At 38.7% G+C, this 57,671-nt stretch carries 52 protein-coding genes (1 of these 52 running past the window's edge); 34 read left to right on the top strand and 18 right to left on the bottom strand.

All coding sequences use genetic code 11. The features are described 5' to 3' along the window. On the bottom strand, nt 1-1,937 hold the 5' portion of the coding sequence (locus IV81_RS06785; protein WP_057803586.1) for an LTA synthase family protein. 223 nt of this gene lie to the left of the window's left edge; the window shows 1,937 of its 2,160 coding nt (coding positions 1-1,937); the start codon lies at nt 1,935-1,937; its stop codon lies beyond the left edge, outside the window. A 196-nt stretch (nt 1,938-2,133) separates the two neighbouring features. Between IV81_RS06785 and IV81_RS06780 the strand changes: the two genes are divergently transcribed. Genes IV81_RS06780 through IV81_RS06770 form a run of 3 tightly spaced genes read left to right on the top strand, consistent with a single transcriptional unit; the run spans nt 2,134 to nt 4,434 of the window. Next, a complete protein-coding gene (locus IV81_RS06780) occupies nt 2,134-2,565 on the top strand; it encodes a GNAT family N-acetyltransferase (protein ID WP_057803584.1) in 432 nt (143 codons plus the stop codon). Further along, nucleotides 2,565-3,671, top strand: coding sequence for a YibE/F family protein (locus IV81_RS06775; protein WP_057803590.1), 1,107 nt, complete (start codon nt 2,565-2,567; stop codon nt 3,669-3,671). Before IV81_RS06780 ends, IV81_RS06775 begins: the two co-directional genes overlap by 1 nt. Beyond that, nucleotides 3,664-4,434 (top strand): YibE/F family protein, encoded by a 771-nt coding sequence (locus IV81_RS06770; RefSeq protein ID WP_057803582.1) that lies wholly within the window; start codon nt 3,664-3,666, stop codon nt 4,432-4,434. The genes IV81_RS06775 and IV81_RS06770 overlap by 8 nt, the downstream gene beginning before the upstream one ends. A gap of 99 nt (nt 4,435-4,533) precedes the next feature. Here the strand turns inward: IV81_RS06770 and IV81_RS06765 are convergent, their stop codons facing one another. Beyond that, the gene (locus tag IV81_RS06765; protein WP_057803581.1) at nt 4,534-7,077 is read right to left on the bottom strand and encodes a coiled-coil domain-containing protein; all 2,544 of its coding nucleotides are present in this window, start codon (nt 7,075-7,077) and stop codon (nt 4,534-4,536) included. 57 nt (nt 7,078-7,134) lie between these two features. Further along, a complete protein-coding gene (locus tag IV81_RS06760; protein WP_057803579.1) occupies nt 7,135-8,073 on the bottom strand; it encodes a magnesium transporter CorA family protein in 939 nt (312 codons plus the stop codon). 106 nt (nt 8,074-8,179) lie between these two features. Between IV81_RS06760 and IV81_RS06755 the strand changes: the two genes are divergently transcribed. From IV81_RS06755 to IV81_RS06730, 6 genes are all read left to right on the top strand, one after another. Next, nucleotides 8,180-8,914, top strand: coding sequence for a TerC family protein (locus IV81_RS06755; protein WP_057803576.1), 735 nt, complete (start codon nt 8,180-8,182; stop codon nt 8,912-8,914). Nucleotides 8,915-8,957: 43 nt separating this feature from the next. Then, nucleotides 8,958-9,287 carry a thioredoxin gene (gene trxA, locus IV81_RS06750; protein WP_057803574.1) on the top strand — a complete coding sequence of 110 codons (330 nt, stop codon included), beginning with the start codon at nt 8,958-8,960 and terminating at the stop codon, nt 9,285-9,287. Next, a complete protein-coding gene (locus tag IV81_RS06745; RefSeq protein WP_057803573.1) occupies nt 9,274-10,134 on the top strand; it encodes a DegV family protein in 861 nt (286 codons plus the stop codon). Before trxA ends, IV81_RS06745 begins: the two co-directional genes overlap by 14 nt. A 38-nt stretch (nt 10,135-10,172) precedes the next feature. Continuing rightward, the gene (map, locus tag IV81_RS06740; RefSeq protein ID WP_057803571.1) at nt 10,173-10,955 is read left to right on the top strand and encodes a type I methionyl aminopeptidase; all 783 of its coding nucleotides are present in this window, start codon (nt 10,173-10,175) and stop codon (nt 10,953-10,955) included. 174 nt (nt 10,956-11,129) lie between these two features. Further along, nucleotides 11,130-11,954 (top strand): glutamate 5-kinase, encoded by an 825-nt coding sequence (gene proB, locus IV81_RS06735; protein WP_338045632.1) that lies wholly within the window; start codon nt 11,130-11,132, stop codon nt 11,952-11,954. Beyond that, entirely contained in the window at nt 11,951-13,201 is a 1,251-nt protein-coding gene (locus IV81_RS06730) for a glutamate-5-semialdehyde dehydrogenase (RefSeq protein WP_057803567.1), read from the top strand. Before proB ends, IV81_RS06730 begins: the two co-directional genes overlap by 4 nt. A gap of 125 nt (nt 13,202-13,326) precedes the next feature. Here IV81_RS06730 and IV81_RS06725 read toward each other — a convergent pair whose 3' ends face one another. After that, nucleotides 13,327-13,701, bottom strand: a complete 375-nt coding sequence (locus IV81_RS06725) for a VOC family protein (protein ID WP_057803564.1) — start codon at nt 13,699-13,701, stop codon at nt 13,327-13,329. Nucleotides 13,702-13,820: 119 nt separating this feature from the next. On the opposite strand from IV81_RS06725, the gene IV81_RS06720 reads away from it, so the two are divergent. Further along, nucleotides 13,821-15,371 carry an ABC-F family ATP-binding cassette domain-containing protein gene (locus IV81_RS06720; RefSeq protein WP_057803562.1) on the top strand — a complete coding sequence of 517 codons (1,551 nt, stop codon included), beginning with the start codon at nt 13,821-13,823 and terminating at the stop codon, nt 15,369-15,371. 186 nt (nt 15,372-15,557) lie between these two features. Here IV81_RS06720 and IV81_RS06715 read toward each other — a convergent pair whose 3' ends face one another. The 7 genes from IV81_RS06715 to add form a co-directional block, all read right to left on the bottom strand. Continuing rightward, on the bottom strand, nt 15,558-16,322 hold the full coding sequence (locus IV81_RS06715; RefSeq protein ID WP_057803560.1) for an ABC transporter ATP-binding protein: 765 nt from the start codon (nt 16,320-16,322) through the stop codon (nt 15,558-15,560). Then, nucleotides 16,315-17,232: an ABC transporter permease gene (locus IV81_RS06710; RefSeq protein WP_057803558.1), complete on the bottom strand. Its 918-nt coding sequence runs from the start codon at nt 17,230-17,232 to the stop codon at nt 16,315-16,317. The genes IV81_RS06715 and IV81_RS06710 overlap by 8 nt, the downstream gene beginning before the upstream one ends. 23 nt (nt 17,233-17,255) lie before the next feature. Beyond that, complete coding sequence (locus IV81_RS06705; RefSeq protein WP_057803557.1) at nt 17,256-18,224, bottom strand: ABC transporter substrate-binding protein; 969 nt, start codon at nt 18,222-18,224, stop codon at nt 17,256-17,258. A 553-nt stretch (nt 18,225-18,777) separates the two neighbouring features. Continuing rightward, complete coding sequence (locus IV81_RS06700) at nt 18,778-19,629, bottom strand: aldo/keto reductase (protein ID WP_057803555.1); 852 nt, start codon at nt 19,627-19,629, stop codon at nt 18,778-18,780. Nucleotides 19,630-19,844: 215 nt separating this feature from the next. Then, entirely contained in the window at nt 19,845-20,759 is a 915-nt protein-coding gene (locus IV81_RS06695) for a proline-specific peptidase family protein (RefSeq protein ID WP_057803553.1), read from the bottom strand. Between the two features lie 254 nt (nt 20,760-21,013). Beyond that, the gene (locus tag IV81_RS06690; RefSeq protein ID WP_057803550.1) at nt 21,014-23,473 is read right to left on the bottom strand and encodes a Xaa-Pro dipeptidyl-peptidase; all 2,460 of its coding nucleotides are present in this window, start codon (nt 23,471-23,473) and stop codon (nt 21,014-21,016) included. A gap of 89 nt (nt 23,474-23,562) precedes the next feature. Next, nucleotides 23,563-24,576, bottom strand: a complete 1,014-nt coding sequence (gene add / locus IV81_RS06685) for an adenosine deaminase (RefSeq protein WP_057803548.1) — start codon at nt 24,574-24,576, stop codon at nt 23,563-23,565. Nucleotides 24,577-24,745: 169 nt separating this feature from the next. Here add and IV81_RS06680 point away from each other — a divergent pair, with 169 nt between their 5' ends. Then, nucleotides 24,746-26,095 (top strand): NCS2 family permease, encoded by a 1,350-nt coding sequence (locus IV81_RS06680; protein ID WP_275453001.1) that lies wholly within the window; start codon nt 24,746-24,748, stop codon nt 26,093-26,095. A gap of 16 nt (nt 26,096-26,111) precedes the next feature. Beyond that, on the top strand, nt 26,112-27,896 hold the full coding sequence (locus IV81_RS06675) for an adenine deaminase C-terminal domain-containing protein (RefSeq protein ID WP_057803544.1): 1,785 nt from the start codon (nt 26,112-26,114) through the stop codon (nt 27,894-27,896). An 89-nt stretch (nt 27,897-27,985) separates the two neighbouring features. Here IV81_RS06675 and IV81_RS06670 read toward each other — a convergent pair whose 3' ends face one another. Then, nucleotides 27,986-29,374 carry an amino acid permease gene (locus IV81_RS06670; RefSeq protein WP_057803542.1) on the bottom strand — a complete coding sequence of 463 codons (1,389 nt, stop codon included), beginning with the start codon at nt 29,372-29,374 and terminating at the stop codon, nt 27,986-27,988. A 147-nt stretch (nt 29,375-29,521) separates the two neighbouring features. Here IV81_RS06670 and IV81_RS06665 point away from each other — a divergent pair, with 147 nt between their 5' ends. Continuing rightward, nucleotides 29,522-29,938, top strand: a complete 417-nt coding sequence (locus IV81_RS06665) for a bis(5'-nucleosyl)-tetraphosphatase (protein WP_057803539.1) — start codon at nt 29,522-29,524, stop codon at nt 29,936-29,938. Between the two features lie 103 nt (nt 29,939-30,041). On the opposite strand, the gene IV81_RS09390 is transcribed toward IV81_RS06665, so the two are convergent. Beyond that, nucleotides 30,042-30,218 (bottom strand): hypothetical protein, encoded by a 177-nt coding sequence (locus IV81_RS09390; protein ID WP_138473560.1) that lies wholly within the window; start codon nt 30,216-30,218, stop codon nt 30,042-30,044. A gap of 124 nt (nt 30,219-30,342) precedes the next feature. Here IV81_RS09390 and IV81_RS06660 point away from each other — a divergent pair, with 124 nt between their 5' ends. From IV81_RS06660 to IV81_RS06625, 8 genes are all read left to right on the top strand, one after another. Next, nucleotides 30,343-30,903: a guanylate kinase gene (locus tag IV81_RS06660; protein WP_057803537.1), complete on the top strand. Its 561-nt coding sequence runs from the start codon at nt 30,343-30,345 to the stop codon at nt 30,901-30,903. A 68-nt stretch (nt 30,904-30,971) separates the two neighbouring features. Further along, nucleotides 30,972-31,424, top strand: a complete 453-nt coding sequence (locus IV81_RS06655) for a Fur family transcriptional regulator (protein ID WP_057803536.1) — start codon at nt 30,972-30,974, stop codon at nt 31,422-31,424. Nucleotides 31,425-31,514: 90 nt separating this feature from the next. After that, the gene (locus tag IV81_RS06650; RefSeq protein ID WP_057803534.1) at nt 31,515-31,982 is read left to right on the top strand and encodes a hypothetical protein; all 468 of its coding nucleotides are present in this window, start codon (nt 31,515-31,517) and stop codon (nt 31,980-31,982) included. Between the two features lie 11 nt (nt 31,983-31,993). Further along, entirely contained in the window at nt 31,994-32,851 is an 858-nt protein-coding gene (locus IV81_RS06645; protein WP_057803532.1) for a DUF6681 family protein, read from the top strand. Between the two features lie 142 nt (nt 32,852-32,993). Continuing rightward, nucleotides 32,994-33,734, top strand: a complete 741-nt coding sequence (locus tag IV81_RS06640; RefSeq protein ID WP_057803530.1) for an amino acid ABC transporter ATP-binding protein — start codon at nt 32,994-32,996, stop codon at nt 33,732-33,734. Between the two features lie 12 nt (nt 33,735-33,746). Further along, nucleotides 33,747-34,583: a glutamate ABC transporter substrate-binding protein gene (locus IV81_RS06635; RefSeq protein ID WP_057803528.1), complete on the top strand. Its 837-nt coding sequence runs from the start codon at nt 33,747-33,749 to the stop codon at nt 34,581-34,583. Beyond that, complete coding sequence (locus IV81_RS06630) at nt 34,580-35,230, top strand: amino acid ABC transporter permease (protein WP_057803526.1); 651 nt, start codon at nt 34,580-34,582, stop codon at nt 35,228-35,230. The genes IV81_RS06635 and IV81_RS06630 overlap by 4 nt, the downstream gene beginning before the upstream one ends. Continuing rightward, nucleotides 35,230-35,889, top strand: a complete 660-nt coding sequence (locus tag IV81_RS06625) for an amino acid ABC transporter permease (protein WP_057803524.1) — start codon at nt 35,230-35,232, stop codon at nt 35,887-35,889. The genes IV81_RS06630 and IV81_RS06625 overlap by 1 nt, the downstream gene beginning before the upstream one ends. Nucleotides 35,890-35,970: 81 nt before the next feature. Here the strand turns inward: IV81_RS06625 and hflX are convergent, their stop codons facing one another. Continuing rightward, on the bottom strand, nt 35,971-37,236 hold the full coding sequence (hflX, locus tag IV81_RS06620; RefSeq protein WP_057803521.1) for a GTPase HflX: 1,266 nt from the start codon (nt 37,234-37,236) through the stop codon (nt 35,971-35,973). A 217-nt stretch (nt 37,237-37,453) separates the two neighbouring features. Between hflX and IV81_RS06615 the strand changes: the two genes are divergently transcribed. The 5 genes from IV81_RS06615 (at nt 37,454) to IV81_RS06595 (ending at nt 43,180) form a co-directional block, all read left to right on the top strand. Then, complete coding sequence (locus tag IV81_RS06615; RefSeq protein WP_057803519.1) at nt 37,454-39,076, top strand: peptide ABC transporter substrate-binding protein; 1,623 nt, start codon at nt 37,454-37,456, stop codon at nt 39,074-39,076. Nucleotides 39,077-39,166: 90 nt separating this feature from the next. Next, on the top strand, nt 39,167-40,096 hold the full coding sequence (opp3b, locus tag IV81_RS06610) for an oligopeptide ABC transporter permease (RefSeq protein ID WP_057803517.1): 930 nt from the start codon (nt 39,167-39,169) through the stop codon (nt 40,094-40,096). Between the two features lie 4 nt (nt 40,097-40,100). Next, nucleotides 40,101-41,126, top strand: a complete 1,026-nt coding sequence (locus IV81_RS06605) for an ABC transporter permease (protein WP_057803515.1) — start codon at nt 40,101-40,103, stop codon at nt 41,124-41,126. 14 nt (nt 41,127-41,140) lie between these two features. After that, complete coding sequence (locus IV81_RS06600) at nt 41,141-42,214, top strand: ABC transporter ATP-binding protein (RefSeq protein ID WP_057803513.1); 1,074 nt, start codon at nt 41,141-41,143, stop codon at nt 42,212-42,214. Nucleotides 42,215-42,226: 12 nt separating this feature from the next. Next, nucleotides 42,227-43,180, top strand: a complete 954-nt coding sequence (locus IV81_RS06595) for an ABC transporter ATP-binding protein (RefSeq protein WP_057803511.1) — start codon at nt 42,227-42,229, stop codon at nt 43,178-43,180. A 109-nt stretch (nt 43,181-43,289) separates the two neighbouring features. On the opposite strand, the gene IV81_RS06590 is transcribed toward IV81_RS06595, so the two are convergent. Genes IV81_RS06590 through IV81_RS06580 form a run of 3 tightly spaced genes read right to left on the bottom strand, consistent with a single transcriptional unit; the run spans nt 43,290 to nt 46,283 of the window. Further along, nucleotides 43,290-43,952: a histidine phosphatase family protein gene (locus IV81_RS06590; protein WP_057803509.1), complete on the bottom strand. Its 663-nt coding sequence runs from the start codon at nt 43,950-43,952 to the stop codon at nt 43,290-43,292. A gap of 7 nt (nt 43,953-43,959) precedes the next feature. After that, nucleotides 43,960-45,591 carry an APC family permease gene (locus tag IV81_RS06585; RefSeq protein ID WP_057803507.1) on the bottom strand — a complete coding sequence of 544 codons (1,632 nt, stop codon included), beginning with the start codon at nt 45,589-45,591 and terminating at the stop codon, nt 43,960-43,962. Between the two features lie 23 nt (nt 45,592-45,614). Further along, on the bottom strand, nt 45,615-46,283 hold the full coding sequence (locus tag IV81_RS06580) for a histidine phosphatase family protein (RefSeq protein ID WP_057803505.1): 669 nt from the start codon (nt 46,281-46,283) through the stop codon (nt 45,615-45,617). Between the two features lie 139 nt (nt 46,284-46,422). Here IV81_RS06580 and helD point away from each other — a divergent pair, with 139 nt between their 5' ends. The 4 genes from helD (at nt 46,423) to coaA (ending at nt 52,206) form a co-directional block, all read left to right on the top strand. After that, nucleotides 46,423-48,723, top strand: coding sequence for an RNA polymerase recycling motor HelD (gene helD, locus IV81_RS06575; protein WP_057803503.1), 2,301 nt, complete (start codon nt 46,423-46,425; stop codon nt 48,721-48,723). A 121-nt stretch (nt 48,724-48,844) separates the two neighbouring features. Continuing rightward, entirely contained in the window at nt 48,845-50,521 is a 1,677-nt protein-coding gene (gene alsS, locus IV81_RS06570; RefSeq protein WP_057803500.1) for an acetolactate synthase AlsS, read from the top strand. 14 nt (nt 50,522-50,535) lie between these two features. After that, nucleotides 50,536-51,240, top strand: a complete 705-nt coding sequence (gene budA / locus IV81_RS06565) for an acetolactate decarboxylase (RefSeq protein ID WP_057803498.1) — start codon at nt 50,536-50,538, stop codon at nt 51,238-51,240. A gap of 48 nt (nt 51,241-51,288) precedes the next feature. Then, nucleotides 51,289-52,206 (top strand): type I pantothenate kinase, encoded by a 918-nt coding sequence (coaA, locus tag IV81_RS06560; RefSeq protein ID WP_057803496.1) that lies wholly within the window; start codon nt 51,289-51,291, stop codon nt 52,204-52,206. 79 nt (nt 52,207-52,285) lie between these two features. On the opposite strand, the gene IV81_RS06555 is transcribed toward coaA, so the two are convergent. Further along, the gene (locus tag IV81_RS06555; RefSeq protein ID WP_057803494.1) at nt 52,286-52,963 is read right to left on the bottom strand and encodes a Crp/Fnr family transcriptional regulator; all 678 of its coding nucleotides are present in this window, start codon (nt 52,961-52,963) and stop codon (nt 52,286-52,288) included. Between the two features lie 123 nt (nt 52,964-53,086). Between IV81_RS06555 and IV81_RS06550 the strand changes: the two genes are divergently transcribed. The 4 genes from IV81_RS06550 to guaA all read left to right on the top strand — a co-directional run bounded on the left by IV81_RS06550 (nt 53,087) and on the right by guaA (nt 57,408). Then, entirely contained in the window at nt 53,087-53,317 is a 231-nt protein-coding gene (locus IV81_RS06550; protein WP_057803493.1) for a heavy-metal-associated domain-containing protein, read from the top strand. Then, complete coding sequence (locus IV81_RS06545) at nt 53,317-53,865, top strand: ferritin-like domain-containing protein (protein ID WP_057803491.1); 549 nt, start codon at nt 53,317-53,319, stop codon at nt 53,863-53,865. Before IV81_RS06550 ends, IV81_RS06545 begins: the two co-directional genes overlap by 1 nt. A gap of 2 nt (nt 53,866-53,867) precedes the next feature. Next, the gene (locus tag IV81_RS06540; protein WP_057803490.1) at nt 53,868-55,787 is read left to right on the top strand and encodes a heavy metal translocating P-type ATPase; all 1,920 of its coding nucleotides are present in this window, start codon (nt 53,868-53,870) and stop codon (nt 55,785-55,787) included. Nucleotides 55,788-55,854: 67 nt separating this feature from the next. Then, nucleotides 55,855-57,408 (top strand): glutamine-hydrolyzing GMP synthase, encoded by a 1,554-nt coding sequence (gene guaA / locus IV81_RS06535; protein ID WP_057803488.1) that lies wholly within the window; start codon nt 55,855-55,857, stop codon nt 57,406-57,408. The last annotated feature ends 263 nt before the right edge of the window (nt 57,409-57,671 follow it).

The raw sequence follows: 57,671 nt of genomic DNA, 5'->3' as shown, positions 1-57,671 counted from the left end.
TCAGGATTTTTGTAAAAACGAAGTAAATTTTTATCATTTAATGAATCTGACATTGATAATTGTGTTTTGACGGCCTGACGATCTTTTTTGACTTTTTTTAGGAAAGCTTCACTCGGTTCAGTAATTTCATTTCCATCTTTATCATAAAGTTTATTTCCAATCGAACTGTAAGTTGGTGTTACAAAGTCATTGTTTCGAAAGGCAACGACTTGATCATGACTTTTTGAAAATAAATCGGTCCCAAATTGAAGGTAGTTTTTGGTTGAAATTCCAAGCAAATGCAGAACCGTTGGTAAGACATCAATTTCACCACCGTACTGGGTCTGAATTCCCCCATCTTTCATCCCTGGGATATGAATCATAAAAGGAACACGCTGTAGTTGGGCGTTATCCCAACTGGTCCAATTTTCGGTTGGATTGTCACCAAATTCCTTAAAGTGGTCAGGATCTTGAGCGAACGTTTTGGCAAGTGCTGGGTTGGACGAATTAGAAATCCCATAGTGATCACCGTATAAAACAATCATTGAATTGTCGTACAATCCTGATTTTTTCAAGAAATTAAAGAATTCTTCAATCGACTGATCAAGGTAGTTTGCAGTTTTGAAATAGCCATCAACAGTTTTGTCACCAGTATCCGGAGTATCAAAATCGCTATCTTCAGCATCTAGTGTATAAGGGATATGATTACTTACGGTGATATATTTAGCATAAAAAGGTTGTTGCAAATGCTGTAAATATTTAACCGAATCCTTAAAAAGAAGCTTATCCTTTAATCCGTAGGTTGTGGACTTATCACCGGAAACATCAAAATCACTGGCCGAGAGGAAATTCTCGTATCCCATGTTTTTGTAGGTGCTATTTCGATTCCAGAAGGATGCCGTATTACCATGGAAGACAGCAGAAGTATAGTTACCATTTTGTTTTAAGATTGCTGGGGCGGCTTGGAACGTTTGGTCTGAACCTAGTTGGGCGAATAACGATCCCTGTGCTAAACCAAAGGTGCCGGTCTCCAACATGTTTTCAGCGTCACTAGTTTTTCCTTGGCCAACTTGGTGGAAAAAGTTACTAAAAGCGTACGTCGATTTACTATGGTAGATACTGTTTAAGAACGGCGTTACGGTTTGTCCTTCGACCTTGTCATCAATTAAAAACTGCTGGAAGCTTTCTAGGTGAATAACAATAACATTTTTTCCCTTGGCCTTTCCAAGCGTAATATTAGAAGGCTTGGCATAATGATTTTTGACATATTTTTCAATCACCGTTAACTCGCTCTTTTTAGCTTCCGAACGCATTTTAATATTTCGTTCTAGCTGGATTCCATCGTATGCAGTGAAAGCATCTAAGCCCATGTACTTAACAACATATGAGCGGTCAAAGGTTCTAGTAATTAGCTGTGGGCGGTCCATTTCAGCCAGCATCAGGTTTGACGCAAAAGCCAAGATACCGATTGAAGTGATTTGAAAACCAAATTTTTTAGGCAATGGATGAGGATCCATTTTGATTTTTTTTAACACAAGTAAAAGAAAAATGACGATGATATCGATCCAATAAAAGATGTCGTGAAAGTTTGTTAGTGACATGGAGCTCGAGCTGAGCCCTTGGTTAACTTTTGAATAGCCTAACATCGTGTTAACGGTCATAAAGTCAGAGAATTCTCTGAAATAAATGACATTCAGGTAGAGTAGAACGGTATTGGCAACGTCCAGTAACATTGCCACCCAATAAAAGCCCTTTTTGGGTCGAATGTAAAGTGCAATTCCGAAAATTAAAATGGTGGTTGCAATTGGGTTAATTAGTAGTATGAACCATTGAAAAATTCCGCTCACACCAAGTGAAATATCCGTTAAATAAGCAAATAACGTTTTTATCCAGAAAAGAAAACTAATTAGAATAAAAAAGCCAAATCTGGTGTCAATTTTTGATTTTAAAGATTTCATTTTCAAAGACCTTTCAAGTACTTCAGTATCAAGTGCATATTTGCAATTCTAACATATTTCCATTGTACGGTTTATGAAACATCAATATCGACCGTTTAATAAAATAAAATTTTAATAATTTTTGTGTAATTATCCTTTTTTTCTGTATTATGTAGTTTAATGTGAACTAAATTTAAAATATTTTGGAGGCAATGGCATGGAATCTAAATTAGTAAAGGGAGCAACTGGTCCGGTATATTTAGACGCATTAGAAATTCGTAAACAAGTATTTATTGAGGAACAGGGAATTGATCCAGCGCTGGAATTTGATGAAAATGAAGACTTTTTTACATATTTTGTCGGTTATGACGATGGTAGACCAGTCGTTACCGCACGCGCTCGAAGAACCGATGATGATGTTTGGTTGGTGCAACGGGTGGCGACGAGATCGGGATATCGGCGTCACGGATTAGCGCGTGACTTATTTGAATTTATTGAGGATGAAGCTAAAAAAGCCAAAATCAAAAAAATTCGTTTGCATGCACAAGAAACGGCTGAACCCTTTTATTTTGCGATGAATTACAATCGAATTAGTGGTCCAGAAATGGAAGCGGGAATTGTACATTATTGGATGGAAAAGGAAATTTAATGCGGTGGAATAAAAAATTAATATTATTCTTGGGAACGATCATCGTCAGTGTGGCGATCGTATTTTTTGTCAAAAATAATGCGTTTATTTATAATACGCCGGTCGGACATGTTGAAGATGTGCAGGTGCTAAGTAAAGTTCTCCAAGAAGACAATTTTGGAAACAAAGACTATATCGTTCGTCAAAGACTAAAAATTCGCATTTTAAACGGAAAACAACGAAACAAATTGTTAAATGTTAATAATGAATATTCACTATCACAGGCGACCGACTTGAAGTATAGGACTGGACAAGACGTTTTGTTACATTTCAACTATCGTAAGGGACATGTCGCGGGGACAACCATTACCGATTTGAAGCGGGATGTCCCGTTAACCATTTTAGCGACAATCGCAATTAGTCTATTGGTTTTAATGGGAATTACCGGTTTGAGAGCGTTATTTAGTTTGCTTTTAAATACCGTTTTATTCTTTATTGCGGTTGAAATTGATGTGCAGCAAGAGGGCTTTGGTGTTCTTGCCATTTTTAGTATCCTGGCCGGAATATTTAGTTTAATCACACTGACCTTGGTTCTTGGGTGGAATAAAAAGATGTTAGTAAGTTTTTTAACCACGGTGGTCGGAACCTTTAGTGCCATCATAATTGGTATGATTGTTTTTAAAATAACTCATAATGGTGGTTTACATTTTGAAACAATGGAGTACGTCACCCAAAATCCAGAGCCGTTATTCTTAGCTGAAATTATCCTTGGATCTTTAGGGGCGGTGATGGATGAATCAACTGATATCATCGTTAGCCTGGCAAAGTTACGGAAAGAAAATCCGACGATTTCGATGAAACAGCTTTGGATTTCTGGCCGAAACATTGGTAAAACAATCATGGGCCCGCTGCTGAACGTACTTTTTATGATTTTTATGTCGGATACATTCTCAATGATGGTTCTTTACCTTCGAAATGGAAATGGATGGGGATATTCATTTTCCATGAATATGGAACTGGGGTTTGTCCAGAGCCTGATCAGTGGAATTGGGATTGTATTAACGGTTCCAATCGCCAGTTGGCTGGTTGGAATTTTCTTTAAAAAGGGGGCTGTGAGAAATGCCTAATGCCGTAATTATTTTAGCTGTAATTTTAGCTGCCCTAATGATGGTCGTCGGCGGTGCCACTGGTATTCGAGCTTTTATGAGTATCATCTTGAATTTTATCGTCCTCTTTTTAAATATTGCATTAATATCGTGGAGCTTTCCAGCGATGGCGATTACAATTATCAGTAGTTTAATTATTCTCGCAATTACGATCTTCATGGGTAGCGATGATGATCGAATTACACAAAATGCTTTTTATAGTTCAGTCTTGGTTTTAGTCGTGCTTGTGATTTTAATCGTCCTAATTAAGCCGCATTTGATGATTCAGGGATTTGGAAATGAAAATAACGAAGATTTGGAAGGAATGTCATTATTAATTGGAATTAAATTTAATGATGTCATGACTTCGACAATGATTATTAGTACTTTAGGAGCAGTAGCTGAAGCGGCAATTGCAATTGCTACGGGATTAGAAGAATTAATTGAAACAACCCCTGATTTGGATTTAGCTAAAATTTTTCATCATGGCTATGATATTGGAAAAGAAATTATTGGAACGGCATTGAATACACTATTTTTTGGATTCTTCGGTAGTTTTCTTGGACTATTTACTTGGTACGTGAAGTTGAATTATAGTTTTAGTGAGTTTTTCAATAATAAAATTTTTGCGGCAGAATTTTCGATGATTTTAATTGGATTTATTGGCGTGATTAGTACGGTTCCTTTAACTGCGTGGGTAATTCAATTTCGTCAACGGCATGCAGAAAAGCATGATTCGGTGTGATAAAGTTATCAGCGCAATAGAGGTTGATATTAATAATGAGTATATTTAAAAAGTTCAGTGGGCAATGACAAATGGTGTCAAAGCTTACACTGAACTTTTTTAAGATTTTTGATGATTTGATTGAGTAGGTAGATTATTAAAATTTAATTTATATATTAGCCGATAAAACGAAACGCTTAAAAGTGGAAATAAAATTAGATAGCACAGAGTAGTCATTCCTAAAATAAGACTAATTGATGTTAAAAGTGGATCATGTGTCAAAAATAATCCACTGGAAAAAGTAAAGACGACCATACTTGATAAGTTAATAATTTGATCGGTTTGTTCAAAAGCTTTTTTTAGCTGATCCAACGGATGTTGATAGAATGGCGCCGGCCAATTTAAGATTATAATTGACAAAAGTGTAAGGACTAGAATACTTAAAATATTAGTAAATAAATTAATTTCGATATTTTCAACAACTTTTAAGTTGATAAGTAGGACATTAGATAACTCGGTAGATAAGCCAGCTACCAAAAGAGCCACGACGGTTTTCAACAATCCAATATTAGGACATAGAATTCCAAGCAACAGTGCAGAAATTAGCACGTAAGGGAAGATGGAAAATTTGGCGCTTTTAAAAGAGTCAAGCCCTTGAAGAGCAGATCCTGATAGGGTATAGTCACATTTTTCTAGCGAAGTATGATTAATAAAATCGTCGACCTTTTTTTGTAACTTATTGCGGTACAATTCGGCATCAGCTTGGTCTTTTAATTCGATCTCAAAGGTAGTTGTTTTACCTTGTGCGGTGGTGTAAGTTTTGAACGATTGGTAAAACGAGGAATCTTTCAACGCGGCCTGGCCAATAAAAATATCGTCTAAGATGTTAGCATTCGCTAGCTCGTTTAGATCCTCAATACTTAATTGACAGCGATCAAGTGAACTTGATACTTTCGTCAGTAATTGATTTAAACCATCGGACAACTCGACTAAGGTTTTATTTAAAACGGTGATATCAGTTTGAATGCTAGACTGCTTTAAGGAAATAATTTTAGCATTTTCTTTAAGTGTCAAAATGTTAATCGTATTGGTTTTTAGTTTTGATAGCAAATCTTTAATTCTTGCTGTGTCTTCAAGCATAAGAGGATCTGAAATTTTTGATCGCTGATTTTGAATGCTCTCATTGGTTGAGTTTAACGTTGTATTTAAGTTTTCGGCTTGTTTAAGAACTTGGTCAATATTTAAAACATTTGTATCCAAATCTTTTTGAAGAAGGTTAAGCTTCGAGTTAAGGTCGCCAACCGTTAGTTCACTAATTTCCCCCTGAGATTCTTTAATTTCAGCTTTAATCGTTTCGAGAGTGGTTTTAGTTGATTGAAGTTGTTGGATAGAAGCTTTTAAGCGGTGCTTAGTATTAAATTTAGTCCAAGTTTTGCCGAGTGGCTGGGTAACTGAAGTAACCGATTTAACGTCAGAATCTTTTTTTAGATTCATAGTTAAGCGGTCAATTTCGCGAAATTGGGATGGGATTCTGAACTTCACTGAACTTAATAAGTTTAATTTAATAATGCGCTGAGGCTCACGAATTAGGTGTGGATTAGTTTCAAATCTAATCGTCTGCTTCGGTGCAAGATGGGCACTTTGTATGCAGATGGCCATGATACCAGCGCCAATTAAAATAAACCCAAGTTTAGGAAACCGGTAGGCTAAATTTGTCAGATAATGCCACGAGTGGTTTTCTTTTTCAAAAATCCAAGCAGGTCCCGGCCAAAAGGTTATTTCTCCAAGATAAGTGGTGAAAAGCGGCAACAAAGTGTTAATTATCAGCCAAATTAAAAAGATTAAGGGAATACATAGCGACAGGTTTAATAAAATCTCGGACTTAACGTGTGGAATCATCCACATAAGGGTGGTACTCATGAACGTTGTTTGAAAGCCAATGATTTTCCATCTAGCTAAAATTCTAGTGGCCGAAGGATCAGATTCAATTGTATTTGAGAACTCTTTTAAAATTGAAATTAAAATTATTGGTAAAATTAAAAAAGAAAAAAATAGTATCAAAAAGCCAGAGACTTCAGCCAGTTTGAAGTGAAAAAGTGTTGACCAAGTGTGAGCTAAGAATCGCGAACAGTATTCAGTAATCAAACACAAAATTGATACAATCAGAGGCGTCGTAAGTGATCGGAAAAATAATCCAGTAATTATCCATAGCCCGATAAGGATAAATAATTTAGCCATTGATAATTTAGCGGTGGCTAAGCGTAACTTGGAGGTGGGCTTCGTAATTTTCACGTTTATGTCGGAAATTTTACTTCGTTGTTCAATTTGTTTAAGATCAGATGAGTGTTGAAGAGTGACTTGATAAACTAGGACAGACTGATCAGCCGCTTTTTGAAAGTACCGAGTAATGAATGTGTCATCTGGTGAAATAAAATGTGCCAGTCCCAGAGCTTTAGAATCTTTTTTTATACCATCCATGGTACGAGCTATCTTGGAGGTTTGGGAAGTAGTGAGTCGACCATGTGGATTAGAAAAAATAAGATTAATTTCAGTTCCTTTAGGATAAATTTGGTCTGGAACGGATTTTGAGTAATCGCTAAAAAAAGCTAACGCGATGAACGTTAGCCAGAATAGTCCGATAAGATAGTGCTGCTTACGTGACATTTTAATAAACTCCCATATGATTTTTTTGTTCATATGGAAAATACGTCAAAAAGCAAATTATTTTTTAAAAAAGTTACTCCAATTTACAATTAGGTAGACGATTAAAATTAAACCAATCGAAATTAGGATGGTTAATTCCCAGCTTCTAGTCGAGTTGGCAAAGGGCAATGACACATTTTGCCCATAGAATCCAAAGACAATGTTGGGAACTGCTAAAACAATTGATAGTATTGTTAGGAATTTCATCGTATTATTTAAGTTATTATCTAAAACATCAGAATAGGACTTAGAAACTTGTTCGATGATGTCCGATGAAAGTTGGGCCATCTCCTGACTTTGTTCAGATTCAATAATAATTTCTTCCAATTTAGTTCGTTGCTGCTTGGTCAAGTTTAAATTGGGAAGACGCATCATGCTGTTTAATAATGAAGTATTTGATTTTAAAGATGTTAGTAAATAAATTAAACTAGTTTCCAGTTGGAGCATACTTTGAATCCCGCTATGATTTAAACGGGTTTTAAATTTAGCTTGAATAGCTTGACGGTCGTAATTAATCCTTGAAACGGCATCATTAAAGCGCATCGTTAACTCATAGATAGTATTAAAAACAACGTCAATCATGATTGAACCACCAAATGGGGCTTTAGAATCGATATTTTTACGCCCCAGAATCTTAGCATTGCGGTCCATAATTTTATTGACGTAGTGGGTTTCATCGTGAGTAAAGACGACGACGGCATTGGGTAAAAACATAAAAGCCGCAGGTTCCGTTTGGATACCCTCGTTAAGGTTTGAACATAGTGCATGAAAAATAATCAGAAAAATATTATTTTCTTCATCAATTTCCGCACGTGCACGTTCGTTTTCATCAATTGCGTAGCTTAACGATTCTGACGTTGCGTGATAATTTTTTACTAAGGTCTGAAGTTCAAGGGTACTTGGATTAGAAACTTGGATCCAAGAAAAATCGTCAGTTTTTTTCGTGACTTTTAACATGTTTTCTTCCTCTTTAATTCGTAATACTTTAAGTTTAACCCTAATGGGGTGAAAAAATATACTAAATCGATTAAAATAAGATGTTTAGAGTAAAGGAGTATTCCTATTGGATATTTTAACAGATTTATATGGTTCCTTTTTTGATATTAATAATTGGAAAACAGTCTTAGGTTCCGGTTCAGATTGGCTAGTAATTTTTTCCTTAGTAATGATTGAATGTATCTTATCCGTTGATAATGCAGTGGTGTTGGCAACGCAGACTCAAGTTTTAAAGGATCAAAAGGAACGTGAAAAATCACTTTTCTATGGACTATGGGGGGCGTACCTATTCCGGTTCATTGTAATTGGTATTGGAACCTACTTGATTAATTTATGGGAAATTAAAGTGATTGGTGCACTTTACCTTGCCTATCTTGTCTTTCGTTTTTTTGATAAGCAGAAACTGGGGCGGCAAACTCGGAAGTTGGTCAAAAAAGAAGGAAAAATTTCGATTTTCTGGCGCGTGGTAATTCAAATCGAGTTTATGGATATTGTGTTTTCGGTGGACTCGGTGCTGGCTTCGTTGGCAATTTCATCAAATCCGGTGATTGTCTTAATCGGTGGTTTAATTGGAATTTTAGCAATGCGAGGAATTGCCGAGGTCATTATGGGAATGATGCAAAAAATTCCGGAATTAGAGACAATGGCGTATGTTTTAATCGCTATTATTGCTTTAAAACTGCTTCTTTCAATTCCAATGATTGACATTGAAATTCCATCAGGGATCTTTGCATTAATTGTAATTTTAGCTTTTATTATCACAATTGGTATCCATTACCTCCGGAAGCCTGTGAAAAAATGATGATATAATTTTAGATGAGTAGTTCAGAATAAAGGAGATCAAAATGGCAGTTACAGTAAACGACGCTAACATAGCAGAAGTAACCAATGAGGGATTAACAATTGTTGACTTTTGGGCGCCATGGTGTGGACCTTGCAAGATGATGGAACCCGCCTTGGAAAATCTTGAAGCGAAGTATGGAAGCCAACTTCAATTTGGTAAAATGAATGTCGATAATAATCAAGAAATTGCTCAATCATTTAAAATAATGAGTATTCCATCATTGGTTTTATTTAAAGATGGAAAAGCAATTGAAAAAGTAACCGGTTATTATCCTGAAGCAAAACTAGCTAAATATTTAGAAAAGAAGATATCAGAAAATGAATCAAAGTAAGACGGCAATTGTGATTGATAGTTCGGCTAACCTTAGTTCAGAGATTGTTCGCCGATATAATTTCACCGTGGTTAACCAACCAATAATGTTTGGAAAACATGTTTATCATGAAAATGTGGATATTGATTCAGATGAATTTTATCGAATGCTAAAGATGGAAAAGTCGCACCCGACCTCCTCGCAAATTCCAATGAAGGAAATGCAAAAAGTTTTTTCGAACCTTGCAGATGAAGGTTATGAGTCGGCACTATGCATTGGACTTTCAGGCGGCTTAAGTGGGTTTATCAATAGTGTATCGGCCTCGGTTCCTACCATTAAGGATTTACAAGTATTTCCGTTTGACTCTGGATCAATTTTGACTGGGACTGGTAACATGGCGATTTTGGCCGCCAACTTATTGAACAATGGTGTTGATATTCATGAGGTGTTGCACCAATTGCGCAAATATCGTGCTCAGACACAAGTATATATTGCATTGAATAACGTCAAAGAGCTCCAGAACTCAGGGAATATCTCGAATCGTTCGTCATTAGTTGGGTCATTCTTTGGGATGCGACCCATTTTGACGATCAATAAACAAGGTCGTTTAGAGATGGTTGGAAAAGAGCGTCAGATCAAAAATGCCATGGAAGCAATTGATGAAATTTTGGAGAAACAGTTGGTTGATCATAATAATCTTTCGGTGACCGTGGTTGATGCCAATGATCCGGATCGAAGTATGAAATGGCAAAGTGAATTAAGCACCAAATACCCTAATATACAAGTTTCAGCGTGTCATATTGGTCCTTACGTTGCGACGTATACTGGAAGTAAAGCAATCGGATTAATTTGGTCACCGAAATTGTGATAGTATAGACATTAGTGATTAAGAAACGGGTGGAAAAAATGATTACATTAAAATCAGAACGTGAAATTGAAGGAATGAAGAAGGCGGGTGCCGTTTTAGCTGGGATGCATATTGGTTTGCGTGATATCATCAAACCGGGCATTTCGAGTTGGGATATTGAAAAGTATGCCCTCCGGTATCTTGATGAAAATGGTGCCGTTCCAGAAGAAAAAGGTTTTGAGGGATATGAGTATGCCACATGTGTAAGTGTTAATAATGAAGTTTGCCACGGTTTCCCACGTAAGGGACTTCTTTTAAAGGAAGGCGATCTGGTTAAAGTTGATACCGTAGTGAGCGTTGACGGATATATGGCAGATTCGTGCTGGGCTTTTGCAGTCGGTGAAGTTAGTGATGAAGTTAAAAAACTAATGGAAGTAACTAAAAAAGCACTTTATCTCGGAATTGACCAAGCCGTTGCGGGCAACCGCATTGGCGATATTGGACATGCAATTCAATCATATGTTGAAGATGAAATGGGCTACGGAGATGTTCGTGAGTTTGTAGGACATGGTATTCAACCAACGATGCATGAAGATCCAATGGTTCCCGGCTACGGCGAGGCTGGACATGGTCCCCGCTTGAAGAATGGAATGACCATTACAATTGAACCAATGGTTAACGTTGGTGGTTGGCAGTGTGATACTTCGGCTCCAGACGGATGGACGGTTACAACAATGGACGGTAGCCTTTCTTGCCAATATGAGCATACGTTAGTTGTTACACCAGATGGCCCTAAGATTTTGACATCACAGGATCCAATTGGTGATGCAAAATATCTGTAAGAAGTATTTTGAATAATTAAAGTTTAAAATTGTTAAGCGATTTACCGTTGATGAATAATCGGTGGTGATCGCTTAATTTTTTTAAGAATAAGGTTTGGTAATGATAAGTAAGTAAAATTTTTATTACAATTGGTTTAGTGTTAAAATATTGGCATTATCGTGGGAAATGGTGGTTTGATGAGAGAAATAACGGCAAAGAGAATCGTTGTTAAAATTGGTACAAGTTCGCTCGTGAAGGCAGACGGAGCGGTGAATTTGGCATCAATTGAAAGATTGGCAAAGGTTCTTTGTAATCTTAAAAATAATGGTAAGGAAGTTGTCTTGGTTTCATCCGGTGCAATCGGAGTTGGTATGGGAAAACTAAATATTACTAAACGACCAGCTTCAATTGCTCAACAACAAGCGGTTGCAGCAGTTGGGCAAGGGGAATTAATCGGATTGTACGAACGTCAATTTGCTCAATATGGAATAAGCGTTGCACAGTTATTGTTGACGAGAGACGTTTTGCTATACCCGCAGAGTAATCATAATGTTCATAATGCTTTTGATGAGTTACTAAAAATGAATGTGATTCCGGTTGTTAACGAAAATGATACGGTATCCGTTGATGAATTGGATCATATGACTAAATTTGGTGATAATGATCAACTATCAGCGATTGTTGCCAAAATTATCGATGCCGATTTGTTAATTATGCTTTCGGATATTAATGGTTTTTATACAGATAATCCAACGAAAAATCCGAATGCTAAATTGATTCGGACGGTGAATAATTTGAATCCCCAAATCTTAGGTGCAGCGGGTGGACACGGGACTCAATTTGGTACGGGAGGAATGGTAACGAAGTTAAAAGCCGCCAAACGAATCATGGAAAATAACCAACAAATGATTTTGGCTAATGGAAAAAATCCACAAATTATTGATCAGATTTTGCAAGGTGAAGATGTGGGAACGCTCTTTACCAGTGTTAGTGAAGGAAAGGTTATGGGGATGCAATGATTGATATCGAAGAGATTGGGTTAAAAGCAAAGAATGCTTCAGTGGAGCTACAAAAGGTGTCAACGAAGAAAAAGAACGCAGCCTTATTGGCGATGGCAACGGCTTTGGAAAAGAATACGGCTAGAATTATTGTCGAAAATTCATTAGACATGAAGGATGCCGGTGATAACGGTGTCGCACCGGCGATGCTTGATCGACTGAAGCTGACGGAAGAAAGAATTAGAGCAATGGCGGATGGCTTAAGAAATGTTGCTCAGTTATCTGATCCAATTGGCGAAGTTATTCGTGGATGGGTCAATGAAGATGAGCTACAAATTTCTCAAATACGTGTCCCACTTGGAGTAATTGGAATGATTTTTGAAGCCCGCCCCAATGTTACCGTTGATGCAAGCGGGTTAACTTTTAAGTCTGGAAATGCGGTTATTTTGCGGGGTGGAAAAGAAGCCATTCGGTCGAACATTGTCCTAGCAGATGTATTGAGAGAAGCGTTAGAAGAAAATAAGCTCCCCGTGGATGCGATTCAAATGATTGACGATCCTTCCCATGAAGGCGTAAATCAAATGATGCATTTAAACCAGTACATCGATGTATTAATTCCTCGAGGTGGGGCGAAGTTTATCCAGATGGTTGTGCAAAATTCAACCGTTCCAGTGATTGAAACGGGGGCTGGAAACTGTCATGTCTATGTCGATGAGTTGGCTGATCTAAAAAAGGCATTACCAATTATTATTAACGCTAAGACGCAGCGGCCATCAGTATGTAATGCAATGGAGAAATTGGTTGTTCACAGTGCAGTTGCAAAAGAACTTTTGCCACAACTAAAAGAGGCTCTTGAACCTTTTAATGTCGACTTGCGAGGCGACGAAGCCACAAAGGCGATCTTACCAGATATTAAATTGGCAACAGAAGAAGACTGGGGAACTGAATACAACGACTATATAATGGCAATTAAGATTGTTGATAGTGTCGATGAAGCAATTGCACACATCAATAAATACAACACTAAGCACAGTGAAGCAATTATTACGGAAGACTATACCGCTTCACAGAAATTTACAAATGAAATTGATGCGGCTGTAGTCTACGTTAATGCATCTACCAGATTTACCGATGGGTTTAAATTTGGCTTTGGGGCTGAAATTGGAATCAGTACGCAAAAATTACATGCCAGAGGACCAATGGGGCTAAACGAATTAACTTCCACAAAGTATGTAATCCGTGGTAATGGTCAAATTAGGGAATCGTAATAAGATTATTCGTGTGAAAATAATCAAAAAAGTAGTGGGGTACGGCAATTTAATTGTTGTACCCCACTACTTTTCAAGATAATGTCAAAATGAATCCATGGAAAGCATGACCTTAATTTATTGATTTAATAGTTAGCGATTTCGATGATGTTGCCATCCGGATCTTTAATCAAAAGTGATTTGACCTTACCATGGGTTCCTTCACGAGTTTGAGGTTCATCAATGATATCGATGAAATAACTTTTGAGATGGTTAATAATTTCGTCCATTGGATTTTTAGCAACAATTGAAAAGGCAATGCTTCCGATACTTGGATTAGCAGGCGCGAATGGTGGTTGCTGCTCTTTTTCAACAAAATAAATACGCTGTTTTCCAGCACGAACCCCTGCCAAAGGGGCATCCTCTAGGATGGGCATATCAAATACCTCATGGTAAAAGCGTTCACTTTTAGCGATATCAGAAACCGTTAAAGTAATATGATCAATTTCACGAATATTCATTATATAAAATTCCTCCTAATAACCAGATTTAAGTATAGCATAGCTGATTTTTAATTGACGATTCGAGTTGGTTCATGCTACGGTGGTTATTAGTATTTTAGAAAAGTCAGGGTGAAAAAATGAGTTTATTATCTGTTGAGCATCTTAGTCATGGTTTTGCCGACAAGGAGCTCTACGAAGACGCAAGTTTTGAATTGAACAAAGAAGACCACATGGGAATTGTGGGACAAAATGGTGCTGGAAAAAGTACCTTAATTAAAATTTTAACGGGTGAGAACCTTCCAGACAAGGGACGAATCATTTGGCAAAATAAAATAACATATGGTTATTTGGACCAGTATGCAGATATTCCTAAAGAAGATACACTTTATGAGTTTTTAACGACGGCTTATGCTGAACTTTTCCGTCAGCGGGACTTAATGGAAAAATATTATGCCGACTACGCCGAAAACTTAGACGATAAGTTGTTAGATAAGGCTGGACGGATTCAAGAAAATTTGGATGCTAATAATTTTTATGATATTGATACAGAAATCAATCGGGTAATGACCGGGTTGGGACTTGACGATATCGGAAAGGACCACGTTGTCAGCGAAATGAGTGGTGGTCAACGTTCAAAAATTATTTTGGCAAAGTTATTATTACAAAATCCCGATGTATTAATTTTAGATGAGCCTACCAACTATTTGGATACGGCCCATATCAGTTGGTTAGCCGATTATTTAAATGGATTCCAAGGTGCATTCATGGTAATCTCGCATGATTATGACTTTTTGCAAAAGGTTACTAATTGTATTTGTGATGTTGCGTTTAATAAGATTACAAAGTACCGTGGTGATTTTAAGTCGGCAATGCGACAAAAAGATGCACGCAAAGAAGCCCAATTAAAAGCTTTTGAAAAGCAACAGGTCGTGATTGAAAAGGCTGAAAATTTCATTCGAAAAAATAAGGCGGGCCAGCGTTCAACAATGGCTAAATCACGAGAAAAGATGTTAAATCGAATGGATAAAATTGATCCACCAAGTGAAAATTTACAAGGACACTTTGATTTTCCGTATCTCGATACGGGATCTCAAAATGCTGTTGCGGTGAATCGGTTGGCCGTTGGTTATGGGAAAAAGCAGCTGCTAGAACCCGTGACTTTTTCGATGTCGGCGGGTGAGAAAGTTGCCTTTTCAGGGTTTAACGGAGCTGGTAAATCAACGTTAATTAAAAGTATTTTGGGAGTGATTCCATCTTTAGAAGGAGAAGCCCATTTTTCACCTTCAGCAAAGGTTAATTATTTCACACAGGAATTGACCTGGGATAATCCTCGTTTAACTCCATTACAAACGATCCAGGAAAAATATCCAACGATGCTTCCAAAAACAATTCGAACAAAATTGGCTAAGTGTGGAATTAACGCCGCGGACACAATGAAACCAATGAGCCAATTAAGTGGTGGGGAGCAAACGAAGGTTAAGTTAGCTTTGATGGAGTTGATTGAATCTAATTTCTTGATTATGGACGAACCAACGAACCACTTGGATGACGAAACCAAGCGTGCTTTAAGTGAAGCTCTTCAACGATTTAAGGGAAACCTAATTGTTGTCTCTCATGAAAATAGTTTCTACTCGCAGTGGATTGATAAGGAAATTAACGTCGAAAAATTACGTTTGGATCGAGAATAAAGAACGTTAAAAAGTAAAATTCTTTAAGTTGACTAACACAGCAACGTTAGCCAATAGTGCGTAAAACGTATTACTGTTGTGGATAACTAAATTTAAAAGAACCGAAAACAGCTAAAAGAGGAAGCATGATTAGAATTTATCACGCGTCCTCTTTTTTGCTGTCTGGGATTACGTTAAGTAAGATTGTTAATTAAATAGATCTAAAAGTTCCGCCTTACGAAGTCGCTGTTTATCTGCACCGCGAACATCTAGTTTAATCTGGCCATCTTGGACCATCAAAAGGCGGTTGCCGTACTGTAAGGCATCTTCCATTTTATGAGTTATCATGAGCGAAGTGAGGTGGCGTTCGGAAATAATGTCATTGGTAAGATGCATTACTTCCGAACTGGTGTAGGGATCCAATGCTGCCGTGTGTTCATCCAATAATAAAAGATCCGGTTGACTAAGCGTTGCCATCAAAAGCGAAAGGGCTTGTCGTTGACCGCCAGATAAATACTTAACCTGTGTATTCAGCCGATCTTCTAATCCCATATTAAGTCGGCTTAGCAATGTGGTAAAGCGACGATCACGTTCGGCCGAGTGATAGAAATGAAGATTGAAATGACGGTGCTTTTTTTCCGACAAAGCTAAATTTTCGGCAACCGTTAATTCACCAGCAGTGCCCAATTTTGGATCTTGGAATACTCGAGAAATCCATTTTGAACGACTTGCAACGGATGCGTTAGTGATGTCGTTTCCTAAAATTGTCACACTACCCGCATCGACGGGAAGATTGCCGGCGATGGTGTTAAGCAGTGTGGACTTTCCGGCACCGTTATTGCCAATTACCGAGATAAAGTCACCAGAATTAATGGTCAGATTGATATCTTTTAAAATATGGCGTTGATTGATTGTCCCAGGAAAGAAAACCTTTTGTAGATTCTGAATTTTTAAAATATCTGAGTTAGTCATCTGGGGATACCTCCTTTGCCAAACGAATTGATAATAAGTATTTGTTTAACTGTTTTTTAGCTCGTTGTCGACTTTGAATCATCGGAATAACAATTACTAGAATTAAGATAACCGTTGAGAACAGCTTCAAGTCGTCGGGTGAAACGCCAAAATTCATGGCCAATGTCAATAAAACGCGATAAATTATGGCACCAAGTACCATTGAAGAAAGTTTAATCCAGATTTTACGAGAAGTGATAAATATTTCACCGACGAGAACGGAAGCTAAACCAATTACAATTGTTCCAATCCCCATACCAATGTCAGAAAATCCATTGTTTTGTGCTACTAGAGCACCCGATAAAGCGATGCAACCGTTTGAGATTGCGTAACCTAAAATGACCATGCCATCTGTTTTTACGCCATTAGCGGCGCTCATTGCTTGGTTATTTCCCGTTGCTTGAAGCGCCAATCCAGTCTCGGTCTTAAAAAATAAAGTGAGCAAGGTGATCATGCCGATGCTGATTAGTACTCCCAGCAGAATGGTTTGAATTACCGGATCCCAAGCTGCCGGCAGATAACTAGATAATATTTTTTGATTTAAAAGCGGAATATTAGCTTTACCCATGATGTGCATATTAATTGAATAAAGTCCGGTCATCGTTAAAATTCCTGCTAGTAGAGAGGGGATTCGTAATTTAGTATCTAATATTCCCGTGACAATTCCCGCTAAGCAACCCGCTAAAAAACCAGCTAAAGTTGCAACGATGGCGCTTTGACCTAACAGCATTAGCTTAATCGTAATCGCTGCTCCTAATGGGAAACTACCTTCAGCCGTTAAATCAGGGATATTTAGTATTCTAAAAGTTAGAAATACGCCAATTGCGAGCATTGACCAAATCAATCCTTGTCCGATACCTTCAATAATCATTTTTTTCACTCCAAGTCTCTAAATTAAGGTTGTTTAATACTTGATGGATCAATCCCAATGCTTTTTGCCTGAGCTTTATTAACGTACAAACGTAAAACGTTGGAAGTTTCTACCGGCATATTTTGAGGCTTTTGCTTATCTAAAATAACTTTAGCAGCCATTTTACCAGCCTGCTTACCGAGGTCGTTATAGTTGATGCCATAGGTCGCTGTTCCACCATCCTTAGCCATTTCAATTGAACCGGTTACGACAGGAAGATTATCTTTCTGAGTCGATTTTCCAACAATTTTCATTGAACTAGCCATGAGATTGTCGGTCGGAATATAAAGGCCAGAAACTTTGTTTTTCAACGTACTTAACGCCGATTGTACGTCGTTAGTCGATGTAACGGCGACAATCTTCAATTTGATATTATTTTTTGTTGCCCATTTTTTAGCTGTTTGGACCTGGAGTAGGGAGTTTTCCTCGGAAGAGTTATACATAATCCCGATCGGTTTTGTATTTTTAGTCATACTTTTCAGTAGCTGTAGCTGCTTGTCTACGGGACCCATATCACTGGTTCCGGTAACGTTAGTGTCAGGTTTTTTGTTGCTTTTAACCAAACCAGCCCCTTTAAGGTCAGTTACGGCGGTTGTAATAATCGGAGTTGTCTTTGTCTTTTTACCTAGCCCTTGAGCGGCGGGAGTTCCAATGCCAAGAATAAGGGCTGGCTTTTTTTGAATAATTTGCTGGCTCATTGTACTTAGGTTGGACTGATCACCTTGAGCATTTTGGTAGTTATATTTGATGTTCCATTTGGGATGTTTAGCCTTAATTTCTTTAGTTAATTCGCTTTTGAAACCTGAACGCGATGCATCAAGAGAGCCGTGTTGAACAACCTGTAAAATACCAACATTGATGGTTTTCTTTTCCGCAGAAGCAGATGATGAACATCCAGCAAGTGCAATTCCCGCTAATAAAATTGCCATAATTCCTAAGATTCTTTTTTTCATGATGATCCTCCTAATTATTTAGAGCGAATTTTCCAACGCTTAATCCTCGAGCATAGTTTAAGAATATCGATGATTGTGTAGTTCAATCATTGGTGTTCTGGAGCTAAGCGGAGAGGATTGTTGGAAAATTCGCGTTTCGCCAGTATAGATGTAAATTGATAAAAGCTAGCATTACTTAAAGTAAAATTACAATTTAATTAACTCTAAGATACAAAAAAACCAGTTAGACGGAGTCATCTAACTGGTTTGGGCCCATTTCTTATTTCCCAGTTAGATGATGAGTCGCATCTAACTGGCTTAATGTCATGCTTAAAATCTTTAGCCATTTAATTAGATACGAACGCTAGTCGTGCGTTCGTATCCAAGATTTGAATACAAACGCTATCTAAAGAAAAAGCTAAAGGCAAATTTGTTATTCAATTGTGTGTACTGTAATTGAGTCATGTGTTTGACCTCCACAAATTGATATTATTAATTAAACATTAGATTTATTAGAATGTCAATGCTAATCTAAATAAAAAATGAGATTTTTTTAATGTAAAGGAATCATCAATTAGAACGTTGCGGTATCTGGGTCAGTTGCTAATCCAGCTACACCATGGAATCCATCGATGACTTTGACATCTTCGTCGGAAAGTTCGAAATCAAAAATATCAGTGTTTTGCTGGATTCGGTCAGCGTGAACTGACTTAGGTAGTGGTAAAAAGCCGTGTTGTAATGACCAACGAATGACGATCTGGGCAACACTTTTATCGTACTTAGCAGCAATATCCTTTAATTCTGGAATCGTAAAAATTTTGCCGGTTCCAAGTGGGCTGTATGCTTCTGACAGAATGTTATGCTCGTTGTTATAAGCAACCGTTTCATCTTCGGTATCGCTAGGATTTAGGAAGATTTGGTTTACAGCAGGAGTTACTTTAGCTGTTTTTAAAAGTTCATCTAGGTGGTGAGGACGGAAATTAGACACACCAATTGCACGAACTTTCCCGTTATCCAGGCCTTCTTCCATTGCTCGCCAAGAATCTGCATTTTTTTCTTGCCATTCGTTTCTGAACTTAATTGGATTTGGCCAATGAATTAGATACAAATCGAGGTAATCCAAACCAAGTTTTTCAAGGCTTAGATCAAGTGCCTTTTTTGCAGAATCATATCCGTGGTCATCGTTCCATAGTTTCGAGGTAACAAAAAGTTCTTTACGATCGATGCCGCTATCCTTGATGGCCTTTCCAACGCTTTCTTCATTACCATAAGCTGCAGCTGTATCAATATGACGATAACCAGCTTTAAGAGCGGCTTTAACAGCTTCATAAGCTTCGGCGCCGTCTTTTGACTGCCAGGTTCCGAATCCAACGATGGGAATTTTTACTCCATTGTTTAATGTGTAAGTATCAGTTAACTTATTCATAAATGAGCCTCCTTAAAATATTAAGTACAACCTAATGATAGCTTTTTTTATGGGCGCTTGCTATTAAAAAGATAGCGATTAATTAAAATAGATCATCTAAGCGAATCTTTCGTGGTTGTGTACTGAGAATTTATGCGAGCTGGTCAAGGTACAGAAAAAAGGATTCGGCAACGTTAAGTTTTGTCGAATCCTTGATTGAATGAATATGAGTAATTTTATTGATTGAAAGTACCGTCTTCGACTTGACGAAGATAGTCAGCAAGGTGTTTAAAGTAAACCGGAGCGTTGTCAATCATGTGGTGATGACCACCATCTGGCGTGGTAACTAATTTGGCATTTGGAATAACTTCAGCCATCCGACGCGCAGATTTTAATGGCATCGTTTCGTGTTCACCAAATGTGAGAAGGGTAGGAACGTCAATATTGTGAATTTGATCACGGACATCCCATTCTTTTAGTTTACCTGTAACAACAAACTCGTTATCACCTTGGAAAGCGTTATACACAGGTGTAGCCATAGTTGGGACTAAATGACGAATCGCAATTGGTTGTTTGCGATCGACATAGCCGGCGTTAAGAATATCGACCAATTTTTGGTAGCGCTCGTTATCCCAATCACCAGTTTTTTCACAATCACGCATGAATTGAGCATCTTCAGGAGCTAATGCTTCATCACGAATTGCATCTTGATGTTCAAGATATTCATCAATATTGTCAACCATGGATGAAATAATCGCACCTTTAAGATGTTCACCATATTTAAGGGCGTACATCATTGTTAAGGCACCACCCCAAGATTGGCCAATTAGATAAAATTTATCGATGCCTAATTTTTGACGAACTTCTTCAACTTCGTCCAAAAAGTAGTCGTAAGTCAAATACTTATCGGCAATTTCGGGATCAGAATAGTCTGGTTGATCAGAATACCAAGAGCCTAATTGATCGTAATAATGTACTTGAACGTTCAAACCTTGTTTTAAGAGTTCGTCGTGGAAGTTTTCCCAGTACTCATGGTTACCACCGGGACCACCATGAAGAGCCAATAGATGAATTGAATCATCATCGCCATCAGTGTGTGACCATAAATGGTAGCCATTATCTAGTGTTAAAATCGTTGTACCTTGTTTCAAAACACTCACCTAGTTTCTTAAATTTAGATTAATGATATCAAATTAACCAATAATTCACAAACTCATATTAGTTAAAAAAGATATAAGAAATGATCATGAAAGCCAATTTTGACAAGGATCAAGCGCATAAAAAACACCCGACCGATTCTCATATAAAAATTTCAATAAAAAAATTTAAGTGACACGAATTAATTCGATCCATAATTTTTCTATACCGAAATACTTTAAATACCTTAATTATAAATTCAGCAATTTTACTTTAGCAAACTCGATGAGTCGGCAAGTTTAATTTTTAAACGACTTTGATTTAATTGAAGAGAGTACTGTAGCTCTTGATTACCGCGAATTGTCGTTTCAAAGTCAGTTGCGTAAATGACAAGTCCTAGTTGATGGCCGGCTGGCAAATGGTAGAAAGTAGGCTGTAGTTTCAAAGACACATCGTAGAATTGATTAGGTTTAACCTCGTCAACTTGGTAATTATTTGTTCGATTTTGAAGGTTGATGTGGCCCTTTGAAATCATTTTCCATGGTGTTGTAACGTTTTGAACCGTAAATTCACGTAAATCGTCGGTTCGCCAATCAAAACTACCACTTAAAAAGTGAGGTTGAAGAACCGTTGGAGACGCATTAAATCGTTTTGCATCGCCGAAATCAACTAGTTGGAAACTAAGCATTCCAAAAGGACGATTAACCGCGACATTGACCGAAACCTCGGGAGCACCATCGATTAGCCAATCTTCAGAGATTTGGGCAGTTTTGAAGATTAGACGATTGTTACGCATCTGGTTCTTACCGTTAGTAGCGTGTTCGGTATTAAGGAGGTCAGTGTGCCATTGCTTTAAATTATTTTTGTACATACCAAAAATTTCAGGGTCCAAGGAATCTTTGAATGAAGCGGCCTCATTTTTAGTTTCGATTTCCGAATCGACTAGGGTTTTGGCTTGTAAAGTAAATTCTTTAGTGCGGTCGTCGACTGATTGCCAATCTTTATAAGTATTCCAGGTCTCTGGGATGACGTTATCTTGAATTATTACATTTGGTAAAACTTGATCGGCATTATTATCAACGCCAAATAATTTATAACTAAGCCATAGATTCATCATATCCGTGAAGTCGATTGAACGAAAGGCATTAATGTAGATATGCTGACCTTGATGTAAAATTATTTTTTTATTGATTGGTAAATCACGGATTGCATTCCATAAGTTACTAACGTTGCGGGGTTTTACGTTCCAATCATTAAGGCCGTGGACCATAATCATATCGGCTTTAATGTTTTTGATATTGTTGAGGTAATTTTTACTATCCCAGTATTTGGAGTAGTTGCCTGATTTTCGATCTTGATCAGTAGCGATCCGCTTTAGAACTTGATCAAAGTAGTCCTTGATGTGAAGGTAATCACCAGCATCTTGACGACGGCTGAATACTTCGGCCGCTAACACGTCCATATCTTCGCCTTGGAATGTATCCGGAGCAGCAACTAAACCTCCATCACGGTAATAATCGTACCAACTTGAAATTGCAGCTTCAGAAATAATGGTTTCTAATCCCTCCACACCGGTTGTGGCAGCCGCGGTTGCTAAGGTGCCAAGATATGAGCGACCAGTCATCGCAATTTTATGGTTTGACCAGTCGGCACGAATTTCAATATTATCGGTTTTATTGGTGAAGGCCCGTCGATTTCCAGCTAACCATTCGATAATTGCGGTTGTTGAAATGGTCTCTTCGACGGATCCGGTGTCACGCACACCATCTGAATCACGAGTACCAATTCCAGCCGCGTACACAATCGCAAATCCGCGGGCAAGAAAGTAATTATTCAGCGTGTAAGGTTGCTCTCTGGCAAAACTTTCCTCAGAGGAGACCGCTAGCCCTTTGACTTCGCGTTCAGCTGGGAGATTTTGAACAAAAGGTGCCGCGGTTACGTCGCTTTTAGTAAGCTGATTGACTTCTTTTTTAACTAAAGGTACGTCAACGTTGTGCGTGATTTGTTCTCCAAAGCTGTCATTGACTCCTTGATTATACGGACTCGCGGTGTACAAAACCGGAGCGCGATATCCAGTAGCAGTTTGAGCTGGTCGAAGAATTTCAGCTTTCAGTAGATCACGTTGACCGTCATGATCAGTGTCCAGTGGCGCTTCAACATAAACAACGTCTCGAATTATTTGATGAGGATCAAAAACGGCTTGTGCTTTACCGTTAAAGAACAGTGGGCGGTTAATTGATCCATAAAATTGAGTGAAATATCCCTGTTGGGTTAGGTGATCAAGATATACTTCTCCATTTTTGGTATGGGAAGTTAAAAGAATGTACCAAGCGTGAGCGACGTCAGCACTCGTGTCCAGGCGAGATTGTTCAATTGCAGGTAAATTAATCTTTTTGATTGCGTCTAAGGGTTGTTCGATTTTGAAATCCGTATCAGCTTCGAATTGTAATAACTGAAGTTCGATTAATGCAAAAATATCAACGCTTAGGGGAAGATCTGATTCAAAAAAATCTAAAGCAGTTGTGGTCGGTGTAGCCAGAAGATTGCCAAGTTTTTGTTTAAAAACCGTACTAGATGTTCCAGCTAAAAAAGAGCGACTCAAAAAGTCTGACAATTGTTCTTTGGGAGTCGGTTGGAGTTGATGATCTGTAATAAAATTAATATTGTTGAGTTCATTAAGTTCGTCGTCTCGACTAATCTGAATACGACCAAATTGATTATTTTTCATAAAAAAAGCCTCCGCGATTATTTATGTTTCACATTATACGCCTAATGTTGTGAAACATTTATAACGGGAGGCTTTTTTAATAGTTAAAATTAATTGTTTTTGACGTATTCAGATAGCTCGTTTAAGTAGATATTCTTTTGCTCAGGACTAATCCATGACGTTTCAAAAGAGTTTCGAGCTAATTGCACAACTTGTTCGCGGCTTAAATTGAATTTTTTAGCAATTGCAAAGTAATTGTCACTAATGTAACCGCCAAAATAGGCTGGATCATCGGAATGAATTGAAACTTTAACCCCTTGATCAAGAAGCTCTAAAACTTCTTTTCCCTTCATTTCAGGAGAGACGAAGCCATTTGAAAGTGGACAAGATGTTAATCCAATTTGCTTTTTGGCAACCAAATTAACAAGATCAGGATCTTCAACGATATTGGTCCCGTGGTCCAGTCGCTCGACTTCCATAATTTCAAGTGCTTGTCGAATATGTTCAATCGAATCCTTTTGATCAATGTCACAATGAACGGTCCGATGAAGACCAGCAGCTGCGGCATCCTCAAATTGACGAGCAAATTTTAATGGTGGATTGTTATGTTCATCTGAATCGAGACCAACACCGACAATCTTATCTTTATAGATCAGGGCCTCTTCAAGAGTTTTTCGAGCTGATTCTTTTGAAAAATCTCTTAAGAAACACATGATGAGGGCTGCATCAACGTTTAAAGCGCGAGCATCAACCGTTGCTTGATACAAACCATCAATGACGGTTTTAAATGAAATTCCTCGACTAGTATGTGCCTGTGGATCAAAAAAGATTTCAACATGTCGAACATTATTTTGCGCTGCTTTTGACAAGTACGCAAAAGCTAAATCGTAAAAATCTTGTTCAGTTTGAAGAACATTCATTGCTGGATAATATACATTTAAAAAAGATGCTAAATCATCATATTGATAAGTTTTTTGAACCTCTTCAATAGTGGTTTGACCGATGTCAACGTTATTTCTTTTTGCTAATTTTAACTTTAACTCGGGTTCGAGAGTTCCTTCGATATGAAGATGAAGTTCAGCTTTAGGTAATCCGGATGTAAATTGTTCAGTAATTTCAGACATGTTTGAATTCCCCTTCCTAAAAAGTTCGTTTTATTTTCTATTATTATTATATAATAACATATTTTTAGATTAATTATATTCAAAATACGAATATTATAGTTTGAAATAAACTTTAATGTATGGAATAATATGGAAGTTAATAAAGAAAAACGTGGAGGAAATTTTTATAATGGAAAATCCAAGCAGTATGGAAACGAACAAGGGATTTCTTGAAAGAACGTTCCATTTAACGGAACAAAAAACAACGGTTAGGCGAGAACTTTTAGCAGGACTAACCACTTTTGTATCCATGGCATATATTTTATTTGTTAATCCAAGTATCTTAGGTGCTGCAGGAATGGACAAGGGGGCCGTATTCACGGCGACTGCCTTATCTGCAATTTTGGGAAGTGCCCTGATGGCCTTTTTAGCTAATTATCCAATTGCGATTGCCCCGGGACTTGGCGATAACGCCTTTTTCACATTTTCAGTGGTACTTGGAATGGGGATTTCGTGGCAGAAAGCAATGGCTGGTGTTTTCGTAGCATCTGTCTTGTTTACGATTCTTTCTTTCTTAAAAGTTCGAGAAATTGTGATTGATGCAATTCCAAAGGATTTAAAACTAGCGATGGCAGCTGGAATTGGGATTTTCATTGCGTTTGTCGGATTACAGGGCGGTGGACTAGTAGTTGGAAGTAAAACCTCGCTTGTGGAGATTGGTTCACTAACTGTTCCAACAACGTGGTTAACAATTTTTGGAATTTTTGTAATTGCCATTTTAATGGCTAAAAAAGTACCGGGATCAATTTTTATTGGTTTGGTTTCAACGGCCGCAGTGGGCTTAATTACCGGTTTGATTAAAATGCCAAGTAGCATTATTTCACTTGCACCAAGTATGAAACCAACATTTGGGGTTGGAATTGCTGAACTTCCGACAATGGTAGATCCACAAATGTGGGCGGTTGTTTTAATTTTCTTGTTAGTGGCCTTTTTTGATACCGCGGGTACATTAATTGGACTAGCTCAACAAGCAGGAATTATGAAGAACAACAAAATGCCTCGAATTGGGAAAGCTCTAATGGCGGACTCAATTTCAATGCTTGGCGGATCCGTAATGGGTACTACACCAACGGCTGCCTACGTTGAATCTTCAGCGGGAATTGCGATTGGTGGGAAGACAGGACTAACGTCATTAACAGTGGCAGTGTTGTTTGCTTTCAGTATGCTATTTTCGCCACTGCTCACCGTGGTAACGAACCAAGTGACGGCACCAGCTTTAATTGTTGTAGGGGTTTTAATGGTTTCAGCGCTACGTGAAATTGAATGGGATAAATTTGAAATCGCAATGCCAGCTTTCTTAACGGTTGTTGGAATGCCATTGACCTATAATATTTCATACGGAATTGCGTTCGGATTTTTAACTTATCCTATTTTGATGGTTGCTGCTGGACGAAGAAAAGAAATTAACTACATTATGTGGATAATGATGATTGTGTTCATCGTCTTACTATATGTTTTAAATATTGTTCCAAAATCCTAAAAGTTGAGGTTTGAAAATGATAAGTGTTAATGAACTGGGAAACTATATTGATGCCGGTGCTGCTAAGATTTCTGCTGATATTGTTATTGAAAATGGAACATTAATTAATGTTGATACCAGTGAGTATTATCTAGCAAACGTTGCAATATATAAGGAAAGAATTGTGGCGGTCGATAGTGATATCTCAGATTATATCGGAGAAAATACCAAACGAATTGATGCGACTGGGAAATATCTTGCCCCCGGAATGATTGATGGACATATTCATGTTGAGTGCAGCAAAATGGGGATGACGCGTTTCGCACAAGCGGTTGTTCCGCGCGGCACGACAAGTATTGTATCCGGATTAGATGAGTATATTTCTGTGATCGGCGTAGATGGTCTTGATGAAATTTTTGATGAAATAGATCACAGTCCGTTAAAAGTTTTCTGGGGCTTACCATATAAGACACCGTATACGATTCCAAAGTCGACAATTGCATATAACGTTTCAGCCGCTGACCATGAGAGAATTCAACCTACTGAAAGGTCATATGGCGTGTGGGAAACCGTTCGTGAAGCGATTGAAACTAAAGACGAAGACACATTAAAAGCAATTTTGATATCTCAAAAGTACCATAAGCCTATTTTTGGCTGTTCACCAATGGCAACTGGCAAAGATTTGAACCAATTTTTAATGGGTCGAGTTCATGTTGATCATGAAAGCTACTCGCATGAAGAGTTCTTAGAAAAAGCGCGTAAGGGAATTCATACAGTAATCAGAGAATCTTCAGTGACAAAATTTTTAAAGGAGAACATTCGCGCAATTACCGAGGGTGCTCCTGGGGTGGCGCGGCATACTAGTTTTTGTAGTGATGATGTCACGGCACACGATCTTTTGAAAAACGGTCATTTAGATCACATGGTTCATTTGGCAATCAAGGCCGGAGTATCACCGATGACTGCCATTCAAATGGCAACTTTAAACAGTGCTGAGGCTTATCATATTGATGATCAAGTTGGTTCGATTGCTCCAGGGAAAGATGCTGATATTTTACTAGTTGATCAGCCCGGAACGTTCAATGTAGAGAGCGTCATTAGTAAAGGAAAAGTAATTACTTTAAATCAAGAAGAACAGGTGGAATTTGTTCCTCCGGTTCGTTCAAAGCGGCTTCAGGGAAGTTTGAAGCATGATTTGATGCAAAAGAGTGATTTTATGTATCAGGTTGATCAAAATGACCAAACGGCTGTTGTTCGTACTATTAATAGTGTTGGGCCATTTGTCCGAAAAGCAAAGGACGTTGAATTAGACGTTACCAACGGAATTGTAATGCCAGATGTAAATAAAGATGTTGCAATGGTCTCAGTGATTGAACGTTTTGGTATTAACCAAAATCAATCGCTCGGGTTTATTTCGGGATGGTCACTCCAAAATGGCGCAATCGCAACTTCAGCTTCTCCCGATGATAATAATCTGGTAGTGGCAGGGGTTGACTTTGATGATATGACGTTAGCGGCAAATACGCTAATTCAAAATGGCGGGGGACAAGTGGTAGTTAAAGATGGAAAAATCTTGGCACTCTTAGAACTACCAATTGCAGGGATTACTACTGACCTGCCGTTAGATCAATTAGTTCAAAAAGAATTGGAATTAAAGCGGGCGGCTAATGAACTGGGAAGTCGCCTCCCAGATCCGCTATTTTATCTTTCATTTCTACCGATTACTGCTATTCCGGATTTAGCGATCACGGACGGTGGTAACGTTGATTACACAAAATTAAGTTATTTTAATCCAATTCAATCAACAACGAAAAAGAATTAACTATTTTGACTACAGTTAATGACATAAAAAAGGTCAAGACGAAATAAGTCTTGACCTTTTTGTATGCAGTAGAGTGTGACGAATGATAGTTAATTTGATAGCTTACTATGATTAATTCCGTAGCTGAAATAAATAATTAACCCAATGGTAAACCAAATTGCCGAACCGATCCAGGTTTCTACAGAAAGGGTCGTTATTAGATAAATACAAGCTAATCCCGAGATGATTGGGATAACAGGGTACCCGGGAACTTTAAATCCACTATTTGGAATATCACGCCTTTTACGAAGTGGAATAATTCCAAAAGAAACTAGAGTGAACGCGAAGAGGGTCCCAATGTTAACTAGATTGGTTAGTTGATCTAATGGAACAAAACCACCCAGAAAAGCGATAAAAATTGTCACAACAATCATTGCGTTCTTAGGGGAATGATGTTCTCCCACTAATTGTCCAAGTGCCTTAGGAAGCAAACCATCGCGTCCAGTGGCATAAACTAACCGTGAGCTACCATAAATCATCGAGATCATCATTGTGGTCATTCCAGCTAAGGCACCAAAAGATAATAATCCTGCGGTCCAATTTTGATGTACTAATTGAAGGGCTAGGGCAACGGGATCGGCCACATTTAATTTAGTGTATGAAACCATCCCAGTTAAGACGACCGAAACGGCCACGTAAAAAATGGTGGCGATAATTAAAGTTCCAATAATTCCGATTGGCATTGTTTTTGACGGATTCTTAACCTCGGCGGCTGAAGAAGAGACCGTATCAAAACCTAAATAAGCAAAAAATACGGTTGAAGCCCCAGCTAGTGTACCGTGAAATCCAAATGGAAAGTAGGGTTTCCAGTTACCAGGTTTGATGTAGAACATTCCAATTAGAATAAAAATTAAAATAATGGCAATTTTGACAAATACCATAAAATTATTAATTCTGATTGATGATTTAAAACCGCGATTTAGAAGAAACGCGATTAATAAGACAATAACGATGGCAAACAGGTTAATATAGGTACCATGACTGGGATTAAATGAACCAGAGATGGCGGCGGGTAGTTTAATTCCAAAGCCTTGGATGAACGATCCAAAATATGCGGACCATCCTGTCGAAACGGCAGCAACGGCTAATACATACTCTAAAATTAATGCCCATCCTAAGAGCCAACCCGGAAGTTCACCGTAGACAATCGTCCCATATGAATATGCGCTCCCGGCAACTGGTAGTGAGGCCGCGAATTCAGCGTAACACATTCCAGCCAGGGCACAGACCGCAGCGGCAATGACAAAGGAGAGTGTGATTGATGGGCCCGCCTTTAATGCTGCCACGGTTCCTGGTAGAATAAAGATTCCAGTTCCAATCACTGCTCCAATTCCCAGGGCTAGTAAATCTTTGGGGCCGAGGGTTTTTTCAAACTTTGAATCAACTTTAAGATAATTATCAAGTGATTCTTTTCTAAAAAATTTATTCGATAAGCTCATAGCACACCTACTTTCTAATATCTTTTTAATGATACTTAATGGAGATAGTTACGTCAATGTAAATTGTTTACTCTAAACCATAAAAATATTAAATCTGAGTCCAGAGACTGTTATAATCTATATTAACTAAGAAATGGAGGCTTTGACATGGCTTTAGAACTTGACGGCGGGGCAGTGGTGTACCAAATGCGAAACCAAAAACCATATTATCTACTACTAGAAAGCGCAACGAGTGCATTTTGGGGATTTCCCAAAGGTCATATTGAAGGAAAAGAATCTGTCATCGAAGCGGCTAAACGTGAAATCTATGAAGAAACCGGAATTCGCGCTGAAATTGATGAAAATTTTTACGACGTGCTGAATTATAAGGTCGGCAGTAATGATAAAAGGGTTACTTTGTTTAGCTCAGAAGTCCAAAAGGACGTTGTACTGCGTTTACAGCGTGAAGAAATTAGTGCTGCTGGCTGGTTTGATTACACAACGGCTCGTGAAAAATTGACTTATTTAAATCTAAAGCAAACACTGGAACGCGTTAATCAGTATGTAGAAAAGATTAAGGGATAAATATTTTAGATGCTATAAGTACAAAAAAGGACCATGCCGAAAAGATAATTCGGTCATAGTCCCTTTTTCAATTCTATTTGATAAAGCTCAGTAAAGAGTTAAGTTATGCTAGCTTGCTGAATGAATTTTCTTCTAGGCTTTGAAGATTGTTAACAGCTTCTTCAATTGTTACGCCAGTTGCATGAAACTCCGGTTGGGCTTTATCATTAGCGATAAATACCTGCTTTTCTGTGTCGAGTGCAATGCTGTACCAAGCTGTGCTGTATTTTTTGAATTGCATAATGATAAACCTCCTAGTTTATAGATATTTTGAAAGCTTAGAAAAGCGCTTTCAATATTTAAGATACTTTAATTTACAATATTTTAAAAAAAAAAGCAACTATTTTATTTTAAGGAAGAGAAAAATGAATAAAATCATAGTAATTGCAGGACCAACAGGATCAGGAAAAACCTCTGTGGCTGATTATTTAAAGGATCAATACGGTGTAGCCAAGGTGATTACGCATACAACCCGCCCTCGACGTGAAAACGAGCGACAAGGGGTTGATTATTATTTTGAGAGTGACGCAACGTTTGATGATAATCATTACTTAGAACAGGTGCAGTATTCACATTACCGCTATGGTTCCTCCCTAGAGGGTCTTCGTCGAGCTTGGGACAAATCAAAGGTCGCTAGTATCGTATTAGATACAGCCGGTGCGATCACATATTTGCATGAATTAAAACAACAGACTAAAATTCTCTTCATTAGTGTTAGCGATGAACGCGTGTTAAAAACGCGCCTACTTAAGCGGGGGGATGACCCAGCCGCAATTGCTAAAAGAATGAATAGTCCGGAATATAGCCGAGACATGCAATTACCAATTGAATTGGTTGGTAATGCCACTAAGATTATTAACGATCAATGGCAAGATACCAAAAAACAAATTGACCAATTTTATCAGCAAATGATGAATGAAATATAAAACATTCAAAATTAATGCAAAGTATGTTAGTGTAAAAAGTAATAATTACTATTTACGAGGTGCGGAAATTGAACAAAAGTAGTCGTGAAATTGCTGTGAAAGTACTTAAAGCAAACGGATATAAGTTAACAAAACAACGACAAAGTTTGATCGATATATTATTCGAATTCGAAGATCGATATATTGAATTGACCAAGCTAGACCAATTGATGCGTGAAAAGTATCCTAAGATGAGTCACAATACAATTTATCGAAATGTAAAAGAATTTGCGACCATCGGAATTGTTGAAGAAAGTCAAAGCGAAGTCGACGGTAAAACGGAAGTTAAACTAGATTGTAATGAGCAGCATACACATCATCACCACTTTATCTGTAATAATTGTGGAAAAGTCCGAGGATTAGAAATGTGTCCACTGGACTTCTTTGAAGAGCAGCTTCCAGGAGCCGAAATTACGGGACACCATTTTGAGTTGTACGGATTGTGTGCACAATGTAAAAAAGAATTGTCAAAAGTTGGATAATTTTTTAAAGTTATTGCAAATTTATGATGGATTTAAGAACAAATGATCGTAATTTTGGTATGCTAACTTTTAATACGGAGGGAATTTAGAATGGCATATAGAACACCACCTTTTTTAACACCAATTGCGATTGTTACAATGGTGATTGCGTTAAGCGCAACAAACGTAATTGTTAATAAGGCGACCAATACTTCTGAAGGGGCACCTGCTAAGTCTTCAAAAGTGATTGAAAGTAGTAGTATGAGCGAAAAGAGTTCTGTGGATAAACAGAGTAACAGTAGTTCATCGATGGATGATCAATCAAGTGATCAAAGTAAGGAAAGCGTTGAGAGTTCTTCTAGCAGTAATAGGGACAATACGGCCGAGGATACTAACAACGCTTCCTCACAATCCAGCTCAAGCTCGGGTAGTGATACACAAACTAATGATTCAGACGCTACGCAACAATCGGGAACAAATCAAAGCTCAAGTCAGACACAATCATCAACGCAAGGTAGTCAACCAGCTACAGGTGGGGCCACGACTGCCAATGCTACGAATGATACAACAGCACAGTAGGAGGAATTAACGTGATTTCATTTCTTTCATTAGCGAGCCATTATATGGGAATGATCAATGTTAAAAGTAAACTGAAAAATCAAGTTTACACGGTCATGGCTTTTGTTGGGAACTGGTACCTGCTTTACATTGGTATTCGTTTCCTACAAAATGGGCGCTTTTTACGAGGATTTTTGCTATTAGCAATCTTCTTAGCGTTTTTATATTTTTCAATTATGAATATTTACTATTTTTTCACGACCAAGAAGGCACCATTAGATATCTCACCAATTCTGGAAAAGTATATCGGTGGAACACCTGAAGAAATTCGGGAGAAAGAGGAATTTCGCCAACGTTTATCACGTGTCGAACGTGCAAGTCGACAATCAAGCAGTCCGTCGGGAGTGTTTGATGATCAAATGTTATTACCAGCACAAGTTCGTTCATCGCCTGTGCAGAAAAGCAATATCGAAAAAATTGCTCTCCAAATGGAGAATGCAGGGATGCTTTTTAAGGATTATAACGGACGCAGTGACGATGAAATCCAAACTCAGATGCAACCAGATCAAACTGAAGTATATGCAATTGGGGATAACGGGATCCAACTTCCCTACGCTGATATAAGAATGATTGATGATAAGCCAACGGTCTTTGCCGGAATGAATCAAATCGAAGAGATGCCAGTGGGAGAAATTGCCAAAGTCGGTTTATCCAATTTTTCTAACGCTAAACTTGAAAATCATCTTTACCTAGCTGATGCTTTGCTAATTGGTGGTGAGAAAAAAGTCGCTGGTCGATCGGGAATGATTACCGAAAAAGAAAATTATTCTATAAAAATTAACATTGCCTATAAACGCCGTAATACCTCACTTCCTGAGGGGTTGAAATAGTTTAACGGGTGGTCTGTTGAAGTCCTTCACTTTGACAGACCTTTTTTTGTCGATTATATTTTATAATAAGTATAAAATAATTGCTTAATGGCGAAGCTAGTTTCGGAGCCAAAATGAAGAGCATGATCTGGAGGTATTTATTATGTCAATGATTGAATTTCACAATGTTGAAAAGTACTACGGAAAGTTCCACGCACTAACCAACATTAATTTGACGATTGAAAAAGGTGAAACTGTTGTTCTGATTGGGCCATCTGGATCAGGTAAGAGTACGTTGATTCGTACGATTAACGGATTGGAGAGCATCAATAGTGGCCAGTTAATTGTTAATGGCTTTGATTTAGCAAGTAAGAAAACCAATATGAATAAAATTCGACGCGAAGTAGGAATGGTGTTCCAGCATTTCAATTTATACAATAATAAGACCGTGCTAGAAAATATTATGCTCGGACCGCGCGTTGTTCTTGGACGTAAGGAAGACGAAAATAAGAAAATCGCAATGGAACTATTAGAGCAAGTTGGCTTGTCAGAAAAAGCAGAGAGCATGCCATCGATGCTTTCCGGGGGACAAAAACAACGAATTGCGATCGCCCGTAGTCTTGCGATGCACCCTAAATGTATTTTATTTGATGAACCAACATCGGCACTTGATCCGGAAATGATTGATGATGTTTTGAATGTTATGAAACAAATTGCCAAGGATTCATCGATGACAATGGTCGTTGTTACTCATGAAATGGGATTTGCCCGTGAAGTGGGTGATCGAGTTGTCTTCATGGCTGATGGTCAAATTCTTGAAGATGATGCAAAAGAAGAATTCTTCGATGGACAACCAAGTAATGAGCGTGCTCGCCAATTCTTAAGTAAAATTATTAAACATTAGGAGGACAGACTAATGAGAAAAATACTGAAAAGTGTCGCCCTCGTTTTCTCCCTCATGGTGAGTTTACTGGTGTTAAGTAGCTGCGGATCGAAAAAAGAAGTGAAAAATACGAATGCCTGGACTCAGGCCCAAAAGACCGATTCTCTAACGTGGGGAGTTAAAGCAGATACTAAATTATTTGGTTTAATGAACGTTAAGACGTCACAAATCGAAGGCTTTGATATCGATATGGCGAAAGCCTTAACCAAAAAAATGCTTGGTAAAGATGCTAAAGCTAATTTCGTTCAAGTTACGAGTCAAACCCGAATTCCATTATTAAAAAATGGAAATTTGGATGCAATCATCGCAACAATGACCATTACCGATGAACGTAAGAAAGTGGTTGATTTTTCAAACTCTTATTTTGATGCGGGACAATCGCTTCTCGTAAAAAAGGGCAGTCCAATTAAAAATGTTCAGGATTTGAATAAATCTGGAACAAAAGTGATTGGGGTAGTTGGTTCCAACTCGGTTGAAAATATTAAAAAATTTGCTCCAAAAGCGCAAGTAATTCAGTTACAGGACTATGCACAAGCATTAACGGCTTTAAAATCGGGCCAAGGGGCTGCTTTGACAACTGATAATGGTATTTTGTTTGGGATGGCCGTTGATAATCCTAATTATCAAGTTGTTGGAAAAGCATTTACAAAAGAACCTTATGGTGTTGCGATTAATAAGGGCCAAGATGATCTTAAAGAGCATGTTAATAAAGCTCTAAAAGAATTAGAAAAGAGTGGCGAATATAACAAACTGATTGAAAAATGGTTTGGAAACATCGCTGGATTTGACTATAAGGAGGTTGAAAGATGATTAATATAGTTTCTAGTCATAGCTCAGAGCTCCTAAGTGGACTTGGACAGACCGTTCTTTGTAGTTTAATTGCCTTATTTTTTAGTTTAATTATCGGTTCAATGTTTGCAATTTTTGAAGTTTTACCAAACAAAATTTTGCAAACGATTGGTCGAATTTATGTCGAGGTTGTTCGAAACATTCCACTTTTGGTGGTTACGATGTTCTTTTACATTGTAATTCCGCAGTATGTGGTATCGATTGATGGATTTGTCGCTGGAACGATTGGGTTAACCATCTATACTTCCGCCTTCATTGCGGAAACGGTGCGGGCTGGAATTCAATCTGTTAGCGGTGGTCAGATGGAAGCGGCACGGTCAAACGGAATGTCTTATTGGCAGTCAATGCGTTATATTGTGTTACCACAAGCATTTAAGATTGTTATCCCACCGCTTGGAAACCAATTCATTAATTTGGTTAAGAATTCTTCAGTGTTAGCCTTTGTTGCAGGATTTGATCTAATGTATGTGGGAAACGATATTGCTTCTACAACGTTTGATACGATTAACTCGTACTTAGTAGTCGGGGTTATGTACTTGATTATTACCATGCCACTCAGCTACTACATGCGTTATCTTGAAAAACGGACGAATCGAGGTGCTGCATAATGAAATCATTTATCGATGCTTATTCGGCAGTCAATTTAATGTTTTTACTTAAGGGACTTTGGATTACGGTGGAAGTTTCAGTAATTTCAATCGTTCTTAGTTATATTTTAGGTGGAATATTGGGATTTGTCCGATACATGAGGGTAAAATATCTATCCGCAATTGTGGGATTCGTAATTGACTTAATTCGAAACCTACCACTGTTGTTAATTTTCTTCTTTGTTTACTTCGGGTTACCTAATTTAGGTTTACGAATTGAAATTTTACCATCTTCGGTGCTGGCTTTAACTGTGTTTGAATCAGCAATGTTGGCTGAAATTATTCGTGGCGGAATTGAATCGATTCCGAAAGGCCAAATGGAAGGTGCACGGGCAAACGGCCTGACCTACTGGGAAGCAATGCGGTATATCATTTTGCCACAAGCTCAAGTTCGTATGATTCCAGCATTGGTTAGTCAGTTTATTTCGCTGATTAAGGATACATCCTTAGCGACGATCATTATGTTGCCGGAGCTAATGTACCACGCTCAAATTATCTATGGTCAAAATACCAACTACATTATTCCAATGTTCGTTGCTTTGGCCGTAATGTACTTTGTGGTTTGTTACGCATTATCATTATTATCACGTTACTTAGAGAAAAGAACACGTATTCAATAAATTACTTTAAGAGTTATCAAAAAAGTCCCAGAAGGTGGCCAATACTGGCATCTTCTGGGACTTTTTGATTTTGATGATGATCTATTTTTGAATCACATAGCGCGATAGGCGGTTATAATCTCGTTCCTTTAGTTCAGCGGTAATTTCGGTGCCTAATTCGGTGTAATTGGTTTCCTTAACGTCAGCATTGCCATTTAAGAAATCCACTACTTGGCCCTCATCGAAGGGAATCAAGAACTTGGCTTCAACATAGTTTTTGAAAACTTGTTTTTTGATTAAAGCGGTAATCATTTCGAGCGACTGAAGTTGTTTGGCTGAATAGGTCAACTGATTTCCATCAAGCGTCGGATACGCAACGCCCGCCAAGTCGGCCTTGTTAAAGGCATAAACCATTGGAATATCGGTAACACCAATTTCGTTTAAAGTATCTTCAGTAGTTTGCATCATTTCCCGATAATGCGGATCAGAGATATCAACAACTTGAACTAAAAGATCAGCTTTGGCGGCTTCAGCTAGTGTAGAACGGAAAGCCTTGACCAATTGATGGGGTAATTTACTGACAAAACCAACGGTATCACTTAAGATCAATTCTTTCTGATCGGGAAAAACTAGTTTACGGACGCTGGTATCAAGGGTTGCAAAAAGCATATCTTTTTCAAAAACTTGCTTCTCATCATTTCGTCCGTACAAGCGAACCAGCCCGTTCATTGTCGTTGATTTACCGGTATTAGTATAGCCAACGAGAGCAACGCTTGGAATATCTTTTTTATCACGTTGTTGACGTTGAACGTCAGAAGACGTTGACATTTCTTTCAATTCTTTGTTGATATGGGTAATTTTATTTCGAATGGTTCGACGATTCAATTCCAGTTTTGTTTCACCAGATCCACGGTTTGTAAATCCGCCGCCGGTATTTCCCGCGGTCTGCTGGTCAAGCCGTTGTGTTGAACTGGTTCGTAGTCGGGGAAGTTGATATTGAAGTTTTGCTAATTCAACTTGAAGTTTAGCCTCACGCGAATGAGCCCGGTTGGCAAAAATTTCTAAAATAAGTCCCGTTCGATCAACAAAATGTAGATTAGTTTCTTTTTCAAGGTTACCTAGCTGACTAGGGGAAAGTTCATCATTTAGAACAATTGTGTCAACTTCAAGAGCAGTTGCCGCTTGAATTAGATCATCGACTTTACCTTTACCAAAATAGGTCGCGGCATTCGGACGATCAAGTTTTTGTGTGACTTGATCAACAACGTCCATATTGTTAGCCACCGCCAATGATTTAAGTTCATCCATGGCATAGTCGATATTCATATCGGGGAGTTCTAACCCCGCAATAATAATTTTTTCATTCATGTAGAAATGGCCTCCAATTTTTTTGAAAACGTTTCTATAATTATATCATGGAACTAATCGTGACACATCTTTCAACCGTTTATGAGAAAAGAAAGCGATTAACATTAAACTAATATTAAAATAATTAGATTTTTTCGTTGATTTTAATTGTTTTTTAATATATACTTTTCGCATACTATAAAAAGAAAACGATTTAGGTTGAGGGAGTTGGAAGATAATGAAACTTAAAACAGTGATAAAGCTTGGCTCAGTTGCCTTAGCTTCAACATTTATCTTGGCTGCTTGTGGATCAAGTAACTCAAGTGGTAAGAAGACGGCGAATATTCGTGAATCTGCAGAACTAGCAACAATGGATCAGTCCAAAGTGACTGATGTTGTTGGGTTTACCCAGTTAGGTAATACCGAAGAAGGTCTTTATCGAATTGGTAAAAACAATAAGATCGAAAATGCCATTGCAACCAATACGAAAGTCTCTGATGGTGGTAAGACATACACCTTCACCCTTCGTAAAGGCGTTAAATGGAGTAACGGTGATGAAGTTACTGCAAAAGATTTCGTTTATGGATGGCAAAGAACGGTTAATCCTAAGACAGCTTCACAGTATGCTTACATTTATTCCGGAATCAAAAATGCCGACAAAATTGCAAGCGGCAAGGCCGATTACAAGACTTTAGGGATTAAAGCAGACGGTAAATACAAGTTAACGGTTAATCTTGAACGTCCAATCTCATACTTTAAATTACTCATGGGATTCCCAGTATTCTTCCCACAAAATGAGAATGCAGTTAATAAATACGGTAGCAAGTATGGAACGTCAGCTTCAACGACCGTTTACAATGGCCCATATCGGATGAAGGGTTGGACTGGTTCTAACTTAAGTTGGGAATTAGTTAAAAACAACACATATTGGGACAAGAAGAACGTTAAGATGGACAGCTTAAACTGGAAGGTTGTTAAGGACGCTGGAACAGCGCTTAACATGTATAACAGTAAGAAGCTTGATCAAACGGTTCTTTCAAGTGAACAAGTTAAGCAGTATAAGTCAAACAAAGACTACAAGAAGTTCTTAAATGCTTCAACTTTCTACATCGAATTTAACCAAAAGAAAGACAAGTATTTCAAGAACGCCAAGATTCGTGAAGCATTATCACTCGCAATCAATCGTGATCAATTCGTAAATAAAGTTTTAGGTGATGGTTCAGTTGCTGCAACTGGATTAACATCAGCTGGGCTGGCAAAGGACGCTAAGACTGGTAAGGACTTTGCTAAACAAGTAGACGTTAAGTCAGCTTCAGAATACAACTTGAAGAAGGCTAAGACGTTGATGGCAGAAGGTCTTAAAGAAGAAGGCTTGAAGTCAATCGATTTCCAACTCATGAGTGATGATACAACGGGTGCAAAGCAAACAACTGAATTCTTACAATCAGCATGGGAAAAGATTCCTAATGTAAAAGTTTCGTTGAGTAATATTCCGTTCAAGAATCGTTTAGCAAACTCAACCGCTGGTAAATTTGATACCGTTGTAACGGCTTGGGGAGCTGATTTCTCTGATCCAATTTCATTCTTGCAACTATTTACTTCAGATAATTCACAAAATAACGGTAAATGGAGCAGCAAAGAATACGATAACTTGATCAATGCCGCTAACACAACTGATGCAAGTAATACTGAAAAGCGTTGGGATGACATGGTGAAGGCAGAACAAATTCTTTTGAAGGATCAAGGAATTGCACCACTTTATCAACAAGGCCAATCAATGCTTCGTCGTTCAAACATTAAGGGAATTGTTTACAATTCAGCTGGTTTAAACTTCGATTACAAGCAGATGGACGTTAAATAGTATAAAATGGAACTATCTACAATCGGGTGAGGGCGATTTGGTGCTCTTGCCCCTTTGTGCATATTAGACCAGAGATTGTGAGGGAGATTTATGGCAAGATATCTTGCAAAGCGCGTTTTTTACCTGCTGCTAACGTTGTTCTTAATTGCCAGCATTACATTCTTTTTAATGAAATTAATGCCTGGTACACCACTGAACAACCAAGCCAAATTAACAAAGTCGCAAATTCAAATTATTTATGAGCAGTATGGGTTGAATAAACCGGTATGGCAACAATATATTGATTATATGATCAATGCTGCACATGGTAATTTTGGAACTTCTTTCCAATTTAGTAATCAGGAAGTTTCATATTTGATTGGAAGTCGAATCGGACCGTCAGCGACGATTGGTATTCAGGGAATGGTTTTAGGAGTAGTCCTGGGAATTGTTACTGGATCAATTAGTGCAATTCGTAAAAACACTTGGGTTGATGGAACGGCTAATATTATTTCGATTTTAGGACTTTCAGTACCAAGTTTCGTTTTGGCAATTGTTCTTCAATACTACATCGGACTTAAATTACAGTGGCTTCCAGTTGCTGGATGGGGTGGATTTGCAAGTACGGTTCTTCCATCGATTGCGCTAGCGGCAAGCCCATTTGCAACAACTTCGCGATTTGTGCGGACCGAAATGGTTGATGTTTTGGGAAGTGACTACATCGAGTTGGCTAAAGCTAAGGGAATGAGTCGGATGGGAATTGTTTATCATCATGCACTTCGAAACAGTTTAATCCCGTTGGTAACAGTTGTAGGACCTTTAGCGGTGGCAATTATGACCGGTTCAATGGTTGTTGAAAACATTTTTTCAATTCCAGGAATTGGGGAACAATTTGTTAAATCAATTTTAACAAATGACTATCCAACCATTATGGGTGTGACAATGCTATATTCTGGTCTACTAGTTCTAGTACTATTATTGACAGATATTATTTACGGAATTATTGATCCAAGAATTAGAATTACAGGAAAGGGGGCATAAAACGATGGAAGAAAAAGTAAAAATACCAAAGGACGCTTTTCAGCCAGTTAGTAAAGAAGATCGTTTAGACGATGAAAAAATCACTGCTCCCTCAAGAACCTTTTTACAAGATGCTTGGCGTCGTTTGAAAGAAAATAAAGCTGCTTTTATCAGTATGTGGATTTTAATCATCGTAGCGATTTTTGCTTTTACATCACCAATTACCGCCCCTAATCCAAACAACTCAAATCCGGATTATGCTAACTTACCGGCTAAAATACCGGGTGTAAGTATTAACGGATTTAACGGAACCATCGTTCAAGGCGGAGAACGGGTGGATGCCTATAAGGCCAATAACGTTCCCGCTGGTAAGTACTTCTATTTTGGAACGGATTATCTTGGACGTAGCTTAGGACAACGAATTTTACACGGAACAATGATTTCGTTATTGATTGGTGTTTTTGCGACCTTGATTGATCTGTTAATTGGAGTTGGGTACGGGATCTTCTCGGCGTGGAAGGGCGGCAAAGTCGATATTTTCATGCAACGAATTATTGAGATTATGTCATCAGTTCCAAATATCGTTATCATGGTGCTGCTATTGTTGGTATTTAAAAATGGTGGTATTTTACCAATTGTATTGGCAATTGCGATTAACGAATGGACAACCATGGCTCGGCTAACCCGTGCGCAGACGCTGCAATTGAAGAATCAAGAGTATATTTTAGCGGCCCAATCATTGGGAGAATCACCATGGAAGATTTCTATAAAACATTTGTTGCCGAACCTTTCTAGTGTGATTATTATTCAGACAATGTTTACGATCCCAACGGCTATTTTCTTCGAAGCCTTTTTGAGTTATATCGGAATTGGGATTCAAGCACCGACGGCATCACTTGGTACTTTGATTAATGATGGACAACGCAATTTCCAATTTTTGCCATTTCAAATGTGGTATCCAGCGATTGTCTTGGCAATCATAATGATTGCATTTAATGTATTAGCCGATGGGTTACGTGATGCGTTTGACCCTCGTACGGCACGTAGATAGGAGGAAATTGATTAATGGATACGTCAAAAAAAGTTTTAGAAGTAAAGAATCTAAAAATCGATTTCCACACTTACGCCGGAACCGTTAAGGCAATTCGAGACGTTAGTTTTGATTTGAACCAAGGTGAAACCCTGGCAATCGTTGGTGAATCTGGTTCAGGAAAAACCGTTACAACCAAAACTATCATGGGATTATTAGCAAACAATGCTGAGGTAGTTGGTGGAACGGTTGAATTTCATGGCAAAGATATTTTAAAAATGGGTGATAAAGATCTTCAAAATATCCGAGGAAAAGATATCGCTGAAATTTTTCAAGATCCGATGACATCGCTTGATCCTACGATGAAGATTGGGCGTCAAATCGCTGAACCGTTGATGATTCACAAAGGTGTTAGCAAGGAAAAAGCGATGAATCGAGCGCTGGAAATGCTAAAGCTGGTTGGAATCAAGGATGCCGAGGAACGGATCAATGATTATCCGCACCAATTTTCTGGTGGGATGCGACAACGAATTGTAATTGCAATTGCTCTAATTTGCAATCCGGAAGTATTGATTGCCGATGAGCCAACAACGGCCCTTGATGTAACCATTCAGGCGCAGATTTTAGATTTAATGAAGGAATTACAAGAAAAGATTTCAACCTCAATCATTTTTATTACGCATGATTTGGGTGTCGTTGCCAGCATGGCAGATCGAGTAGCAGTAATGTACGCTGGAAAAATTGTCGAATACGGTTCGGTTGATGAGATCTTCTATAATCCACAGCATCCGTATACATGGGGACTTTTAAACTCAATGCCAACGTTAGACACGGCTAAAGGGCAATTGGAACCAATTCCTGGGACACCACCTGATTTGTTGGATCCTCCCGTCGGCGATCCATTTGCAGCACGTAATCCGTATGCAATGAAAATCGATGAAGAACAGGAGCCGCCTTTCTTTAAGGTGAGCGAGTCGCATTATGCTGCGACCTGGCTACTGCATCCAGAAGCTCCAAAGGTTACACCTCCCGCTGAAATAACTCGCCGCTGGAAAATTTATGACGAAAAATTTAGAATTGAATCTACTAACGACGCGGTTGGAGAATAGGAGGAAATCACGGTGGATGAAAAGAAAAAAGTTTTAGAAGTTAAAAATTTAAAACAGTACTTTAATGTTGGTAAAAAAGATGAAGTTCATGCCGTTGATGATGTCACCTTCGATATCTATGAGGGGGAAACCTTTGGTCTAGTAGGTGAATCTGGTTCAGGGAAAACAACTACTGGTCGAGCAATTATCCGACTCCAGGATCCAACTTCAGGTAATGTATTATTTGAAGGACGTGACATTGCTTCAATTAAAAAGCGCTCGGACATGATGGAATTTCGACGCGAAATGCAGATGATCTTCCAAGATCCGTACGCCTCTTTAAATCCTAGAATGAAGGTTAAAGATATTATCGCCGAGGGAATTGATATTCATCATTTGGCAAAGGATAATGATGACCGTTCACGTCAAGTTGAAGAACTGTTAGAAACCGTTGGATTGAATAAGGACCACTCTAGCCGATACCCTAACGAATTCTCTGGAGGGCAACGGCAAAGAATCGGGATTGCTCGGGCATTAGCTGTTCAGCCTAAATTCATCATTGCTGACGAACCAATCTCGGCATTGGACGTTTCGATTCAGGCTCAAGTAGTTAACTTAATGAAGCAACTCCAAGAAGAGAAGGGACTAACGTATTTATTCATTGCGCATGATTTATCGATGGTTAAGTATATTAGTGATCGAATTGGAGTAATGCACTATGGAAAACTTTTAGAAATTGGCCCTGCTGAAGAAGTTTATAACCATCCATTGCATTCATACACTAAGAGTTTAGTTTCGGCAGTTCCGGAACCAGACCCAGAATATGAACGTAACCGGCGCCAGGTTCCGTATGATCCATCACGGGAGTTTGACGATAAGGAACGCGAGATGGTTGAAATTACTCCAAATCATTTTGTTAAAGCTGCTAAAGATGAGATTGAGGAATATCAAGAGCGAGCTAAAGCATATGGTGTTGCTCTAGTTTAGTCAATCAATTAAACCAGTGCTCTAAAGTTAGTTGGTAAAGCTATAAATAAAAAACCACGACAAAATTTGCCGTGGTTTTTTGTGTTCTCAAAGATTAATTAATTTATTTTTAGCTGGTCTTGCCAAAGTATAGAATTTGTCCGGCGTGATCATCAAGTTGAAGTTTTGTAATACTCCCGTTTTTCGGGCTCCGGGAAACATCAATTTGATCATTATACATAGAAGTTAAAACTCGAATTAAAGTGCCATGTGAAACGATTAATACATCATCGCCGTCTTCAGCTTGATCAAATGTATAATCTAATCCTTGTTTTAAGCGAGTCGTGATTTCGTCATAACTTTCGGCATCGTGAAAAGGGTCAACATTCTTCCAAACGTCAATCGCTGCTTTAATTCCGTGCATGGCAGTCATCGCGTTTAAGGTTGGTTCAATTGTAGAATGTTGTTGATACAGTTTAAATTCCGTTTCGACGGAGTTGGCTCCCTCGAAATAGCCGAAAAATTGTTCTCGAAACGCAGCGATTGGCTGCATTTTTTCGATCTCTAGTGGGTGTTGATTTTCAGCGTTGATATAGCGGGCAGTTTTAATTGCACGGGTTGTGTCAGAAGAATAAATATTAGCAAAATTTAGATTAGATAATATTTTTCCCGCAGCTTTGGCGTCGTTAACACCTTTTTCTGTTAGTGGAGAGTCGGACCATCCCTGTAGGTGACGGTACCGATTAAACAAAGTTTGTCCGTGGCGAACAAAATAGTAGTTCACTGTTTTCATAGAATCCCTATGCTTTCCTGAATGCTTTTTTAAAGATTGAGAAGAATAAGAAGTAAACGGCGATTGAAAGAACGGTCACGATTGCCCAAGCAAATACTCCGGACCAGATATCGGCGTTATATCCACCTTTAATAGTTAGAAAGGCTCCGATGGCGAATGCAATGAATGCAAATGGGTATGAAGAGCGGGAAATCTTCTTTAAATTATGGCGCTCAACCCAAGCCATATAAGGTAGAAGAGCAGAAAGCGTAATAAAGATAACTGGAATAATAATGTTAAGCGCTAATTCTTTATCATATAGACTCGTTCCTGGAGTGGCGTCCGTTGGTCGAATCCCCATGAGTGAAAAGACGATGGTGACAACAAAACACCAAGCTCCAACTAACCAGGCTAATAGATCGTTTTTAATAAATACGTACTGCGATGGGAATTGTTTGCTCTTTTGACGAATTCGCATAAATGCAAAAAAGACAAAACTGGTTACAAATGGTGAAACAATTCCGTTAATATTTAATAGCCAATTAAACATATCATTGATGCTTGGGAGCCAGTTACTGAGGAAAAGAACGAGCGAAACAATTCCGGTTGTTAGCCAATATCCGTTAATTGGAAGACCATCGTTGTTTAATTTACCAAGTGACTTTGGAAGGTACTTCATTGCCACGTCAGAAAGGAAGATTCGCGTACTTGCATCCAAAATAACGGCCAATTGCGCAAACATGTAAACCGCCTGGCTGACTGCAAAAATGTACATTAAAACATTACCAATTCCAAATTCATTTCCAAGCGCTTGGAAAGCGTAATATGACCCATTCATTTTTAAATCATATGGAAGATGATGGGCGTTGAAGAACACGGCTAATGAAAATGATCCAAAGACGGTTAAAAAGATCGTCATAACGAGCAACATCATCATTGCTTTTGGAAAATCACGTTTTCCATTTTTCATTTCTTTAACGTAAGGTGCTGCTAGTTCAGCACCATTGATCGCGAAAATTAAAAGTCCAAAGGTGGATAAAAAGTGCCCATCAATCTTCGGAATGAAAGCCTGCGCGTTAAAAGGTTGCGTGGCAATGTGACGACCATGCATTAGAGCAGCGACGGTCATTACAACAAATAAAATCGTCATAATGAACATTGCACCACCACCAATCGTACTCAGAATCTCTAAGGAACGATTTTTAAAGAAGTGTTGGAACCAAATAAATACTAGGAAAACTACCGCTGTGAATAGGGCAAAGGCAATTGTCGGCATATACTTTTGTAGGTCGCCGTTGCCTTTGACTAACCAGCTAATCGAGACAACAACCGAGTTAGCGACGTCGACAACGTATGGCAGCCCAGCAATCCAATAGAAGAATGCTACTATGTACCCGGCGAGATCGCCGTTTGTAGCACGAATCCAAGAGGCTAATCCGCCTCCGTCTTCGTTAAACGTTCCCCCCAGTTGTCCAACCATCATTTCATACGGCCAGACAAAGGCGATAATCATAATAATCCATGTGGTAACAATAGCTAATCCTTGGTTATGAAAATTGTAAATTAAATCATCGAACCCAATTACAGTTACGAAATCCATCAACGCAACAACGGGCCAACTAATATATCGTTTTTTGGCATCTAAAGGTGAATTTTCCATTCGCTTTCTCTCCTTATTTTAGTTTATTGAAGTTCTTGGTCACCGTGATTATTGTATTCATCAAGGTGGAGGCCGTTTGTATCAAGTGTAAATTGACTAATACTGCCATTTTGTGGGCCCCAAGTAATATCCAGCGTGGGATCGGCTTCACCAGCCATTGATCTAATGGTTGTTCCATGACTAACGATTAGAATTTTTTCACCGTCTTGATGATCTTTTAGTAGTTGATCAAATCCACGATTTAGTCGTTGCCAGAACTCAACGTTATTTTCGGCATCATGAAATGGATCAGCGGCTTTCATTGCGTCCTTTGACTGCGAGATTGGATGTTCTTCCAAAAACTCGTGGAAGGATCGCTTTCCAGAAATTGGCATTAAAGCCTCGAACCATGCTTGAGCGGAGTCATTACCTTCGTAGTATCCATAAAATTCTTCTCGAAATTCCATCATGGATGTGACGGAAAGTGGTGAATGGTCATTTTCAGCAATTACTGCATTAGCGGTGTTCATTGCTCTTGTAGTATCAGAAGCGTAGGCCGCATCAAATTGAATATGGCGTAATCGAGCTCCGGCATGGTGCGCATCTGCATAGCCTTTTTCGGTCAAAGGTGAATCTGACCATCCTTGCATCCGGTTATATTTATTAAATATAGTTTGTCCGTGACGAACAAAATATAGCTTTAATTTTTTCATTACAAGTTTATCCTCTCTTATTTTTTGTAAACCTAAATTATTCTACCATACATCCCGTGTACCAATTCGGCTAAATCTTTGTGAAAACGCATAAAAAGGAGTAGACTATATGTTTAACAAAACTGAGAGGTGATTCACATTGGCAGAGGGAATTTTTGAATATGAAGATAAACACTTGGGTGAGGTTTTAGATAAGGTTGATACGGCGATTGCCAAAGCCGAAAATGACGCCGAAAATGCCGAAAAAGATCGTGGTGCGATTCAGAAGAATTTTTACAACGATGTTCGAATTAACACTTCCAGTTATTCCGGGATGATGGATACGGCAATTTCAATCCGTCAGCAACAACAAATGCTATCGGAACGTGAGAATAGTTGGCAACACGCAACTAAACGATTAGAAACTTTTAAGCAAATGAAAAAACGCCCATATTTTGCCCGAATTGATTTTCGGGAGAGCGGAGAGAAAAAGGATGAGACAATCTATATTGGGCTTGGTTCATTTTCAGACTCGCCAGATCATTTTTTAATTTATGATTGGCGGGCTCCGATCTCGAGTGTGTATTATGATGGAAATATGGGGAAAGTTGAATATACAACGCCCGATGGTCAACAATCGGTTGATTTAAAATTAAAGCGTCAATTTACGATTGAAGAGGGTAAATTAATTTCGGTTTATGATACCGACGAAACGATTGGCGATCAAATGTTGCTAAATGCTTTAGGATCGCAATCGGATGTAAAAATGAAGAGCATTGTTTCAACGATTCAACGTGAACAAAATAAAATTATCCGAAATACATCCGCAGATTTATTGTTTGTTCAAGGTGCAGCTGGATCTGGAAAGACAGCCGCTATTTTGCAACGGGTAGCTTTCTTACTGTACCGATATCGTGGTAATTTAAATGCGGGACAAGTAATTATGTTTTCCCCGAACCAACTTTTTAATGATTATGTCGATCAGGTTTTGCCAGAATTAGGTGAGCAAAATATGATTCAAATGACATACTATCAGTTTGCTCGTCGGCGAATTCCAAATATTGAAGTGGAGAATTTGCAGCAACGCTTTGATAAAAAGTTGACCGAAGCGGAAAGAAAAATTGATCAGTTTAAAGGAAGTCTACAGTTTTTCAAGGCGGTTTCTAGATATGCTGAATTTTTAGGTAAATCAGGGATGCGGTTCCGTAATATTATGTTCCAAGGGAAGCCGTTTGCTTCAAAGGAAAAGATCAAAGAAATTTACTATTCATTTAATTCAACGTACAATCTTGGCAACCGGATTGAAGGTACTCGGGAAGCATTGATTCGAATGTTAAACCAAAAAGTTGGTAGTGAGTTAAGAACTAAATGGGTCGAGGATGCGGTTCAAAGTTTGAGTCAGGAAGAAATTCATGAATTATTTAAAAATGATCCGCGTGAATTTAAGGATAATGATGAAGAATTTAAATTCCTTGCGCGTCAGATTATAATGAAGGAATTAAAACCGGTTCGAAATGCAATTATGCGGAACCGTTTCTTGAGTATTAATGCGCAATACGTGCAGTTACTTCGTTCATTACCGAAATGGTTTGATTTGAAAAAAATCAATGTAACCGAAGAAGAATGGGAAAAGCATGTTGATCGAACCATCGAAGAATTAAAGGAACACCACTTAACAATGGTCGACACTTCGGCATACCTTTACCTGTACGATTTAATGACCGGTAAAAAAGGGGAGCGTTCGATGCGTTACGTATTTATTGATGAAATTCAAGATTATAATGCCTTTCAACTGGCTTACATTCGGTTTAATTTTCCACGAGCTAAGTTTACGTTATTAGGAGATTTAAACCAATCGATTTACGCTAATGAAACAAGTGCAACGTTGCTTTCAGAGTTATCGACCATGTTTAATCCTGAAAAAACCGAAGTAATTCAGCTGGCTAAATCGTATCGATCAACGCAACAAATTACGGACTTTACAAAAGAAATTTTGGTTGAGGGCGAATCAATTGAGTCGTTTAGTCGCGACGGAGAGTTACCAATTGTTTCCGTCAATCGTAATCATCAAAAAATGCTTGACGCGGTCATCAAGCAGCTTCATCGAGATCGAGAAGATGATGAAACGAGCGCAATTATTGGTCGAAGTTACGCTGAATGTGAGCAAATTGCTGAAGAGCTTAAAAATGCTGGTGAAAGTGTGACATTAATCCGAACCGAAAATCAACGGCTGGTTGAGGGAACAATCGTTGTTCCTTCTTTCCTAGCAAAGGGGCTTGAATTTGATTCTGTAATTGTTTGGAATACTTCGGCGGACACTTACCAGGAACATCGAGATGAGCAATTACTATATACGATTTGTTCAAGAGCGATGCATCGTTTGCTGGTTGTATCTGAAAAGGACCTCAGCCCATTAATTGGGAAAATTCCGTCAGAACTGTACCGCAGAGAAGAAAACTAAGAGTTAACATATTTACAATATAGTAGAGTTCGAGAAAAGTGCTTGTTTTCCCGAGCTCTTTTTTGTATATTTTGCTATAGTAGTTGTGTAATCACTTTCAACAAGTCAAAGGAGAAAAATAATGATTCAAAGTAGTTATACAGGGTCGGATTCGATCCTTGATAGTTTGATTAACCACGATGTCCAATATGTTTTTGGAATCCCTGGTGCAAAAATTGATTTGTTGTTTGAGCAGATTGAACATTCAAATCGAGCTGTAAAGCCCAAGTTGATCGTTACCCGTCATGAACAAAATGCAGCATTTATGGCGGCTGGAGTGGGTCGAATTACTGGTAAGCCGGGTGTGGTTTTGACAACTTCTGGCCCTGGTGTTGGAAATTTAGCAACTGGATTATTAACCGCTACCGCTGAAGGGGATCCCGTCTTGGCAATTGGTGGACAGGTTCCTCGAAATGATTTGTTGCGACTAACGCATCAAAGTATGCGAAATGCAGCGCTCTTTGAACCCATCACTAAATTTAGTGTTGAAGTTCAGGAACCAGAAAATATTTCAGAAGTGCTAGCAAACGCCTATCGAGCAGCTGAATCTTCAAAACAAGGTGCAAGTTTTGTCAGTGTCCCACAAGATGTGGTTAACGCTCCAGTTAGTTCACGGCCAATCAAGCCATTGAAAAAGCCAATCTTGGGACCAGCCAGTCCAGACGAAATTGAAGTTTTGGCGGATGCAATTAGAAATGCTAAATTACCCGTTTTACTATTGGGAATGCGGGCTTCTTCACCGGAAGTAACCAAAGCCGTTCGAGAATTGGTTCGTAAATCGAATTTACCAGTTGTGGAGACTTTCCAAGGCGCTGGTATTATTTCGCACGATTTAGAGGATCATTTTTATGGTCGTGTAGGCCTCTTCCGTAACCAACCTGGGGATATGCTACTAAAACATAGTGATCTTGTTATTACGGTCGGATATGATGCAATTGAGTACGAACCTCGAAACTGGAATGCGGAAGGGGAAGGAGAAGTCATTGTCATCGATGATTCTCCAGCTGAAATTGATCATAACTTTGAACCAGAAAGAGAATTGGTCGGCGATATCGCGCAAACTCTTAATTTGCTAACCCCTCATTTGGAAGGCTACGAAGCAACTCAAGACGGAGAACAATACCTTGAAAATCTTCGTGAAATTCAAAATAAGCAAGATTTGCCACCAGAACCAAAGAAGGACTCCAGGCGAATTCATCCACTTGCAATCATTTCGGCACTTCAGTATCGAGTCGATGATGACATGACGGTATCAGTTGATGTGGGAAGTTTTTATATTTGGATGGCACGTCACTTTAGAAGTTATCAACCACGTCATTTACTATTTAGTAATGGGATGCAAACTTTAGGAGTTGCTCTTCCTTGGGCCATTTCAGCAGCATTGCTTCGTCCAAACAGTAAATCAGTTGCGGTTTCTGGTGACGGAGGCTTCCTGTTCTCTGCGCAAGAATTAGAAACAGCGGTTCGTGAAAAGTTAAATATCGTTCATATCATTTGGAATGATGGCTATTACGACATGGTTAAATTCCAAGAAGAGATTAAGTATGGACATTCTGCTGGGGTTGATTTTGGACCAGTCGATTTTGTTAAACTTGCAGAAGGCTACGGTACCAAGGGACTTCGCGTTGAAAAACCTGATGACTTGGGTAAAGTTCTTGATGAAGCTTTTGCAACAGAAGGACCAGTAGTGGTGGATATTCCAGTTGATTATGCTGATAACGTTAAATTGGGACGGTCATTATTACCTGATCAACTATAAAAGGGGGCCAATTAATGGCGAAACTATTTCAGCATGGAACGCTAGCTATGCTAGTTGATGGACTTTTTGGCGGAACGATAACCGCTTCAAAACTATTAAAGCACGGTGATTTTGGAATTGGAACAGCAGAGGGACTTAACGGGGAATTGATTATCCTAGACGGTGTGGCCTATCAGGCGCTTGCCGATGGAACGGTCAAGGTCTTAAAGGGCGACGAGATGTTGCCTTTTGCTAACGTGAATGTCTCAAATTTTGAAGGGCGCGTTGTGTTGCCCGGATTAAAAATGGACGATGTCGATGCGACACTTGCAAAGGAATTGTCATATCAAAATACGTTTGTTGCAATTAAAATCAGCGGGACTTTTAAAGCTGTTCAAACGCGAGTGGTTAAAGAGCAACAGCGTCCATATCCAACGCTAAGCGAAACGGCGTCTAAACAGCAGGTTTTTGACGCTAAAAATATCAAGGGAACGGTGGTTGGATATTACACACCAGCGTTGTTCCAAGGTGCCGGCGTTGGTGGGATGCATCTACACTTTATTGATGCGCAGCACCAGTTTGGCGGTCATCTTTTAGACTTCGAGTCTGATAAAGTAAAGCTTTCATGGCAACTTTTAGATGGACTTGATTTGAATTTACCGATTCAAGACTCAGAATTTATTAAACATAAACCCAGTGACATGGGGATCATCAGGCAGTCAATTTCTGAATCTGAATAAAGACATGTGTTAGAATAAACCTAATTTTTTGAAGACGAGGAATTGGCAATGGAAGCACAAGGATATTTCGAATTTGAGCGAGAAGAGTGGCAAAAACTTTCAAAAAAAGCTGAACTTCCGCTCACAAAAACACAATTAGCGGGGATTAAAGCGTTAAACGATCGAATCTCACTGGGAGATGTACAGGATGTTTACGTTCCGCTTGTGCGCTTGCTCCAAAAGAAATATGCAGATTTTGAAAAATGGAATCAAGATAAGTTAGATTTTCTCCAGGTTCCAGTTAAAAAGACCCCTTTCATTATTGGAATTTCGGGGAGTGTGGCGGTTGGAAAAAGTACTACTGCTAGACTCTTGCAGGTGCTCTTAAGTAACTGGTTTAGTGATTTAAAAACCCAGTTAATCACGACGGACGGTTTTTTATTTCCCAATGCGGAGTTAGAAAAAAGAAACTTACTCAGTCGTAAGGGTTTTCCAGAGAGCTACAATATGAAGGCTTTAATCAAGTTCTTGAGTGAAGTTAAGGGTGGTCAAGGGCAGATCAAGGTTCCGCAGTATTCGCATCAAGTTTATGACATTGTCGCAGATCAATTTGATGTAATTGATCAACCGGATATTTTGATTGTAGAGGGAATCAACGTCCTTCAACTACCGGCCAACGAGTCAATTTATGTTAGTGACTTTTTTGATTGGTCAATCTATGTTGATGCAGATGCTGAATTAATTGAGAAATGGTTTTTGGAACGCTTTGGCGTACTTTTAGATACGGCATTTCATGATCCAACCAGCTATTATTATAAGTACGCTCAAATGCCACGAGAAGAAGCCTTTCAATTAGCTCATACAATTTGGCGTGATGTTGATTTAAAGAATTTAGAGGAATTTATTCTACCAACCCGTTTTAGGGCGGATGTAATTTTACACAAAGTTCAGCATCACGTGATGGATCGAGTTTACGTGAGAAGATAGCTACAAAAAGAAACGACGATAAAACAAAATGGTCTCCAAAAGTTAGATTTTTTCTAACCGTTGGGGGCCATTTTTTGGATTATTTTTGAAGAAGTAGTTCGTCAATATCGTTAATTTGGATCCGGCGCTGTCCCATTTTAGAAATTAGTTGACTGGTTTCCCACCGTTTAAGGTATCTGCTAATGGTTTCTGGCGTGGTACCAAGCAGGGTTGCTAAGTCTTTATTTTTAAGCGGTAACTGAACCGGGTTTTGATGAAGCGCAGATGAAGTTTCAACTAGGTAGTCGGCCAACCTACTGGCAACGGATTCTGTGTTTGACTTGGTAGTTTGGCGTTCCAATGCAATTAAGCGACTTCCCAGGGTGTTCATCACATTAACGCTGATTTGGGGAAACTTAGTTAATAACTTTTGAAAATCAGAACGGTTAATTGAACAGACAGTTGTCGGTGTCAGTGTGACGGCACTGGAATTATGCTCTAATTGGTTAAAAAGGGCAGCTTCACCGTTAATATCACCGGCTTGGAGGAGATACAAGAGCTGTTCTTTTCCATTTTCGGCGGTTCGAAAGACTTTGATTTGACCATTCGCGATAATTGAAAGGGCATTGATTTCATCGCCTTCGGAATAAAGTGGAGTATCGGCGTTAAGCAGTCGGTGATGGACAATGCCTTCGACCGCTGCGGATTGTTCATCGGTTAGATTTTGGAAAATTGGCACAAGCGGAACACAATGGTGACTATCAACATGATTATTCAAAGAAATCCCTCCTTACCTAATAAAGTATAGATTAAAATTATTTTTCAAAACTTGACCTACGTCAATTTCAAAACCGGCTTAACCTTCTATGATTAATATAACAAATCAAGGAGGAATTTTGAAATGACTAAAATTATTATGAAATTAGATACATTGACGTGCCCAAGCTGTATGACTAAAATCGAAGGCGCTTTGAACAAAGTGGAGGGCGTGGAAAACGTTAAGGTTCTGTTCAACGCTAGCAAAATTAAAACAGAAGTTAAGCCGGAAGTGACTGCCGACAGTTTAAAAGAAGTTGTTGAAGCACTCGGATATACAGTAAAAGACGTTAAAACAAAGGTGAGTGAAGGATAATGAATAAAAAAATTGAAGAACTATATTTAGCAGAACAAAAGCAAAACGAAATTGATCATCATCAACCCACGGCGGGAGCAATGACAAACCACATTCTATCTAACTTACGGGTCTTATCGACAAAATTAAATCAATTCGAATGGTATTTAAAAGGAAGTAATGTGTTTGCTGATAAGAAGTTTATTGCTGAAATGCGATTAACTGTGGATAACTATTTTAATCAACTGGGACATCAGTTAGTCAACGTTGGCGAAAAACCATCATCTGTTGCGGAAGAATTTAAAGAATATGCCATGCTGGAGGAAGATCCACGAAACAAGTATTTTACGGATACTGAAGTTTTTGAAATGTTAGTCAGTGATGTCCAAACTAGTAAATTATTTATTAGTCGAGCAATTATCCTAGCTCAAAAGGAGAGTAAATTCCCGCTACAAAATTTCTTGATTGAATTAGAAGAAAAATTAAATCAGTATTCGGCGGAGATGCAAGCTCGAGTGGGTAAAGAGCCGTTAGAAGGTTTTGAAGAAGATGATGAGGATGATGATTAATTTTGGTTAAAATACAAAAGTTTTTTACTCAATATTGGAATCAAATTACCATTTTGGCCGGGATTTTAACCGGTTTAGGACTAATTGGGCAACACGCGTTAAAACTACTGCTGTTTGCTAACATTGTCTATGGACTAGCAACGATTATTGCTGGTGTGCCAATTCTTTTTAAAGCAATTTCAGCACTTCAAGCGCGGGTGATGAGCATTGAGTTGCTTGTTAGTATCGCCGTGGTAGGTGCCGTGTTGATTGGCGAATTTGAAGAGTCAGCGATGGTTACTTTTCTATTTATCTTTGGGAATTTTTTGGAACAGCGGACTCTGCAAAGAACGCACAAGGCGATTCAAAATTTAACCGAGATGCAACCGACCCAAGCAACGCTGCTTGTGGATAATCAAGAACAAATCGTTGATATTGATGACGTTGATGAGGGCGACCAATTGATCGTTCGAGTCGGCGACCAAATTCCTGTTGATGGGATCATCATTCAGGGGGATGCTGAAATCGATGAAGCGTTGATTACGGGAGAGTCCAAGCTGGCACATAAACACGCGAATGATGAAGCCTTCATGGGATCAATTGTCGAAAACGGTCAGATAATTATTGAGGCGCAAAAAGTTGGTGAAGACACCACATTTGGTAAGATTGTGGAACTGGTCGAAGATGCCCAAGATAACCAAGCGCCCGTTAGTCGTTTTATTGATCAATTTGCAAAGTATTACACTCCACTAGTTCTAGTATTAGCGATTGCCGTGTTTGCTTGGACACAGGATGTTCGGCTTGCAATTACCATCCTAGTGCTCGCGTGCCCTGGTGCATTGGTGATTGGTGCTCCAGTCTCGAACGTTGCTGGAATTGGTCGGGGGGCCAAGGCTGGAATCCTCATTAAAGGTGGCAGTGTCGTAGATCAGTTGGCCAAAGTAGATACGATTTTATTTGATAAAACTGGTACCGTAACCGAAGGACACCCAACGGTTAAAACCATAAAGCAGTATGAAAAAGCCGAATGGTTGAAGGTTGCAGCAGAATTAGAAAAACAAACCAATCATCCGTTAGCACGTTCGGTAGTAGATTACTATGAAAGACAAAGCGGATTAACGGTTAATTCGACAGAAATAATTCCCGAAACTGTCAAGGGAATTGGCGTTAAAGCTCGTTATCAAGGACAACTAATTTGGATTGGAAGTCGCCGAATCCTATCGGAGACCAACGTCCAATTAAGCATAGAACAGCAAAAAGATTTAAATGAAATTGAACGGGATGGCCAGTCGGTAATCCTAATGACGGTTAATCAAAAATTAGTGCTGATGATCGGCCTGATTGATCAGGTTCGCAACGGCGTCAAAGAAACTTTTGAACAATTACGACAAGCAGGGGTTAATAACTTATGGATGCTGACTGGGGATAACCACGTCATTGCCAATAAAGTTGCTGAAGAAATTGGAATTGACCAAGTTCAAGCTGAAATGTTACCAGAAGATAAAGCAGCATTTTTGATGAAACTTCAAAATGAAGGACATCGCATATTATTTATTGGGGATGGAATCAATGATAGTCCTTCAATTGCGAAGGCAGATGTTGGGATTGCGATGGGAAGCGGAACCGATGTTGCTATCGAGACTTCAGACGTTGTTTTAATTGATTCTGATTTTGATAATGTGTGGAATGCACGGCAAATTGCTAAGGCCACCGTCAATAATACGATTCAAAACGTAACAATTGCGGTTGGCACGGTCGCCTTATTGATGGTGGGCTTGATGTACGGCTGGGTTGATATGGCTAGTGGGATGTTTTTCCATGAAGCAAGTATTTTAATCGTCATCTTTAATGCTATGCGACTTTTAAGAATGAAATTTAAAAATAAAAGAAAGTTAGACAATAGGGCTATTGATAACCCTTCCATAAAAATCGATCAAGCATAGGGGCTATGGTTTTTCCTCATTTTACTGTATGATATATAGGTAAGAATAAAAAGATGAGGTGAAGGACTTGGCGAACACAGATTTATCAAATTTTGATAAAATCATTGTTTTGGATTTTGGTAGTCAATATAATCAGTTGATTACACGCAGAATTCGTGAATTCGGTATTTACTCTGAGCTACTTTCTCATAAAATTACGGCGGAAGAAGTCAAAAAGATTAATCCTAAGGGAATTATCTTCTCTGGCGGGCCTAATAGTGTTTATGACAAAGATGCTTTTCGAATTGACCCTGAAATTTATAAATTAGGTATTCCAATTTTAGGTATTTGTTATGGAATGCAATTGATGGCCTACAATTTAGGCGGTCGAGTTGAACCGGCTGACAACCGTGAGTATGGTCATGCCGATATTGATGTGACTGATGATCAAGCCGTATTGTTTAAGGATCTTCCTGCCAAGCAGACGGTTTGGATGAGTCATGGTGATTTAGTTCGTGAAGTCCCTGAAGGTTTCAAGACGGTCGCTACCAGCCCTAACTGTCCGATTGCTTCAATGGCAGATGATCAACGTAAATTCTATGGTATTCAATTCCATGCAGAAGTGCGTAATACGCAGTATGGTAACGAAATTTTACGCCATTTTGCCTTTGACGTTTGTGAAGCACAGGCCAACTGGTCAATGAATGATTTTATTGACATGCAAATTCAACAAATTCGTGAAACCGTTGGTGATCGAAAAGTGTTACTCGGCCTTTCTGGTGGGGTAGATTCAAGTGTTGTCGGTGTATTGCTAAACAGGGCTATCGGCGATCAACTTGTATGTATCTTCGTTGATCATGGTTTACTTCGTAAGGGTGAAGCCAAGCAAGTTATGGATAGCCTCGAAGGTAAGTTCGGATTAAACATTATTAAAGTTGATGCTCAAAAACGTTTCTTGGATAAGCTTGCTGGTGTTTCCGAACCCGAAAAGAAACGTAAAATTATCGGTAATGAGTTTATTCAAGTCTTCAATGATGAAGCTCAAAAACTTGAAGGAATCGATTTCCTTGCTCAAGGAACTCTTTATACCGACGTTATCGAAAGTGGTACTGATACTGCTCAAACCATTAAGTCGCACCACAACGTTGGTGGACTTCCTGAAGACATGCACTTTGAATTAATCGAACCATTGCGCACTTTATTTAAAGATGAAGCACGTGATCTCGGTGAAAAATTAGGCATGCCAGAAGACCTTGTTTGGCGTCAACCGTTCCCAGGTCCTGGACTTGGAATTCGTGTTATCGGTGAAATTACCGAAGACAAACTTGAAATCGTGCGTGACAGCGACTTGATTCTTCGTGAAGAAATCAAGAAAGCTGGACTCGATCGGGACATTTGGCAATACTTTACCGTATTACCAGGAATCCGTAGCGTGGGTGTGATGGGTGATGGTCGGACATACGATTACACCGTTGGGATCCGTGCTGTAAATTCAATCGATGGAATGACCGCCGATTTTGCTCGAATTCCATGGGACGTCTTACAAAAGATTTCCGTTCGAATTGTAAACGAGGTTGATCACGTTAACCGCATTGTGTATGACATTACTTCTAAGCCACCTGCAACGGTTGAGTGGGAATAAAAGAGTAAGTGAAGTTGAAGCCATAATGTTGATTTAACGGCTTTTATGTTGTTATAGAATGTGTGTATTGCTTGGAAATTTATATTAATCCCCACCAAATATCCCACCAAGATAAATGGTCCAAAAAACTAAACTTTTGATTCTATGATGGGTAGTATTGGTAGGAGCTTTTTCAACTTTTAAGAATGAATTGTATTGAGTTGACAGAGATTGAGGATGTTATAAATAAAAGATACGATTAAAAAAGGGCTGTCCGTCAATTG

This window comes from Pediococcus stilesii, assembly GCF_001437075.1.
GTDB lineage: Bacteria > Bacillota > Bacilli > Lactobacillales > Lactobacillaceae > Pediococcus > Pediococcus stilesii.
Note: the sequence above shows the minus strand (reverse complement) of the source record. Positions and strands in the feature narration are given on the sequence as shown.

Coding starts and splice junctions, on each gene's coding strand:
- IV81_RS06585 (WP_057803507.1), bottom strand. CDS start 45,591: ATGGAAAATTCACCTTTAGATGCCAAAAAACGATATATTAGTTGGCCC.
- trxA (WP_057803574.1), top strand. CDS start 8,958: ATGGCAGTTACAGTAAACGACGCTAACATAGCAGAAGTAACCAATGAG.
- map (WP_057803571.1), top strand. CDS start 10,173: ATGATTACATTAAAATCAGAACGTGAAATTGAAGGAATGAAGAAGGCG.
- IV81_RS06635 (WP_057803528.1), top strand. CDS start 33,747: ATGAGAAAAATACTGAAAAGTGTCGCCCTCGTTTTCTCCCTCATGGTG.
- IV81_RS06700 (WP_057803555.1), bottom strand. CDS start 19,629: ATGAATAAGTTAACTGATACTTACACATTAAACAATGGAGTAAAAATT.
- IV81_RS06630 (WP_057803526.1), top strand. CDS start 34,580: ATGATTAATATAGTTTCTAGTCATAGCTCAGAGCTCCTAAGTGGACTT.
- IV81_RS06550 (WP_057803493.1), top strand. CDS start 53,087: ATGACTAAAATTATTATGAAATTAGATACATTGACGTGCCCAAGCTGT.
- IV81_RS06720 (WP_057803562.1), top strand. CDS start 13,821: ATGAGTTTATTATCTGTTGAGCATCTTAGTCATGGTTTTGCCGACAAG.
- IV81_RS06710 (WP_057803558.1), bottom strand. CDS start 17,232: ATGATTATTGAAGGTATCGGACAAGGATTGATTTGGTCAATGCTCGCA.
- IV81_RS06690 (WP_057803550.1), bottom strand. CDS start 23,473: ATGAAAAATAATCAATTTGGTCGTATTCAGATTAGTCGAGACGACGAA.
- IV81_RS06600 (WP_057803513.1), top strand. CDS start 41,141: ATGGATACGTCAAAAAAAGTTTTAGAAGTAAAGAATCTAAAAATCGAT.
- IV81_RS06665 (WP_057803539.1), top strand. CDS start 29,522: ATGGCTTTAGAACTTGACGGCGGGGCAGTGGTGTACCAAATGCGAAAC.
- alsS (WP_057803500.1), top strand. CDS start 48,845: ATGATTCAAAGTAGTTATACAGGGTCGGATTCGATCCTTGATAGTTTG.
- IV81_RS06640 (WP_057803530.1), top strand. CDS start 32,994: ATGTCAATGATTGAATTTCACAATGTTGAAAAGTACTACGGAAAGTTC.
- IV81_RS06680 (WP_275453001.1), top strand. CDS start 24,746: ATGGAAAATCCAAGCAGTATGGAAACGAACAAGGGATTTCTTGAAAGA.
- IV81_RS06715 (WP_057803560.1), bottom strand. CDS start 16,322: ATGACTAACTCAGATATTTTAAAAATTCAGAATCTACAAAAGGTTTTC.
- IV81_RS06670 (WP_057803542.1), bottom strand. CDS start 29,374: ATGAGCTTATCGAATAAATTTTTTAGAAAAGAATCACTTGATAATTAT.
- IV81_RS06770 (WP_057803582.1), top strand. CDS start 3,664: ATGCCTAATGCCGTAATTATTTTAGCTGTAATTTTAGCTGCCCTAATG.
- IV81_RS06545 (WP_057803491.1), top strand. CDS start 53,317: ATGAATAAAAAAATTGAAGAACTATATTTAGCAGAACAAAAGCAAAAC.
- IV81_RS06590 (WP_057803509.1), bottom strand. CDS start 43,952: ATGAAAACAGTGAACTACTATTTTGTTCGCCACGGACAAACTTTGTTT.
- add (WP_057803548.1), bottom strand. CDS start 24,576: ATGTCTGAAATTACTGAACAATTTACATCCGGATTACCTAAAGCTGAA.
- IV81_RS06675 (WP_057803544.1), top strand. CDS start 26,112: ATGATAAGTGTTAATGAACTGGGAAACTATATTGATGCCGGTGCTGCT.
- opp3b (WP_057803517.1), top strand. CDS start 39,167: ATGGCAAGATATCTTGCAAAGCGCGTTTTTTACCTGCTGCTAACGTTG.
- IV81_RS06650 (WP_057803534.1), top strand. CDS start 31,515: ATGGCATATAGAACACCACCTTTTTTAACACCAATTGCGATTGTTACA.
- IV81_RS06745 (WP_057803573.1), top strand. CDS start 9,274: ATGAATCAAAGTAAGACGGCAATTGTGATTGATAGTTCGGCTAACCTT.
- IV81_RS06615 (WP_057803519.1), top strand. CDS start 37,454: ATGAAACTTAAAACAGTGATAAAGCTTGGCTCAGTTGCCTTAGCTTCA.
- IV81_RS06730 (WP_057803567.1), top strand. CDS start 11,951: ATGATTGATATCGAAGAGATTGGGTTAAAAGCAAAGAATGCTTCAGTG.
- IV81_RS06760 (WP_057803579.1), bottom strand. CDS start 8,073: ATGTTAAAAGTCACGAAAAAAACTGACGATTTTTCTTGGATCCAAGTT.
- IV81_RS06725 (WP_057803564.1), bottom strand. CDS start 13,701: ATGAATATTCGTGAAATTGATCATATTACTTTAACGGTTTCTGATATC.
- budA (WP_057803498.1), top strand. CDS start 50,536: ATGGCGAAACTATTTCAGCATGGAACGCTAGCTATGCTAGTTGATGGA.
- IV81_RS06775 (WP_057803590.1), top strand. CDS start 2,565: ATGCGGTGGAATAAAAAATTAATATTATTCTTGGGAACGATCATCGTC.
- IV81_RS06660 (WP_057803537.1), top strand. CDS start 30,343: ATGAATAAAATCATAGTAATTGCAGGACCAACAGGATCAGGAAAAACC.
- IV81_RS06780 (WP_057803584.1), top strand. CDS start 2,134: ATGGAATCTAAATTAGTAAAGGGAGCAACTGGTCCGGTATATTTAGAC.
- hflX (WP_057803521.1), bottom strand. CDS start 37,236: ATGAATGAAAAAATTATTATTGCGGGGTTAGAACTCCCCGATATGAAT.
- IV81_RS06605 (WP_057803515.1), top strand. CDS start 40,101: ATGGAAGAAAAAGTAAAAATACCAAAGGACGCTTTTCAGCCAGTTAGT.
- IV81_RS06625 (WP_057803524.1), top strand. CDS start 35,230: ATGAAATCATTTATCGATGCTTATTCGGCAGTCAATTTAATGTTTTTA.
- coaA (WP_057803496.1), top strand. CDS start 51,289: ATGGAAGCACAAGGATATTTCGAATTTGAGCGAGAAGAGTGGCAAAAA.
- IV81_RS06580 (WP_057803505.1), bottom strand. CDS start 46,283: ATGAAAAAATTAAAGCTATATTTTGTTCGTCACGGACAAACTATATTT.
- IV81_RS09390 (WP_138473560.1), bottom strand. CDS start 30,218: ATGCAATTCAAAAAATACAGCACAGCTTGGTACAGCATTGCACTCGAC.
- IV81_RS06705 (WP_057803557.1), bottom strand. CDS start 18,224: ATGAAAAAAAGAATCTTAGGAATTATGGCAATTTTATTAGCGGGAATT.
- IV81_RS06765 (WP_057803581.1), bottom strand. CDS start 7,077: ATGTCACGTAAGCAGCACTATCTTATCGGACTATTCTGGCTAACGTTC.